The 54540-nt window shown below is 74.3% G+C and carries 56 protein-coding genes, 1 tRNA gene, 2 pseudogenes and 1 riboswitch; of the genes and pseudogenes, 25 read left to right on the forward strand and 34 right to left on the reverse strand.

Translation table 11 applies throughout. The annotated features are described in order from the left end of the window. Nucleotides 1-212: 212 nt before the first annotated feature. From ACYVO2_RS04160 to thrC, 3 genes are all read right to left on the reverse strand, one after another. On the reverse strand, nucleotides 213-416 hold the full coding sequence (locus ACYVO2_RS04160) for a cold-shock protein (protein ID WP_018386095.1): 204 nt from the start codon (nucleotides 414-416) through the stop codon (nucleotides 213-215). A gap of 577 nt (nucleotides 417-993) precedes the next feature. Continuing rightward, nucleotides 994-1272 (reverse strand): MoaD/ThiS family protein, encoded by a 279-nt coding sequence (locus tag ACYVO2_RS04165; protein ID WP_461006179.1) that lies wholly within the window; start codon nucleotides 1270-1272, stop codon nucleotides 994-996. Continuing rightward, a complete protein-coding gene (thrC, locus tag ACYVO2_RS04170; protein ID WP_461006180.1) occupies nucleotides 1269-2630 on the reverse strand; it encodes a threonine synthase in 1362 nt (453 codons plus the stop codon). Before thrC ends, ACYVO2_RS04165 begins: the two co-directional genes overlap by 4 nt. Next, a riboswitch (SAM riboswitch) is annotated at nucleotides 2624-2766 on the reverse strand. It overlaps the preceding gene by 7 nt. Before the next feature lie 226 nt (nucleotides 2767-2992). Here thrC and ACYVO2_RS04175 point away from each other — a divergent pair. Next, complete coding sequence (locus ACYVO2_RS04175; protein WP_461006181.1) at nucleotides 2993-3988, forward strand: glucosyl-3-phosphoglycerate synthase; 996 nt, start codon at nucleotides 2993-2995, stop codon at nucleotides 3986-3988. A 54-nt stretch (nucleotides 3989-4042) separates the two neighbouring features. Here the strand turns inward: ACYVO2_RS04175 and ACYVO2_RS04180 are convergent, their stop codons facing one another. Further along, nucleotides 4043-5503 carry an alpha,alpha-trehalose-phosphate synthase (UDP-forming) gene (locus ACYVO2_RS04180; RefSeq protein ID WP_461006182.1) on the reverse strand — a complete coding sequence of 487 codons (1461 nt, stop codon included), beginning with the start codon at nucleotides 5501-5503 and terminating at the stop codon, nucleotides 4043-4045. A 92-nt stretch (nucleotides 5504-5595) separates the two neighbouring features. Then, the gene (gene otsB, locus ACYVO2_RS04185; RefSeq protein WP_461006183.1) at nucleotides 5596-6462 is read right to left on the reverse strand and encodes a trehalose-phosphatase; all 867 of its coding nucleotides are present in this window, start codon (nucleotides 6460-6462) and stop codon (nucleotides 5596-5598) included. A 93-nt stretch (nucleotides 6463-6555) separates the two neighbouring features. Between otsB and ACYVO2_RS04190 the strand changes: the two genes are divergently transcribed. From ACYVO2_RS04190 to ACYVO2_RS04215, 6 genes are all read left to right on the forward strand, one after another. Further along, the gene (locus tag ACYVO2_RS04190; protein WP_461006184.1) at nucleotides 6556-7116 is read left to right on the forward strand and encodes an RNA polymerase sigma factor; all 561 of its coding nucleotides are present in this window, start codon (nucleotides 6556-6558) and stop codon (nucleotides 7114-7116) included. A gap of 14 nt (nucleotides 7117-7130) precedes the next feature. Continuing rightward, entirely contained in the window at nucleotides 7131-8012 is an 882-nt protein-coding gene (locus ACYVO2_RS04195; RefSeq protein ID WP_461006185.1) for a zf-HC2 domain-containing protein, read from the forward strand. Between the two features lie 128 nt (nucleotides 8013-8140). Then, the gene (locus ACYVO2_RS04200) at nucleotides 8141-9025 is read left to right on the forward strand and encodes an ABC transporter ATP-binding protein (protein ID WP_461006186.1); all 885 of its coding nucleotides are present in this window, start codon (nucleotides 8141-8143) and stop codon (nucleotides 9023-9025) included. Further along, entirely contained in the window at nucleotides 9022-10581 is a 1560-nt protein-coding gene (locus tag ACYVO2_RS04205) for an ABC transporter permease (protein ID WP_461006187.1), read from the forward strand. The genes ACYVO2_RS04200 and ACYVO2_RS04205 overlap by 4 nt, the downstream gene beginning before the upstream one ends. Continuing rightward, the gene (locus ACYVO2_RS04210; protein WP_461006188.1) at nucleotides 10572-11237 is read left to right on the forward strand and encodes an ABC transporter; all 666 of its coding nucleotides are present in this window, start codon (nucleotides 10572-10574) and stop codon (nucleotides 11235-11237) included. The genes ACYVO2_RS04205 and ACYVO2_RS04210 overlap by 10 nt, the downstream gene beginning before the upstream one ends. A 19-nt stretch (nucleotides 11238-11256) precedes the next feature. Then, nucleotides 11257-12075, forward strand: a complete 819-nt coding sequence (locus tag ACYVO2_RS04215) for an NIPSNAP family protein (RefSeq protein WP_461006189.1) — start codon at nucleotides 11257-11259, stop codon at nucleotides 12073-12075. 43 nt (nucleotides 12076-12118) lie between these two features. Here ACYVO2_RS04215 and ACYVO2_RS04220 read toward each other — a convergent pair whose 3' ends face one another. Together ACYVO2_RS04220 and ACYVO2_RS04225 are read right to left on the reverse strand one after the other, a co-directional pair. Next, complete coding sequence (locus ACYVO2_RS04220; RefSeq protein ID WP_461006297.1) at nucleotides 12119-12337, reverse strand: DUF3263 domain-containing protein; 219 nt, start codon at nucleotides 12335-12337, stop codon at nucleotides 12119-12121. 198 nt (nucleotides 12338-12535) lie between these two features. Then, complete coding sequence (locus tag ACYVO2_RS04225) at nucleotides 12536-13810, reverse strand: extracellular solute-binding protein (RefSeq protein WP_461006190.1); 1275 nt, start codon at nucleotides 13808-13810, stop codon at nucleotides 12536-12538. 246 nt (nucleotides 13811-14056) lie between these two features. On the opposite strand from ACYVO2_RS04225, the gene ACYVO2_RS04230 reads away from it, so the two are divergent. The 4 genes from ACYVO2_RS04230 to ACYVO2_RS04245 all read left to right on the forward strand — a co-directional run bounded on the left by ACYVO2_RS04230 (nucleotide 14057) and on the right by ACYVO2_RS04245 (nucleotide 18083). Continuing rightward, nucleotides 14057-15007 (forward strand): ROK family protein, encoded by a 951-nt coding sequence (locus ACYVO2_RS04230; RefSeq protein ID WP_461006191.1) that lies wholly within the window; start codon nucleotides 14057-14059, stop codon nucleotides 15005-15007. Beyond that, a complete protein-coding gene (gene nagA / locus ACYVO2_RS04235) occupies nucleotides 15004-16197 on the forward strand; it encodes an N-acetylglucosamine-6-phosphate deacetylase (protein WP_461006192.1) in 1194 nt (397 codons plus the stop codon). The genes ACYVO2_RS04230 and nagA overlap by 4 nt, the downstream gene beginning before the upstream one ends. Continuing rightward, nucleotides 16185-17051 carry a class II fructose-bisphosphate aldolase gene (locus tag ACYVO2_RS04240; RefSeq protein WP_461006193.1) on the forward strand — a complete coding sequence of 289 codons (867 nt, stop codon included), beginning with the start codon at nucleotides 16185-16187 and terminating at the stop codon, nucleotides 17049-17051. The genes nagA and ACYVO2_RS04240 overlap by 13 nt, the downstream gene beginning before the upstream one ends. Nucleotides 17052-17222: 171 nt before the next feature. Further along, nucleotides 17223-18083: an SAM hydrolase/SAM-dependent halogenase family protein gene (locus ACYVO2_RS04245; RefSeq protein ID WP_461006194.1), complete on the forward strand. Its 861-nt coding sequence runs from the start codon at nucleotides 17223-17225 to the stop codon at nucleotides 18081-18083. On the opposite strand, the gene ACYVO2_RS04250 is transcribed toward ACYVO2_RS04245, so the two are convergent. The 3 genes and pseudogenes from ACYVO2_RS04250 to ACYVO2_RS04260 all read right to left on the reverse strand — a co-directional run. Further along, nucleotides 18049-19098, reverse strand: coding sequence for a CBM35 domain-containing protein (locus tag ACYVO2_RS04250; RefSeq protein WP_461006195.1), 1050 nt, complete (start codon nucleotides 19096-19098; stop codon nucleotides 18049-18051). The two genes, ACYVO2_RS04245 and ACYVO2_RS04250, sit on opposite strands and share 35 nt — an antisense overlap. A 281-nt stretch (nucleotides 19099-19379) precedes the next feature. Further along, a pseudogene (locus tag ACYVO2_RS04255) lies at nucleotides 19380-19835 on the reverse strand (GGDEF domain-containing protein); the annotation flags it as partial. 107 nt (nucleotides 19836-19942) lie between these two features. Further along, nucleotides 19943-21020 (reverse strand): annotated as a pseudogene (locus ACYVO2_RS04260) (PAS domain S-box protein); the annotation flags it as partial. A gap of 304 nt (nucleotides 21021-21324) precedes the next feature. On the opposite strand from ACYVO2_RS04260, the gene ACYVO2_RS04265 reads away from it, so the two are divergent. Beyond that, the gene (locus ACYVO2_RS04265; RefSeq protein WP_461006196.1) at nucleotides 21325-21909 is read left to right on the forward strand and encodes a flavin reductase family protein; all 585 of its coding nucleotides are present in this window, start codon (nucleotides 21325-21327) and stop codon (nucleotides 21907-21909) included. Nucleotides 21910-22298: 389 nt separating this feature from the next. Here ACYVO2_RS04265 and ACYVO2_RS04270 read toward each other — a convergent pair whose 3' ends face one another. From ACYVO2_RS04270 to arfB, 3 genes are all read right to left on the reverse strand, one after another. Beyond that, nucleotides 22299-23285: a zinc-binding dehydrogenase gene (locus tag ACYVO2_RS04270; RefSeq protein WP_461006197.1), complete on the reverse strand. Its 987-nt coding sequence runs from the start codon at nucleotides 23283-23285 to the stop codon at nucleotides 22299-22301. 66 nt (nucleotides 23286-23351) lie between these two features. Then, nucleotides 23352-24290 (reverse strand): LLM class flavin-dependent oxidoreductase, encoded by a 939-nt coding sequence (locus ACYVO2_RS04275; RefSeq protein WP_461006198.1) that lies wholly within the window; start codon nucleotides 24288-24290, stop codon nucleotides 23352-23354. 120 nt (nucleotides 24291-24410) lie between these two features. Further along, the gene (gene arfB / locus ACYVO2_RS04280; RefSeq protein WP_461006199.1) at nucleotides 24411-24848 is read right to left on the reverse strand and encodes an alternative ribosome rescue aminoacyl-tRNA hydrolase ArfB; all 438 of its coding nucleotides are present in this window, start codon (nucleotides 24846-24848) and stop codon (nucleotides 24411-24413) included. Between the two features lie 163 nt (nucleotides 24849-25011). Here arfB and ACYVO2_RS04285 point away from each other — a divergent pair, with 163 nt between their 5' ends. After that, nucleotides 25012-25587, forward strand: coding sequence for a TerD family protein (locus ACYVO2_RS04285; protein ID WP_461006200.1), 576 nt, complete (start codon nucleotides 25012-25014; stop codon nucleotides 25585-25587). A 167-nt stretch (nucleotides 25588-25754) separates the two neighbouring features. On the opposite strand, the gene ACYVO2_RS04290 is transcribed toward ACYVO2_RS04285, so the two are convergent. The 9 genes from ACYVO2_RS04290 to ACYVO2_RS04330 form a co-directional block, all read right to left on the reverse strand. Further along, the gene (locus tag ACYVO2_RS04290) at nucleotides 25755-27347 is read right to left on the reverse strand and encodes an asparagine synthase-related protein (RefSeq protein ID WP_461006201.1); all 1593 of its coding nucleotides are present in this window, start codon (nucleotides 27345-27347) and stop codon (nucleotides 25755-25757) included. Between the two features lie 90 nt (nucleotides 27348-27437). Further along, a complete protein-coding gene (locus ACYVO2_RS04295) occupies nucleotides 27438-27587 on the reverse strand; it encodes a hypothetical protein (protein WP_461006202.1) in 150 nt (49 codons plus the stop codon). 82 nt (nucleotides 27588-27669) lie between these two features. Further along, a complete protein-coding gene (locus ACYVO2_RS04300; protein ID WP_461006203.1) occupies nucleotides 27670-28143 on the reverse strand; it encodes a GNAT family N-acetyltransferase in 474 nt (157 codons plus the stop codon). A gap of 192 nt (nucleotides 28144-28335) precedes the next feature. Further along, on the reverse strand, nucleotides 28336-29190 hold the full coding sequence (locus tag ACYVO2_RS04305) for a helix-turn-helix domain-containing protein (RefSeq protein WP_461006204.1): 855 nt from the start codon (nucleotides 29188-29190) through the stop codon (nucleotides 28336-28338). 12 nt (nucleotides 29191-29202) lie between these two features. Beyond that, nucleotides 29203-29730, reverse strand: a complete 528-nt coding sequence (locus tag ACYVO2_RS04310; RefSeq protein WP_461006298.1) for a DUF6879 family protein — start codon at nucleotides 29728-29730, stop codon at nucleotides 29203-29205. Continuing rightward, on the reverse strand, nucleotides 29720-29950 hold the full coding sequence (locus ACYVO2_RS04315; RefSeq protein WP_461006205.1) for a hypothetical protein: 231 nt from the start codon (nucleotides 29948-29950) through the stop codon (nucleotides 29720-29722). Before ACYVO2_RS04315 ends, ACYVO2_RS04310 begins: the two co-directional genes overlap by 11 nt. A gap of 186 nt (nucleotides 29951-30136) precedes the next feature. Further along, nucleotides 30137-30541 carry a helix-turn-helix domain-containing protein gene (locus tag ACYVO2_RS04320; RefSeq protein ID WP_461006206.1) on the reverse strand — a complete coding sequence of 135 codons (405 nt, stop codon included), beginning with the start codon at nucleotides 30539-30541 and terminating at the stop codon, nucleotides 30137-30139. Between the two features lie 142 nt (nucleotides 30542-30683). Next, nucleotides 30684-30926, reverse strand: coding sequence for a DUF7848 domain-containing protein (locus tag ACYVO2_RS04325; protein WP_461006207.1), 243 nt, complete (start codon nucleotides 30924-30926; stop codon nucleotides 30684-30686). A 47-nt stretch (nucleotides 30927-30973) separates the two neighbouring features. After that, nucleotides 30974-31408, reverse strand: a complete 435-nt coding sequence (locus tag ACYVO2_RS04330) for a hypothetical protein (RefSeq protein WP_461006208.1) — start codon at nucleotides 31406-31408, stop codon at nucleotides 30974-30976. 507 nt (nucleotides 31409-31915) lie between these two features. On the opposite strand from ACYVO2_RS04330, the gene ACYVO2_RS04335 reads away from it, so the two are divergent. From ACYVO2_RS04335 to ACYVO2_RS04345, 3 genes are all read left to right on the forward strand, one after another. Continuing rightward, nucleotides 31916-33055 carry a helix-turn-helix domain-containing protein gene (locus ACYVO2_RS04335; protein WP_461006209.1) on the forward strand — a complete coding sequence of 380 codons (1140 nt, stop codon included), beginning with the start codon at nucleotides 31916-31918 and terminating at the stop codon, nucleotides 33053-33055. A gap of 377 nt (nucleotides 33056-33432) precedes the next feature. Next, on the forward strand, nucleotides 33433-33864 hold the full coding sequence (locus tag ACYVO2_RS04340) for an Hsp20/alpha crystallin family protein (protein WP_461006210.1): 432 nt from the start codon (nucleotides 33433-33435) through the stop codon (nucleotides 33862-33864). Nucleotides 33865-33910: 46 nt separating this feature from the next. Continuing rightward, complete coding sequence (locus ACYVO2_RS04345) at nucleotides 33911-34396, forward strand: hypothetical protein (RefSeq protein ID WP_461006211.1); 486 nt, start codon at nucleotides 33911-33913, stop codon at nucleotides 34394-34396. Nucleotides 34397-34399: 3 nt separating this feature from the next. Here the strand turns inward: ACYVO2_RS04345 and ACYVO2_RS04350 are convergent, their stop codons facing one another. Further along, entirely contained in the window at nucleotides 34400-35047 is a 648-nt protein-coding gene (locus ACYVO2_RS04350) for a LuxR C-terminal-related transcriptional regulator (protein WP_461006212.1), read from the reverse strand. Next, a complete protein-coding gene (locus ACYVO2_RS04355; protein WP_461006213.1) occupies nucleotides 35011-36327 on the reverse strand; it encodes a sensor histidine kinase in 1317 nt (438 codons plus the stop codon). Before ACYVO2_RS04355 ends, ACYVO2_RS04350 begins: the two co-directional genes overlap by 37 nt. 226 nt (nucleotides 36328-36553) lie before the next feature. Between ACYVO2_RS04355 and ACYVO2_RS04360 the strand changes: the two genes are divergently transcribed. Next, nucleotides 36554-38746: an MMPL family transporter gene (locus ACYVO2_RS04360; protein ID WP_461006214.1), complete on the forward strand. Its 2193-nt coding sequence runs from the start codon at nucleotides 36554-36556 to the stop codon at nucleotides 38744-38746. A 3-nt stretch (nucleotides 38747-38749) separates the two neighbouring features. Here the strand turns inward: ACYVO2_RS04360 and ACYVO2_RS04365 are convergent, their stop codons facing one another. The 5 genes from ACYVO2_RS04365 to ACYVO2_RS04385 all read right to left on the reverse strand — a co-directional run bounded on the left by ACYVO2_RS04365 (nucleotide 38750) and on the right by ACYVO2_RS04385 (nucleotide 44326). Beyond that, nucleotides 38750-40798 (reverse strand): ABC transporter permease, encoded by a 2049-nt coding sequence (locus ACYVO2_RS04365; protein ID WP_461006215.1) that lies wholly within the window; start codon nucleotides 40796-40798, stop codon nucleotides 38750-38752. After that, on the reverse strand, nucleotides 40795-41559 hold the full coding sequence (modA, locus tag ACYVO2_RS04370) for a molybdate ABC transporter substrate-binding protein (protein WP_461006216.1): 765 nt from the start codon (nucleotides 41557-41559) through the stop codon (nucleotides 40795-40797). The genes ACYVO2_RS04365 and modA overlap by 4 nt, the downstream gene beginning before the upstream one ends. Beyond that, entirely contained in the window at nucleotides 41556-41954 is a 399-nt protein-coding gene (locus ACYVO2_RS04375; RefSeq protein ID WP_461006217.1) for a TOBE domain-containing protein, read from the reverse strand. The genes modA and ACYVO2_RS04375 overlap by 4 nt, the downstream gene beginning before the upstream one ends. Before the next feature lie 77 nt (nucleotides 41955-42031). Continuing rightward, entirely contained in the window at nucleotides 42032-43252 is a 1221-nt protein-coding gene (locus ACYVO2_RS04380) for an MFS transporter (protein WP_461006218.1), read from the reverse strand. A 120-nt stretch (nucleotides 43253-43372) separates the two neighbouring features. Then, nucleotides 43373-44326, reverse strand: a complete 954-nt coding sequence (locus tag ACYVO2_RS04385) for a LysR family transcriptional regulator (RefSeq protein ID WP_461006219.1) — start codon at nucleotides 44324-44326, stop codon at nucleotides 43373-43375. 122 nt (nucleotides 44327-44448) lie between these two features. On the opposite strand from ACYVO2_RS04385, the gene ACYVO2_RS04390 reads away from it, so the two are divergent. Then, nucleotides 44449-45507 carry an SDR family oxidoreductase gene (locus tag ACYVO2_RS04390; RefSeq protein WP_461006220.1) on the forward strand — a complete coding sequence of 353 codons (1059 nt, stop codon included), beginning with the start codon at nucleotides 44449-44451 and terminating at the stop codon, nucleotides 45505-45507. Nucleotides 45508-45570: 63 nt separating this feature from the next. On the opposite strand, the gene ACYVO2_RS04395 is transcribed toward ACYVO2_RS04390, so the two are convergent. Then, on the reverse strand, nucleotides 45571-46518 hold the full coding sequence (locus tag ACYVO2_RS04395) for an AraC family transcriptional regulator (RefSeq protein WP_461006221.1): 948 nt from the start codon (nucleotides 46516-46518) through the stop codon (nucleotides 45571-45573). Nucleotides 46519-46600: 82 nt separating this feature from the next. On the opposite strand from ACYVO2_RS04395, the gene ACYVO2_RS04400 reads away from it, so the two are divergent. The 3 genes from ACYVO2_RS04400 to ACYVO2_RS04410 are packed head-to-tail and all read left to right on the forward strand — an operon-like array spanning nucleotide 46601 to nucleotide 48397. Next, nucleotides 46601-47458 carry an NAD(P)H-binding protein gene (locus ACYVO2_RS04400; protein WP_461006222.1) on the forward strand — a complete coding sequence of 286 codons (858 nt, stop codon included), beginning with the start codon at nucleotides 46601-46603 and terminating at the stop codon, nucleotides 47456-47458. 14 nt (nucleotides 47459-47472) lie between these two features. Then, on the forward strand, nucleotides 47473-47964 hold the full coding sequence (locus ACYVO2_RS04405) for an anthrone oxygenase family protein (protein WP_461006223.1): 492 nt from the start codon (nucleotides 47473-47475) through the stop codon (nucleotides 47962-47964). A gap of 31 nt (nucleotides 47965-47995) precedes the next feature. Continuing rightward, nucleotides 47996-48397 carry a DnaJ family domain-containing protein gene (locus ACYVO2_RS04410; protein ID WP_461006224.1) on the forward strand — a complete coding sequence of 134 codons (402 nt, stop codon included), beginning with the start codon at nucleotides 47996-47998 and terminating at the stop codon, nucleotides 48395-48397. 20 nt (nucleotides 48398-48417) lie between these two features. Here the strand turns inward: ACYVO2_RS04410 and ACYVO2_RS04415 are convergent, their stop codons facing one another. Next, nucleotides 48418-48627: a cold-shock protein gene (locus tag ACYVO2_RS04415; RefSeq protein ID WP_461006225.1), complete on the reverse strand. Its 210-nt coding sequence runs from the start codon at nucleotides 48625-48627 to the stop codon at nucleotides 48418-48420. A gap of 65 nt (nucleotides 48628-48692) precedes the next feature. Next, nucleotides 48693-49268, reverse strand: a complete 576-nt coding sequence (locus ACYVO2_RS04420; RefSeq protein WP_461006226.1) for a helix-turn-helix domain-containing protein — start codon at nucleotides 49266-49268, stop codon at nucleotides 48693-48695. Nucleotides 49269-49365: 97 nt separating this feature from the next. Between ACYVO2_RS04420 and ACYVO2_RS04425 the strand changes: the two genes are divergently transcribed. Then, nucleotides 49366-49992 (forward strand): SAM-dependent methyltransferase, encoded by a 627-nt coding sequence (locus ACYVO2_RS04425; protein ID WP_461006227.1) that lies wholly within the window; start codon nucleotides 49366-49368, stop codon nucleotides 49990-49992. Between the two features lie 395 nt (nucleotides 49993-50387). Next, on the forward strand, nucleotides 50388-51188 hold the full coding sequence (locus ACYVO2_RS04430) for a nuclease-related domain-containing protein (protein ID WP_461006228.1): 801 nt from the start codon (nucleotides 50388-50390) through the stop codon (nucleotides 51186-51188). An 87-nt stretch (nucleotides 51189-51275) separates the two neighbouring features. Here the strand turns inward: ACYVO2_RS04430 and ACYVO2_RS04435 are convergent, their stop codons facing one another. Then, nucleotides 51276-52541: an MFS transporter gene (locus tag ACYVO2_RS04435; protein ID WP_461006229.1), complete on the reverse strand. Its 1266-nt coding sequence runs from the start codon at nucleotides 52539-52541 to the stop codon at nucleotides 51276-51278. A gap of 303 nt (nucleotides 52542-52844) precedes the next feature. On the opposite strand from ACYVO2_RS04435, the gene ACYVO2_RS04440 reads away from it, so the two are divergent. Continuing rightward, nucleotides 52845-53039, forward strand: a complete 195-nt coding sequence (locus ACYVO2_RS04440; protein ID WP_461006230.1) for a hypothetical protein — start codon at nucleotides 52845-52847, stop codon at nucleotides 53037-53039. Between the two features lie 55 nt (nucleotides 53040-53094). Here ACYVO2_RS04440 and ACYVO2_RS04445 read toward each other — a convergent pair. Then, nucleotides 53095-53168 (reverse strand) — tRNA-Thr (locus tag ACYVO2_RS04445). A gap of 190 nt (nucleotides 53169-53358) precedes the next feature. On the opposite strand from ACYVO2_RS04445, the gene ACYVO2_RS04450 reads away from it, so the two are divergent. Then, the gene (locus tag ACYVO2_RS04450; RefSeq protein WP_461006231.1) at nucleotides 53359-54477 is read left to right on the forward strand and encodes an ABC transporter ATP-binding protein; all 1119 of its coding nucleotides are present in this window, start codon (nucleotides 53359-53361) and stop codon (nucleotides 54475-54477) included. The last annotated feature ends 63 nt before the right edge of the window (nucleotides 54478-54540 follow it).

A 54540-nucleotide genomic window follows, 5' to 3' on the forward strand; every position in this document is an offset into this window, starting at 1 on the left:
CCCCGTAGGAGTGCGGGTCCTTCGCAGCAGAAGACCGTTTGTTGCCGTCCCCCATAACCCCCTGACGCCGTGCGGCCCGTGGGCCGTGCCGTCGCCTTCCGGGTCTGCGACCCGGAGTGGGGGCCGAAACCCACCCTTTCACGCCCGTGCGGACAAGCCGTGCGAGCGCTGCCCTGACCGGGGGGTTTACGGCGCTGCGGAGCCCGGAAGGCTCAGCCGGTCACGCGGACCATGTCCGCCTGCGGCCCCTTCTGACCCTGCGAGATCTCAAACTCGACCCGCTGGCCTTCTTCCAGGGTGCGGTAACCGTCCATCTGGATCGCGCTGTAGTGGACGAACACGTCCGCACCACCGTCGACCGCGATGAAGCCGTACCCCTTCTCCGCGTTGAACCACTTGACGGTGCCCTGAGCCATTCCAAACTCCCCTATTACTGGCCCTTTCACGGATCCACACTCCGCGGATCCGGGTCGTCGTGTCTCCCTCGGAACGCGCCGACCGCCGCTGAATGTATCTGTCCAGATGCCCTGCGCAACAGGTCAATCGGACGAGAATTCTGAGCGAGCCGGAACGGTTGAAAGTGACCAAGTCCCCATGAACCAGGGCAAGTTGGACCAGACATAAAAGACCTAACCGCACAATCAACACCCCCGGTTCGGGCGTATCTTCACGCGACTCGCGCAACGCCCGGGGCGGCTCCACCCCCGCGGATCACCGGGGAACGCGGCCTTTGCCCTCGAAGGGGTTTGAACACTGGTGCGGCGGTACAAGAACTCCAGTGCGGATCTGCGATGCGCCGTGCCCGTCGGGGCAGGGTGTGTCTTTTGTGGCGCGCGCCTGCCGTCGGCTCACTCTATCGCGCCTCGATCCCGTAACAAGCAACCGCCCCGCGCGCCGTCCGCGGCTCCCCTCGAACGGGGGAGGCGCGGGAACGGCGGGCGGGGCGATCGGGACAGCAGGGAGAGCGGAGCGGAATGGGGAGAACCAGGCGCGTCAGCAGCCCCCGGCCACGGCGGGAATGATCGAGACGCCGGCACCGTCCGGAGTGGGGGTGCCGAGCCCGTCGGAGAAGCGCACGTCGTCGTCGTTGACGTACACGTTCACGAAGCGGCGCAGCTTGCCCGTGTCGTCCAGGATCCTGGCGCGGATGCCCGCGTGGTGGGCCTCCAGGTCGTCCAGGACCTCGGCGAGGGTGGCGCCCTCCGCGGTCACCTCGGCCTGTCCGCCGGTGTACGTGCGCAGGATGGTCGGGATGCGAACGGAAACGCTCATGCGAGGCCAGCCTCTCGGAACGAGTCAAGGGTCGGGCGGATGGTGGCGGTCGGGCCCGTGGTGGGGGCCACCGCGTCGAGGGTCTTCAGGCCGTCACCGGTGTTGAGCACCACCGTCTCGGCGGCGGGGTCGAGCCGGCCGCTCTCCAGCAGCTTGCGCAGCACGCCGACGGTCACCCCGCCCGCGGTCTCGGCGAAGACGCCCTCGGTGCGGGCGAGCAGCTTGATCGCGTCGACCACCTCGGCGTCGGAGACGTCCTCCACCGCGCCGCCGGTGCGGCGGACGATGTCCAGCACGTACGGGCCGTCCGCGGGGTTGCCGATGGCGAGGGACTTGGCGATGGTGTCGGGCCGGACCGGGCGGACCACGTCGTGGCCGTCGCGGTAGGCGGCGGAGACCGGGGAGCAGCCGGTGGCCTGGGCGCCGAAGATCTTGTACGGCCGGTCCTCGACGAGGCCGAGGGCGATCAGCTCCCGCAGCCCCTTGTCGATCTTGGTGAGCTGGGAGCCGGACGCGATCGGGATGACGAGCTGGTCCGGGATCCGCCAGCCGAGCTGCTCGCAGATCTCGTAGGCGAGGGTCTTGGAGCCCTCGGCGTAGTACGGCCGCAGGTTGACGTTGACGAAGCCCCAGCCCTCCCCGATCGGATCGCCGATCAGCTCGGAGCAGAAGCGGTTCACGTCGTCGTAGGTGCCCTCGATGCCGACCAGGTCGCCGCCGTACACCGCGGCCATGACGACCTTGCCCGCCTCCAGGTCGTGCGGGATGAACACGCACGAGCGCAGCCCGGCGCGCGCCGCGGCGGCGCCCACCGCGCCCGCGAGGTTGCCGGTGGAGGAGCAGGACAGCGTGGTGAAGCCGAAGGTGCGGGCGGCCTCCAGGGCGATGGCCACGACCCGGTCCTTGAAGGAGTGGGTCGGGTTGCCGGAGTCGTCCTTGACGTGCAGGCCGCCGGTGACGCCGAGCTCGCGGGCGAGGTTGCGGGCCTCGACCAGACGGGTCCAGCCCGGGTTGAGGTTGGGCCGGGTGGCCACGTCGGCGGGGACGGGCAGCAGCGGGGCGTAGCGCCAGATGCTGGCGGGCCCGGCCGCGATCCGCGCGCGCAGCGCCTCGGGGTCGGCGGAGCCGAAGTCGTAGGCGACCTCGAGGGGCCCGAAACAGGAGGCGCAGGCGAAGTCGGGGCCGAGCTCGCCGCGCTCGCCGCACTCGCGGCAGGACAGGGCGGTGGCCGGGCCGAACGGGGCGACCGTACCGGAGGTGCTGGTTCCGGTTCGCGCGCCCGCGGAGGTGGCGGCCGCGGCGGTTCCGGCGTGCGTGCTGAAGGTCGGCGTAGCCAAAGCGAGGCCCTTTCTCCTCATCTTCCCTGGCGGCGCGTTTCGCCGCAGGACGGACTTGGCACCTTCCCCGCCGGGGCCTCGCGCGATGAGTCGCAAGACCGGCTGGAGGGTTGCCGGGGCTTCAACGGGCCGTTCCCTCTGCCCCTCTGGATGAGCTGGTATGACACCCCGGGTGGGGTGTGTTTGTCCTGCCGCCGGGAGCGCGAGTGCGGTGGAAGCCGCACCTGCCCCGCAGGCGACCGCACCGCCGTTTCGTTCGCGGCGGTACGTTTTCAAGACTGTAACCGATGGCCCGCACACTGGTCAGGACCGTCCGAAGCGCGAGATCGATCACAGTGCCGCACCGGGGCGCGGCGCACGCACTACCCGTAGGGAGCCCGCACGTGTTTGACGAGGTGGACCGCTGGCTGGCCCGGCGGTCCTGGTCCACCGCGGACCGGCCGCTGGAGCTGCTGGCCAGGGCCAAGGCCGCGGCGGGGCACGAGGGCACCGTCAGCGTCGTCCTGCCCGCGCTCGACGAGGAGCGGACCGTCGGCGACATCGTGGCGGCGATCCGCCGGGACCTGGTGGAGCGGGTGCCGCTGGTGGACGAGATCGTGGTGGTGGACTCCGGCTCCACGGACCGGACGGCCGAGGTGGCGGCGCGCGCCGGGGCGCGGGTGGTGCACCGCGACGCGATACTGCCGCGGCTGCCCGCAGTGCCGGGCAAGGGCGAGGTGCTGTGGCGGTCGCTGCTGGCCACCCGCGGGGAGATCGTCTGCTTCGTGGACGCCGACCTGCGCGAGTTCGACTCCCGGTTCGTCTCGGGCATCGTCGGGCCGCTGCTGACCGACCCGGGCGTGGACTTCGTCAAGGCCATGTACGACCGCCCGCTGGAGAGCGGGGGCGCGGTGGTGCCCGGCGGCGGGGGCCGGGTGACCGAGCTGGTGGCCAGGCCCCTGCTCAACCTGCACTGGCCGGCGCTCGCCGGGTTCGTGCAGCCGCTGGGCGGGGAGTACGCGGCGCGGCGCTCGCTGCTGGAGCGACTGCCCTTCCCGTGCGGCTACGGGGTGGAGCTGGGGCTGCTGGTGGACGCGCTGGAGACGGTGGGCCTGGACCGCCTGGCGCAGGTGGACGTGGGCGTGCGCCACCACAGGCACCAGGACGGGCGGGCGCTGGGCCGGATGGCGGCGACGATCTACCGCACGGCGCTGGAGCGGCTGGCCCGCTCGGGCCGCCTGGCCGTGGGCGGCGCCCCGGTGTCGCCGCTGCTCACCCAGTTCGAGCGGCACCCGGACGGCGGCTTCGCGGCGCGCACCCACGAGGTGATGGCCAGGGAGCGGCCCCCGATGGTGACCGTCCCCGAGTACCGCGGGCACCGGGCGGCGACGGCGGTGTGAGCCCGGCGCCGCCGCCCGGGGGCGGAGCCCCGCCCCCGGGCGGCGGTGCCGGGCTCAGTTCCCCAGGGCTTCCAGTTGGTCCAGGAACCAGCGCTGCGGGGGCAGGGCGGCGCCGGCGGCGGCGAGCCGCTTGCAGCGGGCGGCGCGCTCCTCCTCGGGCATGGACAGGGCCTCGTGCAGGGCCTCGGCGGTGCCGATCACGTCGTACGGGTTGACCATCAGCGCGTCCTGCGCCATCTCGGCGGCGGCCCCGGCCTCGCGGGACAGCACCAGCGCGCAGCCCCGGTCGGAGACCACCGGGACCTCCTTGGCGACCAGGTTCATGCCGTCCCTGATGGGGTTGACCAGGGCCACGTCGGCCATGCGGTAGGCGGCCAGCGAGCGCGGGAAGTCGTCGTCCACGTGCACCACCAGCGGCTGCCAGGACGCGGTGCCGAACTCGTCGTTGATCTCCTGCGCGACCCGGCTCACCTCGGCGGTGTACTCCCGGTAGACGGCCACGTCCTGCCGCGAGGGGTAGGCGAACGCCAGGTGCGTCACCCGGCCCCGCCACTGCGGCCTGGTGTGCAGCAGGTGGCGGTAGGCGAGCAGGCCGCGCACGATGTTCTTCGACAGCTCGGTGCGGTCCACCCGGACGATCACCCGGCGGTCGCCGACGGTCTCGCGCAGCGCGGCGAGCCGCTGGTCCACGTCGGGGCGGTGGGCGCGCTCCCGCAGGAACTCCGCGTCGGCGCCGAGGCCGTGCACGCCGACGCGGGTGGTGCAGCCCTCGTGGGTGACGGTGATGTCGCCGTCCGCGGGCCGCTCGACGCGGGCGCCGAGCACCTGCTCGCAGCAGTCCGCGAAGGCCCCGGCCCAGCGGCGGGTGAGGAACGCGGCCCGGTCCGCGCCGAGGACGCCGGTCAGCACCCGGCGCGCGACGTCGTCCGGGAGCAGCCGGTAGTACTCGGGGGGCGCCCACGGGGTGTGCGAGAAGTGGCCGATCCGCAGGGACGGGCGGCGCTCGCGCAGCAGGGCCGGTGTCAGTGCCAGGTGGTAGTCCTGGACCAGGACGGCGGCCCCTTCGGCCGCCTCGGCCGCGAGGGAGTCGGCGAATGCCGCGTTGTACGCCTCGAAGGAGTCCCACTCCCGCTGGAACCCGTCGTCGAAGACGGGGTTGAGCGGGGTGTCGTAGAGCAGGTGGTGCACGAACCACAGGGTGGAGTTCGCCACGCCGTTGTACGCGCGGTGGAACGTGCCGGGCTCGATGTCGAGCATGCGCACGGCCTGGCCGTTGGTGTCGTGGCCGGCGGCGTCGAGCCGCCCTTCGGGGGCCTCGCGGGCGGCGCGGCGGTCCGCGTCGGACAGCGCGGCGCACACCCACACGGCGTTCGTGTCCGGGCCGATGGCCGACAGGCCGGAGACCAGGCCGCCGCCGCCCCGGCGGGAGGAGAGGGTGCCGTCGTCCTCTTCTCGGAACGACACGGGTCCACGGTTGGACGCGACCAGGATCCGGGCTGAGCGCGAGGTGACCATGCCGCGAGCCTAGCCAGCACCGGCGGGGCACAAACGTGCGCGCCCACCTCCGGGGGTGTGCTCTCGCCCACGCGCGGGAGCGCCGGCGGCGCTCAGCCGGCGCCGGACTCCAGCTCGTCCGCGAGCGCGTCCAGCAGGGCGACGACGCCCGCGGGGCCCGGCACCACCACGTCGGCGCGCGCCGCCAGCTCGGCCACGGTGGGCTCGGCGCCCTCGGTGGCGCCGCTGCACACCAGCAGCCCGGGCAGCCCCTCGCCGCGCAGTCGCTCCACGGCGCCGTAGGCGGCCAGGTCGCCCAGGTCGTCGCCCGCGTAGAGCACCGAGCCCGCGCCGGTCTCGCGCAGGTACCCGGTCAGCGCCACGCCCTTGTCGATGCCGGGCGGGCGCAGTTCCAGCACCATCCGGCCGGGCTCCAGCACCAGGCCGTGCCGCCCGGCGAACTCGCGCAGCGGCTCCTTCAGCCGGGCGAAGTCGGCCTCGGGGTCCCGGGCGCGGCGGGTGTGCACGGCGACCGCCCGGCCGCCCTTGTCCTCCAGGTACAGCAGCTCCGGGTCGGCGACCAGCCCGCGGAGGAGGCCGGGCAGCTCGGCCTTCGCCGCCCGCACGCCCGGGTGCGCACCGGGCGCGGTGACCTCGCCGGTGGCCGCGTCCCAGCGCTCGGCGCCGTAGTGGCCGAGCACGCACAGGTGCTCGAGCCCCGGGACGCCCGCGAAGCCGCCGTACCGCACCGCGACGTCGGCGGGCCGCCCCGTGATCACCACCACGGAGCGGACCAGCGGCGCCAGCCTGGCCAGCGCCGGGACCGCGCCCGGGTGCGCGCGGGCCTGCTCGGGGTCGGGGACGATCGGGGAGAGGGTGCCGTCGAAGTCCAGGGCGACCACGGCGCGGCGCGGCTCGCCCCGCAGCGCGGCGAGCGCGTCCTCGCCCTCGGAAGTGGTGGGGGTCGGAATGCGGGCCATGCGGGCGAGCCTATCGGGGGGCGGCGGAGGCGGCCGGGGGCGCCCCCGGAGAACCGTTCGCCCCTCCCGTTGCGATGAGGGGGTGTGACGAGGATGAGCGGGGGAGCCCGCGGTGGGCCCGAGCCGCCCGGTGACGCCGAGCTGGTGCGTGCCGCCGTGGACGGGGACCGCCGGGCCTTCGAGGAGCTGTACCGCCGGTACGCCGTGTGGCTGACGCTGCGGCTGCGCGGGCGGTGCGCCGACCCGGCGCTGGTGGACGACGTGGTGCAGGAGACGTTCCTCGCCGTGTGGCGGGGCACCGCGCGCTTCCGCGAGGACGGCGACGTCGCCGGTTGGCTGTGGCGGATCGGCTCGCGGCGGCTGGTGGACGCGCTGCGCGGCGAGGGCGCCCGGGGCCGGCTGCGGCAGGCCCTGGCGCGGCTGCGCGGCCGGGAGGAGCCGTCGGCGGAGGACCAGGTGCTGGTGGGGGTGGAGCACGGCGACCTGGCGGGTTCGCTGGCGCGGCTGTCCCCCGAGCTGCGCTCGGTGCTCCAGGCGACGGTGATCGACGGCCTGACCACCCGGGAGGCCGCCGTGCTGCTGGGCATCCCGCCGGGCACCGTCAAGACCCGGGCGATGCGGGCCCGCAGGCAGTTGCGGGCGGACCTGACGTGAAGGAGACCTCCCCGATGAACTCCCCGGAGGGCGGCGGAGCGGGCTCCCCGCGCCGCTGGCACCTGCCCGACGACGACCTGCGCGCCTACGCCGGCGGCGGCCTGGAGGCGCCCCGGCTGTGGTCGGCGGACGCGCACCTGGCCGCGTGCGGCCACTGCCGCCGGCGGCTGACGGACGCCGCGCCCGGCCTGCTGGAGCGGGGCTGGGCCCGCATCGACGCGGAGCTGGACGCGCCCCGGCCGGGGTTCGCCGAGTCGGCGCTGCTGCGCCTGGGCGTGCCCGACGACGTGGCGCGGCTGCTCGCGGCCACGCCCGTGCTGCGCCGCTCGTGGCTGGCCGCGGTGGCGCTGACCCTGCTGGTGACGGTGCTGGCGGCGAACGTGGTGAGCGGCGACCGGGCGGCGCTGCTGTTCCTGGCGGCGCTGCCGCTGCTGCCGCCCGCCGGGGTCGCGGTGTCGTTCGGCCCGGGCATCGACCCGACGTACGAGATGGCGGTGGTGGCGCCGACGCACATGTTCCGGCTGCTGCTGGTGCGCACGGTGGCGGTGCTGGCCACGACCACGGTGCTGGGCGCCGCGGCGAGCCTGGCGCTGCCCTCGTTCGGCCCGGCCGCGCTGGGCTGGCTGCTGCCCGCGCTGGCGCTGACCGCGACGGGCCTGGCGCTGATGCCCCGGCTGGGCCCGGTGGCCGCGCCGTCCCTGGTGGGGGTGGTGTGGCTGCTGGTGGTCGTGGGCGGGCCGCTGACGTCGGGCACGTCGGTGCCGTTCACGGCGGAGGGGCAGCTCACCGCCGCCGCCGCGACGATCGCCGCCGCGGTCGCGGTGCTGGCGCTGCGCGACAGGTTCGACCGCATGGCGCGCGGCGCCGTGCCGCTCGGCGCCGGGTACCCGCGGTGAGCCCGCCGGCCCCGGCGCCCGGCGCCCCGTCCCCCTTCTCCCACCTCGGCGCACTCCCCGCGGACACCCCCGCGGACACGCCCCCGCACCCGGCCGCACCGGCCGGGGCCCGCACCAGGAAGGCCCGTATGGCACCGCCGACCGCTCCCCCGTCCCCGCCGACCGTCTCCGCTTCGGGACTGACGCTCGGCTACCGCGGCACCCGCGCGCTGGACGACGTCTCGTTCCGGCTGGGGCAGGGCGTCACCGGACTGCTCGGCCGCAACGGCGCCGGCAAGACGACGCTGCTGCGCATCCTGGCCACCGCCATGCCGCCGGACAGCGGCGCGCTGACCGTGCTCGGCCACGACCCGGGCACCGCGGCGGGACGGCTCGCGGTGCGCCGCTCGCTGGGCTACCTGCCGCAGAACCCGGGCTTCCACCTGCGGTTCACCGCGTTCGAGTTCGTCGACTACGTGGCGATCCTGAAGGAGATGACCGACCGCGCCGCCCGGCACGGGGAGGTGCGGCGGTGCCTGGACGCGGTGGGCCTGGCCGAGGTGCGCGGCAAGCGGATCAAGGCGCTGTCGGGCGGGATGCGGCAGCGGGTGGCGCTGGCCGCGGCGCTGGTCGGGGACCCGGAGTTCGTGGTGCTCGACGAGCCGACGGTGGGCCTGGACCCGGAGCAGCGGATGCGCTTCCGGGAGCTGATCGCCGAGGCCGGACAGGGCCGGACGGTGCTGCTGTCCACCCACCAGACCGAGGACGTGGCGATGCTGTGCAACCGGGTGGTGGTCCTGGACCGGGGCCGGGTGCGCTTCACGGGCACGCCCGCGGAGCTGGCCGCGGTCGCCGACGGCCGGGTGTGGCACAGCGACGACCGGGACCCGGCGGCGCTTGCCGGGTGGCGCACCGGGACGGGGCTGTTCCGCAACCTCGGCGACCCGCCGCCGGGGGCACGGCCGGTGGAGCCGACGCTGGAGGACGGCTACCTGCTGGTGATCGACGGCGCCGCCGAGGAGGTGGCGGCGTGAGCGCGGTGATGACGGCGCCCCGCCCGGCGGCGCCCCCGGCACCCGGGCGGCGCACCCGCGGCGCGGTGGTCGCGCTGGCCCGGTTCGAGGCGGTGCGGATCCTGCGGCACCCGGTGGTGGTGCTGGCGTTCCTCGGCTTGCTGGTGTGGCTGGTGTGGCCGGGCGGCACCGCCCAGGAGGACTTCCAGGTCCTCCAGGACGTGGACCGCGAGACGCAGATGCCGCAACTGCTGATCGGCCTCGCGGTGCTGATCGCGGCCAACGGCGCGGTGCTGCGGCCGCACCGGCACGGCACCGACGCCCACTTCGGGGTGCTGCTGCTGCCGCGGGACCGGCGCACGGTCGCGTACCTGCTGGCGCTGCTGCCCGTCACCGCGCTCGCGGCGGTGTTCGCGCTGGCCCAGTTCACGGTGGCCGCGGTCCAGCCCGGGGCGGTGGGGCACGGCTCCGTCGGGGAGCTGGCCACGGGGCCCGCGGTGGTGCTGCTGTTCGGGGCGGCCGGGGTGCTGCTCGCCCGGGTGACCCGGTCGGCGTTCACCGGGCCGCTGGTGGTGCTGGTGTTCATCTCGGTGATCTTCGTGCTCGGCGCGGGCGCGGTCGATGTGCTGTGGCAGCGGTGGCTGATGCCGGTGGCGTTCGAGGACGGCGCGGAGCCGCTGCCCTCGGACCTGCTCGGACGGCCCGTGTGGTGGCACCTGCTGTACCTGGCCGGGCTGACGGCGCTGGTCGGGGTCGGGGCGGTGCTGCTCAGCGGGGGGCGCGGGCCCGGGGTGCGGGCGGCGGCGCTCGGCGCGCTCGCCGCCGCGGTCACCGGCGCCGCGGTGCAGGGCGGGGCGCCGTACGGCTCGGTGGCGGAGGACCGGCGCGTCGCCACCGAGCGGCCCGCGCAGGTGCAGGACTGCCGGAAGCACGGGCCGACGACGTACTGCGCGTTCACGGAGTTCGCGCCGTGGACCGGCGAGTGGGACGCGGTGGTGCGCGAGGTGCGGGCGCTGGTGCCCGGCGAAGCGGCCGCGCGGGAGCTGCTGGTGCGGCAGCGGGTGCACGCGACGGACGGGCCGCAGGGGCCCTCGGGGCTCGGCCCCGGCCAGGCGCCCCCGCCCGCCGACACCCCGTCGGACGAGGAGTCGGTGCGGGTCCTGACGCTGTGGGGCGGCGCCGACGAGGCGCGGCTGCTCGCCGCCAGCACCGCGTACGCCCTGGTCACCGGCGCGTCCCCGGAGCGGGGGCAGGGCGCGATGTGCGACGCGCGCGGAGTGCTGGTGATGTATCTGGCGGCGCGCGCCACGGACACGGGCCCGGACACCGGCGCCGAGCGCCGCACCGCGAGCGTGATGGGACCGGGCGCCTCCGGGCCGACGCTGGTGGTGCGGGGCCAGGAGCACCAGGTGGTGCGGGCCCTGCTGGAGCGGCCGGGCGACGAGGTGGACCGGCGGGTCAAGGCGTCCTGGGACGAGCTGGTACGCCCCGGCACCGGCACCGAGCGGGCCGCCGAGCTGCTGGGCGTGCGGGCGCCCGCGCTCACCGACGACGACCGGGCGTACCAATGCGGGTGACCCGGGAGCTGCTCGCGCCGACCTGGCGCACCGTGCCCTGGCCCGCGCTCGGGGCGGGCGGCGGCCTCGGGCTGCTGCTCGTCGTCCTCACCGCCGCGCTGTCCTCCTCGCTGGGGGCGTCGACATGGGCGAACCTGCTGCGGGCCGCCGCGGTGGCCGGGGCGCTGGGGACGGCGTTCCTGCTGGACGACCCGGCGCGGCACACCACCGCCGCGGTGCCGGTGCCGCGCCCGGCCAGGCAGGGGCTGCGGGTGCTGCTGGTGCTGCCCGCGGCGGCGCTGTGGTGGACGGCGGTGGCGCTGGTGGGCCGCTCCGAGGAGGCGGCGCTGCCGCTGGCCGGGCTCACCGTGGAGGCGGCGGCGCTCCTCGCGCTGCCGGTCGCGGTGGGGGCGGTGGCGCTGCGCCGGTCGGGCGCGGTCGCGGTGTCGCAGGTGGCGGGGCCCGCGGCGCTGGTCGCGCTGGTGGGCGCGGCGATGGCCCCCGGGGAGTGGGTGCTGCTGCCGCCGCCGGGCCACGGGCGGTGGACCGAGGCGCACCGGATGTGGGCGCTGGTGCTGGTGGCGGCGGTCGTGGTGGCCGCCGGGTGCGCCCGGGAGCCGCTGCGTTGTCGGTGGCGGGCCCTACGCTGTGCCCGCCGCGCGCCCGCGCGCCGTTGACGGCCACCGGAGGTCACCCATGTCCCAGCCAGACACGTCCCAGCCAGGCACGTCCCCGTCAGCCACACCGCAGCCGGGCACGCCGCGGCCGGACGGCGCCGCCCCGCCCGTGTGGCGCGTCGTCGAGCTGCGGCGGTACACGCTGCACCCGGGGCGGCGCGACGAGCTCGTGGAGCTGTTCGACCGGCACTTCGTGGAGTCGCAGGAGGAGTGCGGCGCCGGGGTGCTCGGCCAGTTCCGCGACCTGGACGCCCCCGACCGGTTCGTGTGGCTGCGGGGCTTCACCGGGATGGACGCCAGACGGGAGGCGCTGGAGGCGTTCTACCTGCGGCACCCGGCGTGGCGGGAGCACCGGAACGCGGCCAACGCCACGATGGTGGACTCCGACGACGTGCTGCTGCTGCGCCCCGCCGCCCCGGACGGCGCCTTCCCCGCCCCGGAGGGGGCCCGGCCGGGGGTCGGGGCGGCGGCGGTGCCCTCGGGGTTCGTCGCGCTGACCCTGCACCACCTGCCGGGCGCGGAGGAGCTCGCGGAGTTCGCCGGGTTCTTCGAGGAGCGGGTGCGCCCGGTGCTCGCCGCCGCCGGGGCGGCGCCGCTCGCGTGCCTGCGGACGGAGTACGCGGATAACGACTTCCCCCGGCTGCCGGTGCGCACGGGCGAGCATGTGTTCGCGCACGTCACCCTGTACCCCGACGCGGCGGCGCACGCCGCGCTGCGGGAGCGGCTCGGGGCGCTGGAGGAGTGGCGGCGGGGGGTGCTGCCGGAGCTGGGCAAGCGGCTGGCGCGGCCGGAGGAGGTGCTCAGGCTCTCCCCCACGGCGCGGTCGGCGCTGCGCTGAGCGGGCACCGCGCGGAGCGGGCCCGCACAGCGCGGTATCGCGGTCAGCGGCGGGAGCGGCGGGCCTCGCGCATCCGGCGCAGGCGGTTGACCGTGACCGGGTCGTGGGCCAGGGCCTCGGGGCGGTCGAGCAGCGCGTTGAGCAGTTGGTAGTACCGGGTCGGGGAGATGCCGAGGCGCTCGCGTATCGCCCGTTCCTTGGCTCCGGGGCGCTGCCAGGTGCGCCCGGCGAGGTCGAGGACGGCGCGGTCGCGGTCGCTCAGGGACCGGGGGGCGTCCGCCTCGTCGCCCTCGCCCGGCGACTGCTCCCGCTCCGGTTCCTCGGCCACTCATTCACTGTAACGGGGGCCGGGGACACGGGCCCGGCGTGCGGCCGGGGGCCGGGGCACCGGCCCGGCGTGCCGCGCGGGGGCGGCGGCGCGGGCCCGTGACGTGCCGCCCGCCCCCGCGCGGGGGCGGGCTCAGTCCGTGCCCGACCTGCCGCGCTCCAGGGAGGTCTGCTCGTCGGCGTAGGTCTGGAGCCGCTGGAGGACGTCCTTCGGGTCGCCGGTGACCGCCTTGCCGATGTGCTTCTTCACCTCGGCGCTCACCCGCGTCCACACCGGGTCGCCCGCCGGGTAGAAGCGCGCGTTCTGGAGCTTGTCGAGGAACGGCCGGACGGGCTCGAGCTCCGGCTCCTCGCTCATCGCCTGGGCGGCGGTGGTGGTCACCGGCAGCAGGTCGTGGCGGTGCAGGAACTCCAGGGTGTTCTTCTCGGCGTACACGAAGTCGAGGAACTCGCCGATCTGCTTGCCGTGCCCGTTCTCCTTGAACGCCATCATCCAGTCGGCGACGCCGAGGGTCTCGTTGAGCTCCCCGTCCCGGCCGGGCACCGCGGCGACCGCGTAGTCGATCCCGGCCTCCTTCGCCGCGCCCGTCAGGGTCGGGTGGCCGTTGAGCATGCCCACCTCGCCGCGGAGGAACTTGCCGAACACCTCCTCCCGGTTGGTCCCGGCCGGGTCGGCGCCGGTCAGGCCCGGGTCCACCAGGTTCTCCTTCAGCCAGGCGAAGGTGGACACGTTCGCCTCGGAGGTGAAGGCGTAGCCGCCTCCGCCCCGGGTGTAGCCACCGCCGCCGCCGAGCATCCAGAGCATCGCCTCGGCCTGCGGCTCCTCGGGGCCGAGGGGCAGCCCGTAGGGCATCTCGACGCCGGCCTCCTTCAGCTTCTCGGCGGCCCGCTTCAGCTCGTCCCAGGTCCTGGGCGCGCGGTCCACGCCGGCCCGCTCGAACAGGTCGCGGTTGTAGAACAGCAGCCGGGAGCTGGAGACGAACGGGATGCCGTACTGGCGGCGCCGGTAGTCGCCGGCGTCGGCGATGGACGGGATGAAGTCGGACTGCACGGGCACGGACAGCAGCTCGTCGGCGCTGTAGAGCATGTCGCGGGAGGCGTAGCCCGCGTAGGAGCCGGCCTGGACGATGTCGGGCACGTCGCCCTTGTCGACCATCTCGGCGACCTTGCCGTCGATCGCCTCCCAGTCGTGCACCCGCACGTCGAGGCGGATGTCCGGGTGGGTGTCGGTGAACTTCTCCGCCAGGTCCTCCCAGTAGTGGCGGGAGCTGGTCTCGTCCGAGGAGCCGTAGTCGGCGGCGACCAGCGTGAGGGTGACGGGACCCTCGCCCGCTCCGCTCCCGCACGCCGTGAGGGTCATCGCCGCCACGAGTCCGGTCGCCGCCAGGCCGAGATATCGCCGCCGCACTTGCTGTACCGCCTTTGTTTCCGAGGTGGGAAAGGGTTCTCTCGCAGGGATCGCAGATCACCAGATCTACACGAAGCGGTGCCGCGCACCCAAAGTGACTGGGGATCAGGGAGGGCGGGCCAAGGGGCGCGGGGGCTCGGGCGGGCGGCCCGCGCGCCGGGGCCCAGGGGCCGGAATCGGATGGGCGGTGATCGATTCCCCGCGAGTGGACTAGACCTCTCATGGCGGGGACGCGACACTGGTCCCGTGAGACACGTCATCGCCCTCGATGTGGGCGGAACCGGGATGAAGGCCGCGCTGGTCGGCGAGGGCGGCTCGCTGCTGCACACCGAGCGCCGCCCCACCGGCCGCGAGCGCGGCCCCGACGCCGTGGTGGCGGCGGTGCTCGACTTCGCCGCCGACCTCGCCGCGACCGGGCGGGAGCGGTACGGCTCACCGCCGGTCGCCGCGGGCGTGGCCGTGCCGGGGACGGTGGACGAGCGGGACGGCATCGCGCTGTTCTCCGCCAACATCGGCTGGCGGAACGTGCCGCTGCGCACCCTGGTCGCCGAGCGGCTCGCCGCCGCGGGCCTGCCCGGGCTGCCGGTGGCGGTCGGCCACGACATGCGGGCGGGCGGGCTCGCCGAGGGCAGGCTGGGCGCCGGGCAGGGCACCGACCGGTTCGTGTTCGTCGCGGTCGGCACCGGCATCGCCGCGGCCATCGGGATCGGCGGGCGGATCGAGGCGGGCGCGCACGGCGCCGCGGGCGAGATCGGGCACGTCGTGGTGCGCCCCGAGGGGCCCGCCTGCGGCTGCGGGCGCACCGGGTGCCTGGAGGCCGTCGCCTCCGCGTCGGCCGTCGCCCGGGCCTGGGCGCGCGCGTGCGGCGACCCGCGCGCCGACGCCGCGGACGCGGCCCGCGCCGTGCTGGCCGGGGACCCGCGGGCGCTCCCGGTGTGGCAGGAGGCGGTGGCCGCGCTCGCCGACGGCCTGGTGACGTGCCTGACCCTGCTCGACCCCGAGGTGATCATCGTCGGCGGCGGTCTGGCCGAGGCGGGCGAGACGCTGTTCGCGCCCCTGGGGGACGCGGTGCGGCGGCGCCTGACCTTCCAGCACCCGCCCGACATCGTCCCGGCCGCCCTCGGGGACGCCGCGGGGTGCCTGGGCGCGGGGCTGCTGGCGTGGGAGACGGTGACGACGATGGAGGTGGCCTCGTGAGGGACCGGGCGGGCGCGGCGCGGACGGCGCCGGAGCGGGCGGACGGCGGGCGGACCGTGCTCGCCGGCGGCCGGGTGGTGCTGCCGGACGGGGTGGCCGAGGGCGGCCGGGTGGCGGTGGAGGGCGGCCGGATCGTCCCCGACGACGGGACGGGCCGGGTGCTGGACCTGGCGGGACGCTGGGTGGTCCCCGGGTTCGTGGACGTCCATGTGCACGGCGGCGGCGGCGCCTCCTACTCCTCGGGCGAGCCCGAGGAGGCGCTGCGGGTGGCGCGGCTGCACCGCGCCCACGGCACCACCACGACCCTGGCCAGCCTGGTGACCGGCGACATCGACGAGCTGTGCCGCCAGGCGGCGGTGCTGTCGGAGCTGGTGGAGGACGGCGAGCTGGCCGGGATCCACTTCGAGGGCCCGTTCATCAGCGAGGCCAGGTGCGGCGCGCACGAGCCGTCGCTGCTGCGGGACCCGGAGCCGGGCGTGGTCCGCAAGCTGGTGGACGCCGCGCGCGGCACCGCCCGCATGCTCACCCTGGCGCCGGAGCTGCCGGGGGGCCTGGAGTCGGTGCGGCTGCTCGCCGACAGCGGGGTGATCGCGGCGGTCGGCCACACCGACGCCACCCACGAAGGGACGCTGCGGGCGGTCGAGGCCGGGGCCACCGTGGCCACCCACCTGTTCAACGCGATGCCCGCCGTGCACCACCGCCACCCCGGCCCGATCCCGGCGCTGCTGGACGACGAGCGGGTCACCGTGGAGCTGATCAACGACGGGGTGCACCTCCACCCCTCCGTGGTGAACCTGGCGTTCCGGGCCGCGGGCCCCGGCCGGGTGGCGTTCGTCACCGACGCCATGGGCGCCGCCGGGGTGGGCGACGGCCTCTACCCGCTGGGCGGCCTGGAGGTCCGCGTGGCGGACGGGGTGGCCCGCCTGCTGGAGGGCGGGGCCATCGCGGGCAGCACCCTCACCCTGGACACGGCGCTGAAGCGGGCGGTCACCGTCAACGGCCTGCCGGTGGAGGACGCGGTGCGCGCCCTGTCCGCGACCCCGGCCCGGCTGCTGGGCCTGCACGACCGGATCGGCTCGCTGGAGCCGGGCAAGGACGCCGACCTGGTGGTGCTGGACGAGGCGTTCGACGTGGTCGCGGTGATGCGGCGCGGCGACTGGGTGGAGGAGGCGGGCCCGTGCCCCTGGTGACCACGGCGGAGCTGGTGGCCGGCGCCCGCGCGGCCGGGCGCGGCCTGGCTGCGTTCAACGTGATCACCCTGGAGCACGCCGAGGCGATCGCCGCCGGGGCCGAGGCGGCGGGCGCGCCCGCGGTGCTCCAGGTCAGCGAGAACGCGGTGCGCTTCCACGGCGGGCACCTGGCGGCGATCGCGGCGGCGTCGGCGGCCGTGGCCCGCGCCTCGTCGGCGCCGCTGGCGCTGCACCTGGACCATGTGCGGGACCGGGCGCTGCTCCGCCAGGCGCCGGAGGCGGGCTTCGGCTCGGTGATGTTCGACGCCTCCAGGCTGGGCTGGGCGGAGAACGTCGCGGCCACCGCCGAGGTGGTGCGCTGGGCGCACGGGCGCGGGCTGTGGGTGGAGAGCGAGCTGGGCCGGATCGGCGGCAAGGACGGCGAGGAGCCGTTCGACCCGCACGCCCCCGGGGCGCGCACCGACCCGGCCGAGGCCGCCGCCTACACCGCGGCCACCGGGGTGGACGCCCTCGCCGTCGCCGTCGGCAGCTCCCACGCCATGACCGAGCGCACCGCCACCCTCGACCACGACCTGATCGCCCGGCTGCGCCGCGCCGTGCCCGTCCCGCTGGTGCTGCACGGCTCCTCCGGGGTGCCGGATCCGGAGCTGCGCGCCGCGGTCGCCGCGGGCATGGTGAAGGTGAACGTGGGGACGGCGCTGAACGCCGCGTACTCCGGCGCGGTCCGCGCCTTCCTGGGCGCCCGGCCCGAGGTGGTGGACCCGCGCCGCTACCTGGCGCCGGCCCGGGAGGCGATGGCCCAGGCGGTGAGCCGGTTCCTCGCGGTCGTCAGCCCGCTGCCGGAACCCGCCTGAAGCCCTGGGCAGTCCCCGCGTCCCCGCGTCCCCGAATCCCTGAATCCCTGAATAATCTCTGTATCTCTGAGTCCCTGGATCTCCGGATCTCCGGATCTTCGGATCTTCGGATCTTCGGATCTTCGGAACCGATGGTCCCGCGCCGCGGACGCGCGGGGAAAGGGGTGCGGTGTGGACGGGCGAGTCGGCGTTCCCGTGCTGTCGTTCCTGACCGACTACGGGCTCGACGACGGCTTCGTCGCCGCCTGCCACGGGGTGATCGCCTCGATCGCCCCGCACGCCCGGGTCATCGACGTCACCCATCTGATCCCGCCGCAGGACGTGGCGCGCGGCGCCGCCGTGCTCGCCCAGACCGCGGCCCATCTGCCCGCGGGCTGCGTGCACATCGGCGTGGTGGACCCGGGCGTGGGCACGGCCAGGCGACCGGTCGCCGTGGTCACCGCGCGCGGGGACGCGCTGGTCGGCCCGGACAACGGCCTGCTGCTCCCGGCCGCGGAGGAGCTCGGCGGGATCACGGCGGCGTACGAGCTGACGAACCGGGAGCTGATGGGCCGGGAGATCTCCAGCACCTTCCACGGCCGGGACATCTTCGCCCCGGTCGCCGCCCGGCTGGCGCTGGGCACGGCGCCGCGGGAGACCGGGCCCGCGCTCGACCCGGCGGACCTGGTGCGGCTGCCCGCGCCCGTGCGGCGGCTGGACGCGGCGGCGGGCCGCGCGGAGGGCGAGGTGGTGACGGTGGACCGCTTCGGCAACGTGCAGACCAGCCTGACCCCGGAGCTGCTTGCGGAGCTCGGGCTGCGGCCCGGCGCGCCGCTGCGGGTGGCCGCGGGCGGGGCCTGGCACGAGCTGCCGTACGCCACCACGTTCGGCGAGGTGCCGCACGGCCGGACGCTGGTGCTGGCCGACTCCTCGGGCCTGGTGGCGCTCGCCGTCAACGGGGGCAGCGCCGCCGGGCGGCTGGGGCTCGCGCCCGGCGACGGGGTGGCGGTGGAGCCGGTCAGGGCCAGGTCGGCGGGTAGCCGTCCTTCGTGACGGCGACCTGGTCGAGCACGAAGTTGCACTTGTCGCCGCTGGCGCAGGTCACCGACAGGTTGTTCTCGCCCTTGTCCAGGTTCACCAGGCCGTAGGAGCGGGTCCACGCCTGGGACCAGTCCTTCTGCCCGGTGTAGTTGTCCAGCTTGAGGGGCTGGTCCTTGCCGTTGACGATCAGTGTGGCCTTGGCGTTCTCGCCCGCGTTGCCGTACCTGACGTTCAGCCGGTAGGACCCGGCCTCGGGCACGGTGACCTTCCACGTCACCGACGCGCCGGGCTTGTCCATGCCCGCCACGTACGTGCCGCCGTCGGCGAGCGCCCCGGAGTACTGGTCGGCGGTCTGGGCGCCGCCGCCGCGGACCAGGGAGGCCGCGTCGGTCACCGGGGGCAGCTCGTCGTCCGGCTTGGGCTCGGCCGACTCCTTGGGCCGGTCCTTGCCCGTCTCGCCCCCGGACGGCGCGCCGGCGGACGGCTTCGCCTCGGGCGAGTCCTTGTCGTCGCCGCCGAGGGCGATGGCCGCGCCGATGCCGATGGCCACCGCGGCCACCACGGCGACGGCGCCGATGAGCAGGCCGCGCCCGCCGCCCCGGCCGCCGCCGCGCCCGGACCTGGGGGGCGGCCCGGCGGGGGGCGCCTGGCCCGGCTGGGGCTGCGCCGCCGGCTGCCCGTACCCCTGCTGGCCGTGACCCGGCTGGCCGTACGGCTGCTGCCCGTAGGCCCCGGGCTGCGCCTGGTGGGGCGCGGGCTGGGCGGCGGGCGCCGGGGGCGGGTAGCCGTAGCCGCCCTGCTGGCTGCCCTGCTGCGGATAGCCGTAGCCGCTCTGCTGCCGCTGGCCGACCCGGGTGACCTGGTGGTACGAGGTCCTGGGCACACCCGGCTGCCCGTAGCCCGGCTGCTGGCCGCCGGCCGCGCCGGAGTCCGCCTGGCCCGTGGCGCCGTCCTGGCGGTACAGGTAGGCGAACGGATCGTCGTCCTGAGGCGTGTTGTCGCCGTTGCCGTTGGTGCCGGCCGTCATCCGCTCGTCAACTCCCCACTGACGAAAGGCCCGGCGCACCCGCGCCCGGACACCCCTGGGACGCCCGGCGGTACCGGGCGGCTCGGGTGGTGGCGGGTGAGGTGCGCATGGCCAAAGTTCATGATCGTTCAACCGGTGGCGGTTCCACGGCCGCTTCCGGCCGCCGCGTCGCGGGCATACCTGACCCGCTGCACATTACCCCGTAGGACGCACCGGCCGTGTCCTCAGTTCGACCGGTGGCGCGGTTTCCCGGCCCCGGCCCCCGGGTGGCGCGTCGCCGCTCACCCCGCCCGCCTGTGGTTGCGCGAGCGGGATCGCTTGTCCATGTACATCCGCTGGTCGGCGCTGTGCAGCACCTCGTCGGCGGTCATGCCGCAGGCGGCCCAGCCGATGCCGAAGCTCGCGCCCACCCGCATCGCCCTGCCGTCCACCCGGATCGGCGGGGTCAGCGCGGTGCGCAGCCGCTCGGCGAGGTCGGCGGCGTCCTCGGGGCCGAGCCCGTCGGCCAGCACCACGAACTCGTCGCCGCCGAGGCGGGCCACGGTGTCGCCGTCGCGGACCGCGTTGGACAGCCGGCGGGCCACCTCGACCAGCACGGCGTCCCCGGCGTGGTGCCCGTAGCGGTCGTTGATCAGCTTGAAGCCGTCCAGGTCGCAGAAGAGCACGGCCAGGCCCTTGTGGCCGCGGGCCGCGCCCTCGGCGCCGTCCGCCCCGTCGGGGGCGACGGCGTGCACGTGCTCGTAGCCGCTGCCGCCCGCGCCGTCCGCCGAGTAGGTGTAGGTGAACTCGTCCCCGGTGACGCCGAGGGCGCTGACGGTGGCGCCGACCTCCTCCTGCTGCTGCTCCTGGCCGCGGTCGCACAGCCGCCTGCCGAGGCGGGAGCGCAGCTCGGCGCTGTTGGGCAGGCCGGTGAGCGCGTCGTGGCTGGCCCGGTGGGCGAGCTGGAGCTCGCGGCTCTTGCGCTCCTCGATGTCCTCGACGTGGGTGAGCAGGTAGCGCGGCCCGTCCGCGGCGTCGGCGACCACGGAGTTGCGCAGGTGGACCCAGAGGTAGCTGCCGTCGGGGCGGGACAGGCGCAGCTCGGCCCGGCCGCCCTCGGCGGAGGTGCGGGCCAGCAGGTCCCGGTCGTCGGGGTGCACCAGGTCGGAGAAGGAGTAGCGGCGCAGGATCGTGGCGGGCCGGCCGAGCAGCCGGCACAGCGCGTCGTTGGCCCGCTGGAGCTTGCCCTGCGCCTCGCCGCTCATCTCGGTGATGGCCATGCCGCTGGGCGCGTACTCGAACGCCTGCCGGAAGCTCTCCTCGCTGGCGCGCAGGGCCTGCTGCTCGCGCTCCAGCCGGACCAGGGCGCGCTGCATGTTGGCGCGCAGCCGGGCGTTGCTGATGGCGACGGCGGCCTGGCAACTGTACATGTGCAGGGCCTCGCGCACCCAGGCGCTGGGCCGCTTGCGGTTGCGCGGCCGGTCCACCGAGATCACGCCGAGCAGCTCCGAGCCGGAGTACATGGGCGCGAACAGCCGGTCCCCGGGGTGCCAGCCGTCCGGGGTGGCGGGCAGCGGGCCCTCGCCGGGCCAGTGCGGCACGTCGTCGCCGTCCAGCACCCAGCCGACCTCGTACGGGATGAACCGCAGGGTGCCCCAGGCCTCGCCCATGGACAGGCGCCGCTCCCAGGACGCGCGGGAGCCGACCCGCCCGCCCATGAGCGCCTCGGCGTCCCTGCTGCCCGCGATGGCGGCCACGACCAGGTCGCCGTCCGGGCTCACCAGGTTCACCACGGACAGCTCGAAGCCGAGCCCGGTGACCACGCCGTCGGCGACCGCCTGCAACGTCTCTGCCAGACTGCGCGCGGCGTTCAGCTCCGCCACGACCTGGTGCAACTGGCGCAGGGTCCCCAATCGGACGTACGACTCCGACTCGGATCCCATCGTTTCCCCCGAGCCCTCGACGACTGCTCCTGACATTTCCTATGGTCCGATCGCAAAGGCAACTGAATCACAGGGAGCAGTTCGCTCGGTACGCAGGGTCAACAATTGGCCCGCGTTGTGACTCACATCACACCCGAATGTGGATGTGTTGTGAGAGGTGAGAGTTCCTGCCTCCAAAGGTTGAACGATGGACGGTTCCCGGCCGGAGCGCCACCCCATGCCCAAGGCCTGGGACCAAAGGACGGTCCCGGCTCCGTCCCGGGACTGTGTGCCGCCCCATCCACCCCGCGTTAGCGTTCAGATTGTGCGACAGACTCCGGCCACCGGCACCAACCAGCCCGCCACCACCGCCCCCGGGCCCGAGGCGTCCCCCGGCGCGGGGCACGTGGACCCCGACGCGTACCGCGCCGCCATGTCCCGGCTCGCCGGCGGCGTGGTCCTGCTCACGGCGCACGACCCCGAGGAGGCCCCGCACGGCGAGGACATCGGGATGACCGCCACCGCGTTCGTGTCCGTCTCGCTGGACCCGCCGCTGGCGCTGGCGAGCGTCCGCGCGGACTCGCGGATGGGCGAGCTGCTGGCACGCCGGCCGCTGTGGGCGGTGTCCGTGCTCTCCGAGAGCCAGCGGCACATCGCCGGGCGGTTCGCGATGCGGGGGCGGGTCAGCGACCGGCTGCTGTTCGAGGACATCCCCTACCAGCGGGGCGAGGCGTCCGGGGCGCCGGTGCTCGGCGGGGCGCTTGCGGTGCTGGAGTGCCGCACCGAGCAGCTCGTCCCGGCGGGCGACCACACCCTGGTCATCGGCCGCGTGCTGACGGCCCGCACGCCGAGCGCGGAGGGCGGGCCGCTGCTGTACTTCCGCAGCCGCTACCGGCACTTGGGCCAGTAGCGGCTGGGCCCCCGCCCCCTTCCGGCGCGCGGCCGGGAGGGGGCGGGGGTGTTCCGCCGTCAGGGGGCGGCGTTCAGGGGTTTCAGGGGTTCGGGGGATTGAGGGCCTTTGGATGTTCAAAGGGCTTCAGGTGTTCGAGAGGCCCGTTCTTGTGTTCGAAAGGCTGGTTTCTCTTGCACCCGGGAGGCTCCAGAGGTCTTCCGGAACCTCCCGCGGGGCTTTCCGCGGGGCCCTCGGCGGCCTCCCGCGGGGCTTTCCGCGCGGCCTTCAAGGCTTCCAGGGCTTCAGGGCTTCGGGGCTCTCGGGGCCTTCTAGGGCCTTCAGGGCCTTCAGGGCCTTCAGGGCCTTCAGGGCCTTCAGGGCCTCAGGCTTTCAGGGCCTCAGAGCTTTCAGGGAACGAGGACGACCTTGCCCGTCGTCCGGCGCCCCTCCAGCGCGGCGTGTGCCCGTGCCGCCTCGGCCAGCGGGAACCGGTCCACCAGCGGGACCAGGTCCCCGGACGCGGCGGCGGCCAGGGCGCGCTCCTCCAGCGGGCGCAGGCCCGCCATCCCGCCGTACCGCTTCAGCAAGGCGGGGCCGATCGCCGCGGAGACCGTCACCCCCAGGGAGTACAGGTCTTCCGCGGAGATCTCGGTGACGGCGCCGGAGGACCAGCCGAAGAGGACGAAGCGGCCGCCGGGCGCCGTCAGCTCCAGGGCGCCGCGGCCCAGGGCGCCGCCGACCCCGTCCAGGCCCAGCGTCACCTCGCGTCCGTCCAGGGCCTCGCGCGCCCGGTCGGTCCAGTCCGGGGCGGAGTAGTCCACCGCCGCGTCGGCGCCCAGCGCCCGCACCCGCTCGGTCTTCTCCGGGCCGCCGGCCAGGCCCACCACGAACGCCCCCGCGTTCCGCGCCGCCTGCACCAGCAGGGAGCCCACACCGCCCGCGGCGCCGGTCACCACGACCACGTCGCCCGGCGCGAGCCGGGCCGTGTCGAGGATGCCCATGGTGGTGCGGCCGGTGCCGATCATGGCCACGGCCGCGTCCTCGGCCAGCCCTTCGGGCAGCGGGTGCAGCCCGGCGGCGTCGGCGAGGGCCAGCTCGGCGTAGCCGCCCGCCAGGCCCGTGCGCGCGGCCACCCGGCGGCCGAGCCAGGACGGGTCGGTGCCGGGGCCCACCGCGTCCACCGTCCCGGCGACCTCGCGGCCGGGGATCGACGGCAGCTCGGGCAGCGGGAACGGGCCGCCCTCGACGCCCTGCCGCAGGGTGCAGTCCAGCAGGTGGACCCCGGCGGCGGCCACGGCGATCCGGACCTGGCCGGGGCCCGGCTCCGGGTCGTCCACCTTCTCGTGGCGCAGGTTCTCCGCGGGGCCGAAGGCGTGGAGTCGGATGGCGTGCACGGGGCAGCTCCTTGGTGAAGAGGGACGTGACGGGATGAGGTGACGGATGGAAGGGGCGGGGCGCCGTCAGGCGAGCAGGGACCTGGCCTCGGCCAGCAGCTCGTACTGGCGGCGCCAGTCCTGGGCTCCGGTGCTCGCGACGATCCGCGCGGCCCCGGCCTCCGCGTAGGCGGCCAGCCGCTCGGCCGCCTGGGCCGGGGAGCCGGTCAGGGGGATGTCCGCGGCCTGCTCGGGCGGCACGCGGTAGACGCCGGTGAGCGTGCCGGTCATCGTCTCCTGCGACAGCACGCCCGGGCCCTCGCCCAGGAACAGCGGGACCGCGACGGACACGCCGGGCACGGCGGGCCGGCCCAGCTCGGCGGCCAGCTCCCGCAGTCGGGCGGCGCCCTCGGCCAGCGCCGGCGGGGCGATCACGGCGGGGAACCAGGCGTCCCCGTACCTGGCCGCGCGCCGCAGGGCCCGCGGCGAGCCCCCGCCGACGAGGAGGGGCGGCGCCGCGACGGCGGGCTCCAGCACGTCCCCGGCGCCGCCGCCCGGGACGGGCCCGCCCGCGAGCAGGCCGGGGAGCAGCTCGAGCACCCGGTCGGTGCGCTCGTGGCGCTCGGCGTACGGCAGGTCCAGGGCCTGCCACGACGACAGGCCGTTCCGCCCGCCGCGCCACCGCCCCCGGGGCCCGGTGCCGCCGGAGCCCACGCCGAGCAGCACCCGGCCGCCGGAGAGGTACTGGAGGGTGGCGACGCGCTTGGCCAGCCACGGCAGGGGGTGGAAGGGGGCGTGCAGCACGCCGAAGCCGATGCCGACGCGCTCGGTGACGGCGGCCGCCGTGGTCAGGACCGTTCCCGCGTCCAGCACCGGGACCCGGCCCAGGAGGTGGTCGCCGGCCCACACCGACGAGAACCCGAGTTCCTCGGCGAGCCGGGCGGCGGCCGCGATGTCGCCCGGGGAGGCGGTGTCGCCCATGGTGGGCAGGAACACGCCGATGTCGATCGCTCGTGCGTCGTTCATGGGGCCACTGTTCAACCTCAACTCGCCTTGAGGTCAACAGCGGACGGGGCGCGGGGCAGGGCGGTGACGAGCGTCACGCGGGGCGGCCGGGGCCGGGGGCGGCCGTTCCGGGCTCACGCCTCAGTGCTCGTGGCGCCCGCCGCGGGTGCGCTTGAGCTCGCTGCGGCGGCGCTTGTTCTCCAGGCGGCGCTCGATCATGCCGCGGGTGGGCCGGGTCGGCTTGCGCGGGCGCGGCGGGGGCGCGGTGGCCTGGGAGAGCACGGCGGCGAGCCGGTCGCGGGCCGCCTCGCGGTTGCGCCACTGGGAGCGGTGCTCGCTGGCCCGTATCACCAGCACCCCGTCCACCAGGCGCCCGGCGAGGCGCTCCAGCGCCCGCTGCTTCCACGGCTCGGGCAGGGCGTCGGAGTTCGCCAGGTCGTACCGGAGCTCCACCTGGCTGTCGGAGGTGTTGACGTGCTGGCCGCCGGGCCCGGAGGAGCGGGAGAAACGCCACACCAGCTCGGCCTCGGGCAGCGAGACCGAGCCGCGGATGCGCACGGGTCCGGACATGCCCCCCATGGTCCCGCACCGGCCGGGCGGGCGTCATCCCGGTTTTCGGCTGGCGTGGAACCGCCCCTGCTCCTGACGGCGTTCTGTCCTAGCGATAGCGTCGCTCGTGGCCGCGTCGGCCCGCGCAACTTCGCAGACGTACAACGCACGCAACATCAGGAAGGGACCCGCGATGGCTGTAAGCCTGTCCAAGGGCGGCAATGTCTCGCTCACCAAGGAGGCACCGGGCCTGACCGCCGTCACGGTCGGCCTCGGCTGGGACGTCCGCACCACCACCGGCACCGACTTCGACCTCGACGCGAGCGCGATCGCGGTGAACTCCTCGGGCAAGGTCGTCTCCGACGGCCACTTCGTGTTCTTCAACAACCGGTCCACCCCGGACCAGACGATCGTCCACACCGGCGACAACCGCACCGGTGAGGGCCAGGGCGACGACGAGCAGATCAACGTGAACCTCGCCGGGCTGCCCGCCGAGGTGGACAAGATCGTGTTCCCGGTGTCGGTGTACGACGCGGAGAACCGCCGCCAGAACTTCGGCCAGGTCCGCAACGCGTACATCCGCGTGCTGAACCAGGCGGGCGGCGCCGAGATCGCCCGCTACGACCTGACGGAGGACGCGGCCACCGAGACCGCGATGGTCTTCGGCGAGCTCTACCGCAACGGCGCCGAGTGGAAGTTCCGCGCGGTCGGCCAGGGCTACGCCACCGGCCTCGCGGGCATCGCCCAGGACTTCGGCGTCACCATCTGACGGGCTCCGGCCCCTCGCTCCCGCCCCCGGCCCCCGGTCCCTCGCGGACCGGGGGCCGGGGGCCGGGGCAGCCCAACCAGCCCTGAAGGGCTGAAGGCCATCCCTTCTCTGTGCGAACAACTCGCGCCAGGGACGATCGCACCCCACGCGAGCCACCGCGGACGCGCTCAGAACGCACGGACCGCGGCGTCGAACGCGAGGGTGACACAGACCTCCCGGTCACCGTGGCGGAGACGCCCGGCCATGAGGCGCTCACCAGTGGCGGCCAGCCCGAGCGGATCCACGAATCCCTGGTCGATCAAGACACTGCCCTCACGGAGCATGCGGGCGATGTACGGGGCACCGTGGCGGCGCAGCGCTTCGTTCATGACCCCGACGAAATTCTCCGCGAGTCGCGGTCGCACGACACTCGGGGAAAGTCGCAGGCGGGCCAAGCGCTCGCGATGCAAACGCTTGTCCCTTCGCCATGCGATGGGCAACCACTCACCGAAGACGACCAGACGCGGGTCGGACAACGGGTGGACGGGCCACAGGCCGTGCCGCAGCAGCGGCGGGGCCGCGCAGGCGTGAGCCTTGAGCGTGGTCTCGTTGATCAGCGAGGCCGGAGCGATGTCGTCTTCCGCTCGTACAAGTGCCTCCCGGACGCGGGCGCCGATCCAGGGGCGGATCTCCTCGCCCGTGCCCAACGGCGGGTGAGGGCTCTCCTCAGCGGTCAGCGCGACCATCTCGTCTCCCCCGATGCCCGTCAACACCGCGCGGACACCGCACCGGGCGAGTTCGCCCGCGAGCGCTTGCTGGGCCTCGTGGTAGACGTCCTCGTATGGACTGACCGGCTGCGCCAGGCCGCGAGGCCCATGGGGATGCAGCGGCAGGTGGTCGAGGGCGGGCATAGCGACATCGGCCCGAAAGCCCGCCAACCTGATCATCTCCGCTCTTCTCCGTGCCTGCTGCACACCCCGTGCCTGGTCCAGCAACAGGGCGGACGCGGTGGCTGCGTTCCCGTTGGGGCGGGCTGCGAGAGCAAAAGCGACATTGGCGCTGTCGAGCCCGCCGGAGAGCTGCACCGCGGAGGACGCGGGGTCGTGGACGCGATCGGCGAGCACCTGGTCGAGCAGGTACTCGTATGCCGCCACCACGTCGGACCCCGGCTTGATCTCGCGAGCGCGGGAGTGCGCGGCAGGCTCCGGGTAGGACACCGCGATGTCCGCGCCGTCGAAGCGCGCGGTGGCCCGCTCCGTGAGCTGGTGGACCCCCGTCCACAGTGTTTGCGCGGTGTACCGCGAGCGCAGCGCCAGCCGGCGCGCCAGTTCGATCTCCACGAGGTGGTCGGCCACGATGTGCGCGCGCAGGTCCGCCAGATCCCATGAACCGTGCAGCACGCCGCGGTCCGCGACGAGGTACACAGGGGCGATCCCGTGGGCTCCGGCGGTGATCGCCACCGGGCGGCCGGGAGTCGTCTCCAGAAGCAGCCAGTCGCCCGGCCAGGCTCGCGCCCGCGCGATGCTCTCGCGGTACCCGGGCTGCTCATATCGAACGGCACTGGCGACATCCGCCTCCGGGCGTGACCATTCGGCACGACCCCGGAGGCGTTCGCGAACGTGGAGAAATGTCGCGGTGCCGTCAGTGGCCCACTCCGTTTCGACAGCCGGGTGGCCATAGGGCTGCACCCAGCTCCTGCCGCAGTGCCATCGGCCGCTCTTCCAGCGCCAGGCATGTCGTAATGCGGCGAGTTCTTCATGATCGATGCGGAGCTTGAGCATGCCTTGATCCCCTCATGCGATCCGGAGGCGGGTGCCGTGGGGAGGAGGAGTTCTGCCCGCCTCCCCACGGCCTCCCCATGGCGAGGAGGATCAGACCTCCATGGTGTCGTACTCGTTGTTGGTGTCGCTGGAGCCGTCCTTCTTCTTGTACTCGTAGCGCGACGCCAGTGACGGCACCCGCCACTCGGGCTCACTCGCCCAGATGTCCAGCACCGGGACAACCGGTTCCAGGGTCAGCAACCAGGGCCTCCTTACTCATCGGGTCGGATCGATGCGGAACGACGTCCGGGGACGCCGCGTCCGCCCCTGCACGGGACAGGCGTCAGTGGTGTTCGGGCGTGGGGCGGACACCGCCCGCGAGCAGGCCCGGCAGATCGGGACGCAGCTCGGCCCGGCGGGCCATGATGTGCGCGGTGTGCCCCCTCCGGTCGAGGGTGCGCAGGAGCGTCCAGCCCTGGACGTCCCGGTAGTACCGCATCAGGGCGTCCTGTCCGGTCCCCCGTCGCACCCAGCGACACCCCGAGCGTGCGGCGCGGTCGAGCGCCCACCAGGCGATGAGGCAACCGATCCGTCCACCGTTCGTCGGCAGGGTGACCGTGGTGGCGAGGAACAACGCGGGCTCGGCGCATTCGTCCGCCGTGTAGGCCCAGGCGGGCGTCTCCCGGTAGACGCTCGTGCAACCGACGATGTCCTTCCCGTGCCGGGTCAGCACCCACACCGGACTGTCCGGCTTCCCGGCCTGGGCGGCCACCTCGTCCGCTGCCTCTCCCCAGTCGGGCAGCCCACGCTGCCGCAACCACGCACCGCGGGCACGCACCATGGCAGCGATGCCCTGCACATCGGCGGGCTCAGCGGGGCGGATTCCGTACACGGGCCCTCCCGAAGTCCGGCACTTCGTCGACATACACAGTGAGGCTTTTCTCACTCACGGTGACGATACGAGTGCGTCAGGGGGAGTCTCAACGAGTGTGCGCAAACTTGCGCTCGCTCACTCGAACGAGCTGATCGCGGCACTGATCAGCCGCCGCGCGGCCGCTCCGTACACGGCGACTTTCGAAAGCTCGGCGAACGTCCTGGCGTACAGGGTGATTTCACGCGGTTGCGTAACGGTCACCTCCGCCGTGACCAGCTCGACGAGGACCCGTTCTTCATCGAAGATCCAGAAGCCCTCGACCGGCCACATTCCCCGTCCCGCCCGCGCAGGGAGAATCCCGAGACTGACCTGCGCCAACCGTGTGGCCTCACGCAAGCGCTCCAGTTGAGCGGCCATCGTCGGGGCATCCCCGATCCGGGTCAGCAATGCCGACTCCTCCATCAGAACCGCGAAGCGACGCACCCCCTCGTGCAGCACCCTCTGGCGGTTCATCCGGGCGGCGACGGCACTGTCCCTGTCGTTCGGAATCCCGTGGAAGTCGGCGATCGCTTCCATGAGAGCCGAGGCGTACCCCGGCGTCTGGAAGAGCCCCGGGACGACTCCCGGTTCGTAGACGCGGAAGAGTCGGGTCCGCTCCCACAGAGGCAGTGATGCCTGCTGTACGCGCCGCAGCCCGTCACGGGTCAGACGTCTCCACTCGACGTACATGCCGTCGATGCCACGCGCGGTGGCAATGAGGTCGGCAGCCTGCTCCGGAACCCCGCAGTGAAGCGTCCATCTACGGATGTCCGCGTCCGACGGGAGGGCGCGTGCGTGTTCCAGACGCGAACACTTCGACTCGTGCCATCCCGCCCGACGGGCGAGCGTGCGGCTCGTCAGCCCGGCATCCAGACGGATCTCACGCAGGCGCTGCCCGAGGGCACGCCTGGCCTCCTGGACGGCCGATGACGGGAACATCGGGTCCTTCATGCCAGATACAGATCAGGGTGACTCAGGAAGCGTGTACTCCGCGTGCGGAACTGCCCTCTCCCAGACAGCTTCGAACGCCGTCGCACAAAGCCTGATCACGGCGGGCTCGCTTCGGCGTTCGTGACCTGCCCAGGCTCCCTCCCCCGTGAAATGGTTGAACACCACAAGATCGTCGTCGAACATCCAGAAATCGTTACCGGGCAGGGCGATGTCCGACGCGTTGCGACGCGGCAGCCACCTGACCTCCTCACCGGCCTCAACGTTTGTGTACGTGACATCGTGCTCGAACCGGATGTACTCGGAGACCGGCTCCGAGACGACGCGCGCCCTGCGCACCGGTACCCCACGGTGCACCGAGTCGGCGATAGAGCCATGCCACCAATCGACCCACCAGGCGGAGCGGTCAGCCGGGTCGACCAGGGCCCCGGCCTTCCACTGCGCGAACTCCTCGTCGTCCACGGCATAGGAGTCGCGTGTCTCCAGGTGCAGCACGGATTTCTTGGCGGATCGGAAGAGCCCCGCCCACTCGTCACTCGTCAGCCGCTGCCCCGTCACCACCCACCTCCAAGAAGAAGCGCATCATCCGCCTCGGCAACTCGACCACCGTCTCGTCGTCGGGCAGTTCGAGCCGGCTCAGCCTTTCGGGATCCGTGACCTTCCACGACTGGATCAGGTAGGTATCCCTCTCCTCGTCCAGGTACACCGTGGGGGACCCGTCCAGCTTGCTTTCGGGGTCCTTCCCGAGCTTGCGCAGTGTCATGGAGGGCTCCGTTCTGTCTACCGGTTTCATTGCCGCGCCGCTACATCGCGGCGTCGAGCCACGCCGGGTGCGCGCTCGGGAGTTCACTCCTCCCGAGGATGGCCGTTCCACTCCTTACGGTAGCGACCCGGACACTCGCTGACATCGTGCAGGCACTCACTTGTGCCAGAGGGCCTTGCACATCCCCTATTCACCGTGTGCCGGGGCGCTCGGCCCGAGTGCCCACAGGGCGAGCGCGGCGATGTGGCGCCGGGTGTCCTCGGACAGCGGCGGCAGCGCCGCGTCCAGCGCCTCCAGATGGTCCCGCGCCGCACACAGGGCCGGGCCGGGACCGCGCAGCGCCTCCCGCTCCCCCTCCAGCAGCGGCCCCGCGGCCCGCAGCAGCCCACCGGCGTCCAGCAGCACGTCCGCCCGCTCCAGCAACCGCGGCTCCAACGCCCGCCGCCCCACCTCCACCATGTTCACCAGCGCCCCGCTGACATGCAGCTCCCGCCCCAACTCCTGCTGCGTCACCCCCGCCCGCTCCCGGAAGTGGCGCAGGACCGTGCCGACGTAGACACGGGCGGGGGTGGTCGGCGGAAGGCGCGGCATGAGGTCCTCGGGACTGGCGAACGGGGCAGTGGCAGCGGCGGATACGTGCAGCCGTCCCGGCCGATCCGGCGCCGCAGAGAAGCCGGACCGGCCGGGACGGGGATCGATCAGGAGACCGAAGCGGGCACGAAAGTCCCCCTTCTCACACCTCCACCTCCCCCACACCCCGGCACTCCCCGGACGCACCAGCCACCGCCGCGTCCCCCCGGCCCACCCGCCAGAACGTCTCCGTCATCACCTTGAAATGCCGGTGGTCCGGATACCGTCCCGTGTGCGCCAACGCCCACACCTCCACCGGAAACGCCTCGTCCTCCACCGGCAGCGACTCCTCCCCGCACAACAGGCACACCGCCGAGTGGATCACCCCCGGCGCGTCCGTGCTCATGATCCGCCGGAAGACGACCCCCAGCACAACCGAACCGGCGGACGCCCTCACGACGTCCCCCCGCCCCGCCGATTCGCCTCCCGCACCGCCGGACGCAGCGCCTCCGCCAACCCCGGAAGCAGCGCACACGGATCGGCCGTCCACTCCCGCCCCCCGCCCAGGGGCCGCAACCACACCTTGCCGTCCATCCGCGCCATCACCCGCCCCACCACGGGCCGGGCGTCACTGTCACCGGGATGCCCGGTGTCCCGCACCACCGCCCCCACCGCCGCAACGCCCCCGCCCCCACCGCCCCGCTGCCACTTCAGCACCGCCGCCCCCGCCCGAACCACCGACGCCAACTCCCGCGCCACCGCCGGAAGGACGCACCCCAGCTCCACCAACTGCGTGGCCGACGACCGCAACACCACAGGCCCGGCCGTCAACCCCGGCAGAAGCACCTCCGCCTCCGCCAAGGCCGCCCGCAACTCGACGAGCGCCACGACCGCCTCACGCTGGCGCTTACACCCACGAGCCGCCGTCACCGGGCGGCCCTCCCCGCGACCGAAGCGAGCAGCGGCGGCCGCACCGCCACCACCACAAGCCGCCCAGAACGGCGCCGCTGCCGCTCGTACGCGGTGAAGTACGGTCGCACCAGAGCAACCTCCCCCGCGTCCCGCGGCACCGGGGGCACGGACGGCGCAGGGTGCCCAACGGGGGCCGTTGCGGGTGGGACGACGGGGGAGGTTCCCGCCGCGTGACGCCCGCACGCACGGTGCCGCCCGTGAACTCGGAGTGGGCGCAGGAGTTTCATCCGTTCGAGAACGCGGGCGATAAAGTCGGTCATGCTCGTCAGCTCCTTGCAAGCTGGTGGGCCACGCCCCGGGACCGGTCGCACGGTCGCCGGGGTCCTGCTGTCCGCCCATGCTGGTGATCCCGCTGCGGGCGGGGAAGTTGACAGGCGTTGACTACTATGGGTGGTCATCAGCTCACCCGATGGAAGGCCTCCCATGGACGACTTCGCCGCCCACGCTCGCGCCGCGATGAAGGCCAAGGGGATTTCGCTGCGTGCGGCGGCCCGGGCACTGAGCTACGACCCGGCTTATCTCTCACGGGTGCTCAACGGAAAGCAGCGACCTGGAGAGCAAATTGCCAAGAGGCTGGACGCGTACCTCGGCACAGAGGGCAGGTTGATTTCCCTCGCCCTCTCGGCGACCCCTGAGATCAACCTGGCTTTCCCCGAGGCGGAGGGAGATGTCTTGGGCGAGATCGCGAGAACGCGGGACGCCATGAGACACTTGCTGGAGCACGACAATCGGCATGGCGGCAACACCGTCGCCCCTGTCGCAGTCCAGACATGGCGCGAAGGAATGCGCAGGCTCGACAGCGGAGCAATACCGGAAAAATACCACCGCCCATACCTGGCGCTCGTCGCAGAATTAGCCGAGATTGCGGGATGGATGCTGTTCGACGCCGGGAAACGGGAAGCTTCCCGCAGCGCGTTCCTGGAATCCCACATGCTGGCCCGCCAGGCCGGCGATCGACCCATGCAGTGGTTCGCACTGGACATGATCGCCATGCTGGGCGTCCACCACGGCAGCCCCGGCGAGCCACTGCGGATCGCGAAGGAGCTCCCCTCCCACCGCGTCCCTCCGCGCGTCGCCTTGCTGGCGAACATGCGCTCCGGGCGCGCGCTCGCGCAGACAGGGGACCGCCGCCGAGCGCTGTCAAGGCTCAGGGCCGCAAGAGGCGCATTGGACGACTCCATCCATCCTCGCGATCCGGCGTGGAGCTGGTGGGTGAACGAGTGCGAAGTCTCCGGCCACGAGGGCGAAGCCCATCTGTCACTGGGCGAGCCCAGCGCCGCAATCCCGCATCTGCAACGAGCGCTCGAGCTGGCCCACCAATCACACCCCGGCGGACGCGGCGCCTTTTATTACAACGTCAGCCTGCTGTCGGCATTCACTCAAGCACAGGCGTGGAACGAGTGCGGATCGACGTTGGCTGATATTTCTCCGCTACTTCCTTCCATCACCTCGGAGCGAATCCGTCGAAGACTGCGCACAGCGCTCCAGGACATCATCAGGAACTCCGCGACTCCGGTGTGGCTCTTTGACCTCGCGCGCGAAGTCAACACCGCCAATCCATAAGGATCGGTCGGCCGTGCACCGTCGGCGCAACGGGCCTCTCGGCGGCACCCTCGTCCGGTACGAGCCTGCCAACCATGTGCCGACCCGACGGCGGGCAGCGGATGGGCGGGCGTGCCCCTCCAGCTTCGGCGACGCAAGCCCTTCCTGCCGATCGACGCCCCCGGCCCCCGGTCCCTCGCGGACCGGGGGCCGGGGTCGTCTCACGCCCTCCCGCACCCAGCCACCTGGCCCGATCTCCATACCGCCTGACCAGCGAAAAAGCCCAGAGTTGCGCCTGAGGTTGTCAAGTTTTCTCCGCAGAGTTATATAAGAGATGTCGGCTGTGTTGACCCCCGCGGCAAGGCACCGCCGCGGCCACCTGAGAGAGGAGCCCGGACATGCTCATGCGCACCGATCCCTTCCGCGAACTGGACCGGCTCGCCCAGCAGGTGTTCGGTACGCCGGGGACGCAGGCCAGGCCCTCCGCGATCCCGATGGACGCCTACCGCAGCGGCGACGAGTTCGTGGTCCACTTCGACCTGCCCGGCGTCTCCCCCGACTCCATCGCCCTGGACGTCGAGCGGAACGTGCTGACCGTCCACGCGGAACGCACCGCCGCCGCGCCCGAGGACACCGAGATGGTCGTCGCCGAGCGGCCGGTGGGCACCTTCACCCGGCAGTTGTTCCTCGGCGAGACGCTCGACGTGGACCGGATCGACGCCTCCTACGAGGCCGGTGTGCTGACCCTGCGCATCCCGGTGGCGGAGAAGGCCAAGCCGCGCCGCATCCAGATCGCGGCGCGCGAGGAGCGCAAGGTCGTCGAGGGCTGACGCCCGCCCGCGGCCCCCGGTGGCGCCCCGTGGCACCATCGGGGGCGTGATCGAGCTCGGCTACTCCCTCTCCCGCCGCTTCCCCGACCCGCCGCAGACCGACTACCGCACCGCCGATGTGCGCACCCTGCGGCACGACCTGTTCTGCGGCGACGTCTACCTGGCGCAGGACGAGCTGGAGCTGTCCACCGCCTGGGGGTGGGTGCCGGTGCTCGACTTCGCCTGGGCGCTGTGCGACGTCGTGGAGCGGCTCGACCTCGACCCGGCGGGCAGCCGCGCCGCCAAGGTGCGGCAGGCGGAGCTGGACTTCACCGAGACCACCGACCGGCTGCGGTTCGCCCGGCGGTTCGGCTGGGTGGAGGTGCGCGCCGACTGGACGGAGGCGGGCCCGCTCACCGTCCGCCACGCCGACCTGCGCCGGGAGGCCAGGGACTTCCTGCACGACGTGCTGGCCGACCTCACCGACCTGCACGAGGACCTCGCGGACAACCCGGCCCTGTGGGAGCTGCCGCTGCGGTTCCCCCGGGTGTGAGCCTCAGGCCCGGTCCAGGTAGGCCAGCACCGCGAGCACCCGGCGGTTGTCGTCGTCGGACGGCGGCAGGTCCAGCTTGGCGAAGATGTTCGAGGTGTGCTTGGCGACGGCCCGCTCGGTGACGACCAGGCGCTGCGCGATGGCCGCGTTGGACCGCCCCTCGGCCATCAGCGACAGCACCTCACGCTCGCGCGGGGTGAGGTTGCCCAGCGGCTCGTCCCGCTCGTTGCGCACGAGGAGCTGCGAGATCACCTGCGGGTCCATGGCGGTGCCGCCCGCGGCGACCCGGCGCACCGCGTCGATGAACTGGTCCGCGTCGAACACCCGGTCCTTCAGCAGGTACCCGATCCCGCCGCTGCCGTCCGCGAGCAGCTCCCTGGCGTACAACTGCTCCACGTGCTGGGAGAGCACCAGCACGGGCAGCCCCGGGATCTCCCGCCGCGCGTGCAGGGCGGCCTGGAGCCCCTCGTCGGTGAACGACGGCGGCAGCCGCACGTCCACCACCGCCACGTCGGGCCGCAGCTCCACCAGCGCCCGGGACAGCTCCGGGCCGTTGTCCACGGCGGCGAGGATCTCGCACCCGAACGCCTGGAGCAGCCGCACCAGACCGTCCCTCAGGAGGAAGAGGTCTTCGGCGAGGACAACGCGCACGGCAGCTCCATGGTGACCTGGGTGGGGCCGCCGAGCGGGCTGCTGACGGCGAGGACGCCGTCGAATGTACCGAGCCTGCGCTCCACTCCGCGCAGCCCCGTTCCCCTGTCCGGGCGGGCGCCGCCGCGCCCGTCGTCGGTCACCGTGATCCGCAGCCTGCCGTCCTCGTGCCACAGGTCGATCCGCACCCGGCTCGCGCCGGAGTGTTTGGCCGCGTTGGTGAGCACCTCGGAGACGGCGAAGTAGGCGGCGGACTCCACCGGCGCGGCCGGGCGGCCCGGCAGGTCCACGGCGACCTCCACCGGGATCGGGTGGCGCAGCGCCAGCGCCCGCACCGCGTCGCCCAGGCCCCGCTCGGCCAGCACCGGCGGGTGGATGCCGCGCACCAGGTCGCGCAGCTCGTCCAGGGCGTCCGCGGAGGACTGCCGCACCTGCGCCAGCAGTTGCCTGGCCTGCTCCGGGTCGCGCTCCAGCAACTGCTCCACGGCGCCCAGGTGCATGCCCATCGCGACCAGGCGGGCCTGGGCGCCGTCGTGCAGGTCGCGCTCGATGCGGCGCAGTTCGGCGGCCGAGGTGTCCAGGGCGGCGGCCCGGGTGTCGGTCAGGCGCTCCACGCGCAGCTCCAGTTGGCGCTTGTGGGTGGGGGCCAGGAAGGAGCGGGTCAGCAGGGCGTGGACGCGCAGGATCGCCGGGTTGGCCAGCAGGCCGAGGGCCAGCAGCGCCAGGCCGAGCAGCGCCGCCTGGTTCGCCGTGCCCTGGCTGGTGACGTGGATGAAGGTGTACCAGTAGCCGTCGTCGGCGGTGTCGATGGGCCGCCACACCCCGGCGGCGAGCACCGAGCCGAACGCCCCGTACGCGAGCAGCGCGGGCGCCAGCACGGCGATGGCCAGGCCGAAGGAGCCGTCCACCAGCAGCCACGGCAGGTCCCGCCACGTCGCCGGGTCCTTCAGCATCGTCAGCAGCTTCTGGAGCCAGCCGAGCAGCCCGCCCTGGTCGCGTTCGACCGGCCGGTACGGCTCGGGGATCCCCACCCCGGACCAGCGGCCGGCGGCCCGGCGGCGCCAGTTGGCGTGGGCGCGCACGGCGGCGAGCACGGCCGGGGTGGTGAGCGCGCCGACACCGACGACGATCAGCGCGATCGAGGTCACCGTCAGGGCGAACAGCACGATGGAGGCGGCCGCCGACAGCGTGGCCAGCAGCAGCCCGCGGGCACCCGCAAGCAGCCCTTCCGCGATCCGCCCGCGCCGCGCCGGGCGCGCCGCCGTCTCCGTCTCCCCCATCGCCGCCTCCAGCCTCGTGCCGGCCCGCCACCCGGACCGCCCGGTGTCCCACCCTTCCGGATGCTCTCCCGGACCGCACGGGCACTGCCACCCGAGCCGGGGTGTACCTGGTGACACCCCCGGCCGGGGTGCTCACCGGCTGGGGCGGCGGACGCGCCGTTCCTAGCGTTCTCGGCGTGATGTCGAACGCCTTTCCCAGTCTTGTCCCGAGCCTTGTGGAGATCCGATGACGACCCCGGCGAAGCGCAACCTCGCCGCCCGCCTGGGCGGCTGGAGCGCCAGGCACCGCAAGTCCGCGATCGTCGGCTGGCTGCTGTTCGTGGTGGTCGCCACCGTGATCGGCGGCATGGCCGGCCTGTCCGAGTCCAGGCCCTACGAGGAGGGCGCGGGTGATTCGGCGCGCGCGGCCCGCATCCTGTACGACGCGGGGATCGACGAGCCCGCGGGCGAGAACGTGATCCTCACCAGCGAGGACCCCGGCGGCTGGCGGGAGGCCGCCGACGAGCTGGCCGCGGCGGTGCGCGACACCGGCCGGGTCACCGACGTGCGGGAGCCGCTGGAGTCGCGGGACCGGCGGGACGGCCTGGTCAGGTTCGCCATGAAGGGCGACCCGGACAGCGCCGCCGACCGGGTGGGCCCGGTGCTGAAGGCCGTCGAGGAGGTGGCCGACCGGCACCCCGAGGTGAGCGTGGGCCAGTTCGGCGAGGCCAGCGCGGGCAAGTGGCTGGACGACATGCTCGGCGACGACTTCGCCAAGGCGGAGCTGACCGCGGTGCCGCTGGCGCTGGGCATCCTGCTGGTGGCGTTCGGCGCGCTGGTCGCCGCGGTGCTGCCGGTGGGCCTGGCGCTGACCGCGTTCATCGCCGCGAACGGGCTGCTCGCCGTCGTCAGCCACAAGCTGCACATGTTCGAGACGACCAGCTCGGTGATGCTGCTGGTGGGCCTGGCCGTCGGCGTCGACTACTGCCTGTTCTACCTGCGCCGGGAGCGCGACGAGCGGGCCGCGGGCCGGGACCCGGAGACGGCCCTGCGGGTCGCCGCGGCCACCTCGGGCCGGGCGGTGCTGGTGTCGGGCCTGACCGTGATGGTGGCCATGGCCGGCATGTTCCTGTCCGGGCTGCTGCTGTTCAAGGGCTTCGCGGTGGCGACCATGCTGGTGGTGTTCATCGCCATGCTGGGCTCGGTGACCGTGCTGCCCGCGCTGCTGTCGCTGCTCGGCGACAAGGTGGAGCTCGGCAGGCTGCGCCGGCCCCGCCGCAGGAGGCGGCCGAAGCCCGCGGCCGGCGCGTTCGCGGGACGGCTGCTGAAGCCGGTGCTGGCCAGGCCGAAGGTGTTCGCCGTGGTCGCGGCCGGGGTGCTGCTGGTGCTGGCGGCGCCCGCGCTGGGCATGCGCACCGAGCAGCTCGGCCTGGAGAAGCAGGTCGGCTCCGACCACCCGCTGGCCGTCTCCCACCAGCGCATCACCGAGGCGTTCCCCGGCGGCCCCGAGCCGGCCACCGTGGTGGTGAAGGCCGACGACGTGGAGGGTCCCGCCATGGACCGGGCCATCGCCGACCTGCGGGAGCGGGCGGCCCGCTCCGGCGAGTTCGGCGCGGAGATCACCGTGCGGACGCACCCGGACGAGGGCGTCGCCCGGATCGACGTGCCGCTGAAGGGCAGCGGCACCGACTCCGTCTCCGAGCACGCGCTCGGCACGCTCCGCGAGGACGTGGTCCCGGCCACCGTCGGCGCGGTCGGCACCGCCCATGTCACCGGCGAGCTCGCCGAGGGCGTGGACTTCACCGACCAGCTCGGGGACGACATGGCGCCCGTGCTGCTGTTCGTCACCGCGGTGACGTTCCTGGTGATGCTGGTGTCCTTCCGGTCCCTGGTGATCGCGGCCGTGTCCATCGGGCTGAACCTGCTGTCGGTGACCGCGGCCTTCGGGGTCATGACGGCGGTGTTCCAGCACGGGTGGGGCGCGAGCCTGGTCGGCACCGAGAAGGTCGGCGCGATCGAGGCGTGGATGCCGCTGTTCGTGCTGGTGGTGCTGTTCGGCCTGTCCATGGACTACCACGTGTTCGTGGTCTCCCGGATCCGGGAGGCCCGCGACCGGGGCGCGAGCACGGTGGACGCGGTCTCCGAGGGGGTGCGCGCCACCGCGGGCGCCGTCACCGGGGCGGCCGTGATCATGGTGGCGGTGTTCTCGGTGTTCGCCACCCTGTCCATGCAGGACATGAAGCAGATGGGCGTCGGCCTCGCCGTCGCGGTGCTGCTGGACGCGACGGTGATCCGGCTGCTGCTGCTGCCGTCCCTGATGGCCCTGCTCGGCGAGCGCAACTGGTACCTGCCGCGCTGGCTGCGCTGGCTGCCGCGCCTGGAGCACGGCGAGGGGCACGAGCCGCCGCGGCACAAGGACCGCGAACCCGCGCGGGTGTAGCCGTCACAGCGGGACGACCGTCACCTCGGTCGCCTTCACACTCGCCCACACCGCGACGCCGTCGCCGAGCCCCAGCTCGGCGGCGGCGTCCGGCGTGACCTCCGCCACCAGGTCGGGCACCCGCTCCGACGCCACCAGCACCCGGATCCGCCCCCCGACCGCGGTCAGCTCCCGCACCGTGCCCGGCCACACGTTGCGCGGGCTGCCCTCGGGCCGAGCCCGATGCAGCGATACGGCCTCCGGCCCGATCACCGCCAGCGCCGCCACCCCCTCCGGCACCCCCTGAAGCGGCCCCCCGCCCCGCCCCGGCCCGCTCCCCGCAGCGGCGTCCGCCGCGCCGGCCCCTGTCGTCACGGCGTCCGCCGCGCCAGCCCCTGTCGTCACGGCGTCCGCCGCGACGACCGATCCCCCGCCCGGCAGCGCCACCCCGCCCGCGGTCAGCGTGCCCCGCCACGCGTTGCGGCCCAGCATCCTGGCCACCCACGGCGAGCGGGGGTGCCGGGTGACCTCCGCCACGGGCGCGTCCTGCACCGCCCGGCCCCGGTCGAGCACCAGCACCCGGTCCGCCAGCGACACCGCCTCCACCGGGTCGTGGGTGACCAGCAGGCACACCCCGCCGAAGTCGGCCAGGTGGGCGCGCAGGGTGTGCCGGACCCGGGCGCGGGTGGTGGCGTCGAGGGCGGCCAGCGGCTCATCGAGCAGCAGCAGCCGGGGCCGGACGGCCAGCGCCCGGGCCAGGGCGACCCGCTGGGCCTGCCCGCCGGACAGGCCGTCGGGCCTGCGGTGGGCGAGGTGGCCGACGCCGAGGCGGTCCAGCCACACCCGGGCGGCGCGCCGGGCCTCGGCGCGGGACGCCCCCTGGGCGCGCAGGCCGTAGGCGGTGTTGCCGAGCGCGGTCAGGTGCGGGAACAGGGCGCCGTCCTGCGGCACCCAGGCCACGCCCCTGCGGTGCGGGGGCAGGCCGGTCGCGTCCAGCCCGCCCAGGCGCAGGCGGGCGTGGGCGCGTGGGGTGAGGCCGAGCAGGGCGCGCAGCAGCGTCGTCTTGCCCGCGCCGTTGGGGCCGACGACGGCGACGGTGGTGCCGGGCGCGGCGTCCAGGGTGAGGGCGGTGGAGCCGGTGACCTCGGCGTGCAGCTCCCAGCGCCCCTCGGGCCCGGCCGGGGCGGGCGGCGGGGCGTCCGACGCGGGCTCCGGACGGGCGTCCGGCGCCTCCTCGTCCGCGTCGCGCTCCCGCGACCGCCCGCGCGCCCCGGTGGCGCCCACCCACCGTCCCCGCAGCGCCACCAGCACCGCCATCGCCACGGCGAGCAGCAGCAGCGACACCGAGGTCGCCGCCTCCGGGTCGTCCTGGAGCAGCAGGTAGACCTCCAGCGGCAGGGTCTGGGTGACCCCGGGCAGGTTCCCCGCGAAGGTGATCGTCGCCCCGAACTCCCCCAGCGCCCGCGCCCACGTCAGCGCGGCCCCCGCGGCGAGACCCGGCGCCACCAGCGGCAGCGTGACCGTGGCGAACACCCGCACCGGTGCGGCGCCCAGCGACGCCGCGGTCTCCTCGTAGCCGGGGCGCAGCCCCGCCAGCGCCCCCTCCAGGCTGATCACCAGGAACGGCATCGACACGAACGTCGCCGCCACCACCGCGCCCGCGGTGCTGAACGGCAGGGTCACCCCGAACCAGTCCGCCAGCGGCCCGCCGAGGATGCCGCGCCGCCCGAACCCGAGCAGCAGCGCCACCCCGCCCACCGTCGGCGGCAGCACCATCGGCAGCAGCACCAGCGAGCGCACCAGCGCCTTGCCGGGGAAGTCGGCCCTGGCCAGCACCCAGGCGAGCGGCACCCCGAGCAGCAGCGAAAGCCCCAGCGACCAGAACGAGACGACCAGCGACAGCCGCAGCGCCTCCACCACCCCGGGGCGGCTCAGGTGGTCGCCGAGCGCGCTCCACGGGGTGCGGACCAGCACCCCGGCCAGCGGCACCAGCAGCAGCCCGACGGCCAGCGCCGCGGGCACGGCCAGCACGGCGGGCACGGCCCGCCGCGAGGTCGTCCTGCGCCCGCTCACGGCCGCTGGAAGCCCTGGTCCCGCAGGATCGCCTGCGCCCGGTCCCCGGCGAGCCAGTCCACGAACGCCCGGGCGTCCGCCCGGTGCGCCGACCGCTCCAGCGCGGCGGCCGGGTACGCGGCCACGGCGTTCTGCGCGTCCGGGATCGGCACGCCGTCCACCCGGCCGCGCGCCGAGGCCGCGTCGGTGACGTAGACCAGGCCCGCGTCCGCCTCGCCGATGGCGACCTTGTTCAGCACGGCGCGCACATTCGGCTCCTGGGAGACGGGGTGGACCTCGATTCCCTGCCCGGAGAGGATCCTCGCCGCGTACCGGCCCGCCGGGACCTCGGGCGCGGCCAGGACGACCTTCACCCGCCGGTCGGCCAGGTCCGCGAGCCCTCTCACCCCGGCGGGGTTGCCCTTGCGGACGGCGATGACCAGGCGGTTCCTGGCGATGACGGTGGCGGGGCCGGTCTCGGCGCGCAGCGAGTCCATGGTCGCCGCGTCCGCGGTCACCAGCACGTCGGCGGGCACGCCCTGGCGCACTTGGGCGGCCAGCTCCTGGGAGCCGGCGAAGGAGAACTCCACGTCGGTGCCGGGGTGCTCCTCCTCCCAGGCGGCGCCCGCCTCCTCGAACGCGTCGGACAGCGAGGCGGCGGCCAGCACCCGCAGGCGCGGCCCGTCGCCGCCGGAGGACGAGCCGCAGGCGGCGAGGGACGCGACCAGCGCGAGGACGAGCGTGAGGACGGCGGGGGCGCGGCGCGGTGTCACGGCCCTCACACCCGGTCGATGTGCACGTTGGTGGACTTCACCCGGGCGGTGGCCTCCATGCCGACCTCCAGGCCGAGCTCCTCCACGGCCTCCCTGGTCAGCAGCGACACCAGCCGGTGCGGGCCCGCCTGGATCTCCACCTGGGCGGCCACGTCGCCGAGCTTCACCGCGGTGACGATGCCGGGGAAGGCGTTGCGCGCGGAGGTGTACGGGGTCTCGTCCTCCCCGCCGCCCGCGCTCTCGGCCAGCTCCACGGAGAACGCCGCCAGGTCGCGCCCGTCGATGAGCCGCCGCCCGGCCTCGTCCCGGTGGGTGGGGATCCGCCCCGCGTCGGCCCACCGCCGCGCGGTGTCCGGGCTGACGCCGAGCAGCCGCGCGGCCCGGCCGATGGTGTAGGAACGCATGTGCGCAACGCTAGGGCCAGCGGCCTGGCACCTGCAAGGTGATCCGCTGCTGCCGCCTCGCATCTGCCAAACCGCTGTCAGTCCGCCGCCCAGGTCGCCCGCCGCGCCCGGTGCGCCCACAGCGCCGGCAGCGCCAGCGCCGCGGTGGCGCCGCCGAGCACCATGACGGCGGACGGGGAGGCGCGGTCCACGACGACGCCGCCGGCCAGCGCGCCCAGCGCGATCGTCGCCTGGAACGAGGCCGTGAACAGCACCGACGCCGCCTCCGGGGCGCCGGGCGCCGCCTTGGCGAACCACGTCTGCGAGCAGACCGGCACGGCCCCGTAGGCCACCCCCCACACCACGAGCAGCGCCACCGCGCCCACCGCCCACCGGCCGAGGACGGGCAGCAGCACGGTCGCGCACCCGAGCAGCCCCGCCGCGGCGGCGAACGCGGCCCGCGGACGGCGGGCCACCAGCGCCCCGCCGAGGAACGTCCCCGCGACCCCCGCCGCCCCGTACACCAGCAGGAGCACGGTCACCGCGGCGGGCCCCACCCCGGTGACCCGCTCCAGGAACGGCGTCACATAGGTGTAGGCCCCGAAGTGCGCGGCCACCACCAGGAACGTCAGCAGCAGCGCCCAGCCCGCCCCCGGGCCGCGCAGCGCCCCCAGCAGCACCCGCGCCCGGGTGGCGCGCAACGCGGGCAGCGGCGGGAGGGTCAGCGCCAGCGCCGCGGCGACGCCCGCCGACAACACGCCCAGCACGGCGAACGCCGCCCGCCACCCGGCGAGGTCCCCGACCAGGGTGCCCGCGGGCACCCCCAGCACGGAGCCCAGCGGCACCGCGGAGAAGACCACGGCGGTGGCCCTGCCCACCGCGGGCCCCGGCACCAGCCGCGGGGCCAGGCCGGCCCCGACCGACCAGAAGCCGCCGATGACCACCCCGACCAGCACCCGGGAGAGCAGCAGCACCCAGAAGGCGGGCGCCGCCGCGGCCAGGGCGTTGGCCGCGGTCAGCAGGAGCATGAACCCGCACAGCAGCACCCTGCGGTCCAGGCGCGCGGTGGCCACCGTCACCACCGGCGCGCACACCGCGGCGAGCACCCCGGGCAGCGTCATCAGCAGGCCCGCGGTCCCGTCCGAGACGCCGAAGCCGTCGCCCACGGACGTCAGCAGCCCGATGGGCAGGATCTCGGTGGTGACGATGGCGAAGATGCCCGCCATCAGCGCGAGCACGGCGGGCCGGCCGCCGCGGCCGGGGGAGGCGGCGCCCGCGGCGGGTGAGGGCGGGGACGCGGAGGAGGTGACCGCGGACATGGGGTTCCGTCCTGTGCGGGGCCGCGCGGTTGGCGGCAGGTGGCCGGGCGGCCCAGTCCAGCAGCGGGCGGCGGCGAAGTCCGGCGGGTTCCGGACCGCACCGCCGCACCGGGCCCTCCGTCAGCCCTCCCCGTCCCCCTCCCCCAGCGCCGCCCGCACATGGTCGGGCAGCACGCCCGCGGTGCGGACAAGCACCCGGACGAACGCCGAGGTCAGCGAGTCGAGGCCGCCGCGGGCGTAGGCCACGAGGGGGCGGCGGATCGGCGGTTCCGGGCGCAGCAGCCGGCCGTCGAACCCGGGCGGGATGACGTTGGCGGGGGCCAGGGTGGGCCCGAGGCCGGAGGCGGCGAGCACCGGGGCGGTGGCGGTCTGCTCGGTGCGCACGGCCACCCTGGGCCGGAACCCGTCGGCCGCGCACGCCCGCTCCAGCACCTCGGCCAGGCCGTGCCCGGGCGCGTAGTGCACCCAGCCGCGGTCGGCGAGCGCGCCCAGCCGCACCCGGGTGGCGCCGCCCTCCGCGGCCGGGTCGCCCTCCGGCACCACCACCACGAACTCCTCCTCGCCCAGCGGGTGCACCGGCCCCTCCCAGTCGTCCGGGCGCGGCCCCACGGCCAGGTCGGCCTGCCCCGCGGCCATGGCGGCCCGCAGCTCGTCGGCGTGGCGGTGCTCGTGGAGGCTGACCCGGACGTCGGGGTGGGCCCGCCGCCAGGCCCGCAGCGCCGGGGGGAGCACGCCGAGCCCGAGGGAGTACAGCGTGGCCAGGCGCAGCTCCCCGCACTCCAGGCCGGCCGCCTGGCGGGCGGCGCACACGGCGCGCTGGGCGTCGGCCAGCGCCGCCCTGGCGTGCGGGATCATGGCCCGCCCCATGGGGGTGAGCCGCACCCCGCGCGGCAGCCGCTCCAGGAGCGGCCCGCCGACGGCCCGCTCCAGGGCCCGCACCTGGTGGGACAGGGCGGGCTGGGTGACGTGCAGCAGCTCGGCGGCGCGGGTGAAGGAGCCCTGGTCGACCACGGTGACCAGGTACTCCAGTTGCCGCAGCGTGGCCACCGCCGTTCCGGTCGCCGTTCCCGCCACTACTGCCGCTCCCGCGGCTCCCGCAGTTCCCGCAGCTCCCCGCTCACCCATGAGCAGAGTTTATGGCACCCAGCAAATCCATGCCTTGGACTCACCCCACCCCGTCCCCGCACCCTGGTCCCATGAGCACATCCCAGTCCCGCACCGCCCTGGTCGTCGGCGCCCAGGGCGTCATCGGCCGCAACCTCGTCGATCACCTGCTCACCCTGGACGGCTGGAACGTCATCGGCGTCTCCCGCCGCGGCGGCGAGTCCTCCGGCCGGCTGCGCCACATCTCCGCCGACCTGCTCGACCCGGACGACACCCGCGCCAAGCTCGGCGGCCTGACCGACGTCACGCACGTCTTCTTCACCGCCTACCAGGACCGCCCGACCTGGTCGGCCCTGGTGCAGCCGAACCTGGACATGCTGGTAAACACGATCGACGCGCTGGAACCCGCCGCGCCCGGCCTGCGGCACGTCAGCCTGATGCAGGGGTACAAGGTGTACGGCGCGCACCTCGGCCCGTTCCGCACCCCGGCCCGCGAGGACGACCCGTACTTCATGCCGCCGGAGTTCATGCACAGCCAGCAGCAGTTCCTCACCGAGCGGCAGCGGGGCAAGCCGTGGACGTGGTCGGCGATCCGCCCCTCGGTGGTGTGCGGGTTCGCGCTCGGCAACCCGATGAACCTCGCCATGGTCATCGCCGTGTACGCCTCGATCTCCAAGGAGCTGGGCCTGCCGCTGCGCTTCCCCGGGAAGCCGGGCGCCTACGACGCGCTGCTGGAGATGACCGACGCCGGGCTGCTGGCCCGCGCCACGGTGTGGGCGGCCACCGACGAGCGGTGCGCCAACCAGGCGTTCAACATCAACAACGGGGACCTGTTCCGCTGGAACGACATGTGGCCCAGGCTCGCCCGCTTCTTCGACCTGGAGACGGCCCCGCCGGTGCCGCTGTCCCTGGCGGAGGTCATGGCCGACAAGGAGCCGGTCTGGCAGCGCATGACGGAGAAGCACGGCCTGACCGCGTCCTACAAGGAGGTGTCCTCCTGGGCGTTCGGCGACTTCGTCTTCTCCTGGGACTACGACCTGTTCGCCGACGGCTCCAAGGCACGCCGCCTGGGCTTCCACGAGTTCGTGGACACCGAGGCGATGTTCCTGGACATCTTCGCCGACTTCCGGCGCCGCCGGATCATCCCCTGAGCGGCGAGCCCCGGGCGGGGCGTCCCCGGGCCGGGTGCGGCGGAACCGCGGGCCGGGGCCGGCTCACCCGGCCAGCGGCTCCGCCTCGCCCCGGTACTCCCGCGGGCTCACCCCGTACACCCGCTTGAACGCCGTGCTCAGCGCGAACGGGCTGCCGTACCCGACCCGCCGCGCCACCGCCCCCACCGTGGCGTCGCTCTCCCGCAGCAGGTCGGCCGCCAGCGCCAGCCGCCACCCGGTCAGGTACGCCATCGGCGGCTCCCCCACCAGGCCGGTGAACCGCCGGGCCAGCGCCGCCCGGGACACCCCGGCGCGCTCCGCCAGCTCCGCCACCGTCCAGGGGCGCGCCGGGTCGTCGTGCAGCAGCTTCAGCACGGGCCCCACCACCGGGTCGCCCTGCGCCCGGTACCACCCCGGGGTCCGCTCCTTCGACCGGGCGAACCAGGCCCGCAGCACCGCGACCACCAGCAGGTCGAGCAGCCGGTCGAGCACCACCTCCTGCCCCGGCTCCGCCCGGCCCGCCTCCTGACCCAGCATGTCCACCAGCGCGGACCCCAGCTCCTCGCGCCGCAGCACCAGCAGCGCGGGCAGCGCCCCCAGCAGCCGCCGGCTCACCTGGCTCCCGTGCTGGTACGTCCCCACGACCAGCTCCGCCGACCCGTCGGCCCGGTCCCCCCAGGTCCGCACCCCGAGGCCCATCTCCTCGCACAGCTCGTCACCGTCCGGGGTGGCCGACCACTGCCCCGGGTGGATGACGACCTGCGGCGGCGTGCCCGGGTCGTCGGCGAACACGTACGGGTCGGGCCCGCGCGTCACCGCGACGTCCCCCGGCCGCAGCAGCCGCCCCGCGCCGCGCTCCGGCAGCACCCACGCCTGCCCGCGCACCACCGCCACCACGCTCAGCGGCGCCCGGTCCTCGACCCGCACCGCCCACGGCGGCTCCATCACGGCGCGCATCACGAACGCGTCCCGTGCCCTCGGCCCGTCCAGCAGGCTCCCCAGTGCCTCCACCCGCCGGAGTGTAGACGCGCACGAATGCCCGTGAGCCGATCAACGATGGTCGCCGGTGGGCCCCGGCCGGTGGACTGTGGTCATGACGGAAACCACGCACCCCCGCACCCCCGCCCCCGGCTCCCCCGCCACCCTCGTCCTCGGCGCCACCGGCAAGACCGGCCGCCGCGTCGCCGCCCGCCTCGCCGCCCGCGGCGTCCCGGTGCGCGCCGCCTCCCGCTCCGGCGAGCCCCCGTTCGACTGGCACGCCCCCGCCACCTGGCCCGCCGCCCTGCGGGACGTCACCGCGGTGTACCTGGTCTACTACCCCGACCTGGCCGCCCCCGAGGCCGCCGGGACGGTGCGCGCCTTCACCGAGCAGGCCGTGCGGGCGGGCGTCCGCAGGATCGTGCTGCTCTCCGGCCGCGGCGAGGAGGAGGCCGAGCGCGCGGAGCGGGCCGTGCGCACCTGCCCCGCCGAGTGGACCGTCCTGCGCGCGAGCTGGTTCAGCCAGAACTTCAGCGAGGACTTCCTGCGGGAGCCGGTGCTCGCCGGGGAGATCGCCCTGCCCGCGGCGGACGTCCCCGAGCCGTTCGTGGACGCCGACGACATCGCGGACGCCGCCGTCGCCGCCCTCACCGAGCCCGGCCACGCCGGCCGCACCTACGAGCTCACCGGCCCCCGCCTGCTCACCTTCGCCGACGCCGCCCGCGAGATCGCCGCGGCCACCGGCCGCCCCCTCCGCTACGTCCCCCTGACCCCCGCCGAGTACGCCGCCCACCTGGCCGCCCACGGCGTCCCGCCCGAGCACGTCGCCACCTTCACCGACGTCTTCACCCGCGTCCTGGACGGCCGCAACGCCCACACCGCCGACGGAGTCCGCCGCGCCCTGGGCCGCGACCCGCGCGACTTCACCGCCTACGCCCACGCCACCGCCGCCACCGGCGCCTGGACACCCTGACCCCGGAGCCCGACATGTTCCCCCTGGCAGCCCTCCTCGCCGCCTCCTCCCTGCTCCTCACCGGCGCCGTCGCGGGCCTGTTCTTCGCCTTCTCGGTGGCGGTGATGCCGGCCCTGGACCGCGTCGAGCCCGCCTCTGCGGTCGCCGCCATGCAGAGCGTCAACCACAAGATCCAGAACCCGGTGTTCCTCACCGCCTTCCTGCTGGCCCCGGTGGCCGCGGCCGCCACCGGAGCCGTCCTGCTGACCCTCGACCACAAACTCGCCGCGGCCCTGTTCCTCACCGCCGCCGCCACCTACCTGCTCGGCGCCTTCCTGCCCACGGCCGTGGTCAACGTCCCCATGAACGAGACCCTGGCCGCCGCGGGCACCCCCACCGACCCGGCCCGCGCCTGGGCCGGCTACTCCCCGCGCTGGACCGCCTGGAACACCGCCCGCACCGCCTTCTCCACCCTCAGCCTGCTGCTGATCGGCGCCGGGCTGTGGGCCTGGGGCCGCGACCGCTGACCCCCGCCCGCGGGTGCGCGACACTTGATCCATGACCGAGCGAAAGCCCCCCGGCGTCAGCTTCGAGTCCTGGGTCGACAAGCAGATCCGCGAAGCGACGGAACGCGGCGCCTTCGACGACCTCCCCGGCGCGGGCCGCCCCCTGCCCAGCCTGAACGAGCCCTACGACGAACTGTGGTGGCTGCGGCGGAAGATGCGGCAGGAGGGCGTCACCTGCCTGCCGCCCGCCCTGGCCCTGCGCAAGGAGGCCGAGGACGCCCTGGCGGCGGTGGACCGCGCCAGGACCGAGTCCGAGGTCCGCCGCATCCTCACCGCCGTCAACGACAGGATCGCCCAGGCCCTCCGCCGCCCGCCGCCCGGCCCGCCACTGAACCTGAAACCGTTCGACGTGGACCGCACCGTCCGGGAGTGGCGGGAGCGGCGGGGGCGGTAGGGGACGGCCGGGGACGGCGGTCAGGGCACGATCCGCACCGCCCGGTACGCGTACCCGTCCTGCTCCGCCGCCTCCCACTCCAGCCCCACCCGCTGCCCCACCGCCAGGGAGCGGAACCCCTCCGCCTCCACGTGCGAGAAGTGCGCCCAGCAACCCCCGGGCGTCTCGGGGCAGTCCAGCACGCCCCACCCCTCCTCGTCGTACCACTCGCGCACCGTCGCCTCAGCCATGCCGCGACCCTACGCCGCCCGCCTCACACCGGGCGCCTCACACCGCCCGCCCCACACCGCCCGTCTCACGCCGGGCGCGCCCGCAGGTGGGCGCGCTCCCCCTGCCGTCCGAACAGCACCAGCAGCTCCACCGGCGCGCCGTCCGCGCTGCCCATCCAATGCGGCAGCCGGGTGTCGAACTCCGCCGCCTCCCCCGGCGCCAGCACCAGGTCCCGCTCCCCCAGGATCAGCCGCAGCCTCCCGCCGAGCACATACAGCCACTCGTACCCCTCGTGGGTGCGCGGCTCCGGCTCGCCCTCCTCGCCCCGGCCCGGGATCACCAGCTTGTACGCCTGCACCCCGCCCGCGCGGCGGGTCAGCGGCACGAACGTCATGCCGCGGGTGTGCACCGGACGCAGGTGCACCCGCGGGTCACCCGTCTGCGGCGCGCCCACCAGGTCGTCCAGCGGCACCCCGTAGGCGCGGGCCAGGGGCAGCAGCAGCTCCAGGTTGGGGCGCCGCCCGCCGCTCTCCAGCCGGGACAGCGTGCTCTCCGAGATGCCGGTGCTCCGCGCCAGCTCCGCCAGCGTGATCCCGCGCTCCTGGCGCAGCGCCCGCAGCCGGGGCCCCAGCGCCGCCAGCACCTCGTCGAAGTCCTCCACGCCTCCCACCTTGCCGACTCGGCAAGAGACATTGCAACCCTGGGCCCCTCTCGCCAACCCTGATCGCACCACACCCCACCCGAAAGGCGCCCTCCCCATGACCGAGCCCACAGCCGAGCACTTCTGGGAGACCCGCTACACCGGCACCCTTGGCCGCATCTGGTCCGGCGCCCCCAACCGGATCCTCGCCGACACCGCCCGCCCCCTGCCCCCCGGCACCGCCCTCGACCTGGGCTGCGGCGAGGGCGGCGACGCCGTCTGGCTAGCCACCCAGGGCTGGCGCGTCACCGCGGTGGACGTCTCCCCGACCGCCCTGAAGCGCACCACCGACCTCGCCGCCGAGCACGGCGTCACCGACCGCGTCACCACCGAACAGCACGATCTCGCCGCGACCTTCCCCACCGGCACCTACGACCTCATCACCGCCCAATACCTGCAAACCCCCCTGACCTTCCCCCGCCCCCGCGTCCTCCGCGAAGCCGCCCACCACCTCACCCCCGGCGGCCTCCTCCTCGTCGTCGACCACGGCTCCCTGCACCCCTGGTCCACCAACACCAACCCCCACTTCCCGACCCCCGACGACGTCTACGCCGAACTCGCCCTCCCCTCCCCCTCCTGGGAACCGCTCCGCCTGGCCACCCCCGAACGCGAGGCGACGGGCCCGAACGGGGAGAAGGCGACGGTGACGGACATCGTGGTGGCGATCAGGCGGCGGGAGGGGTGAGACCAGGCCCATGCGCCGACCCGGCACGGGGGCGTGCCGGGCCGGCGCACAGGGCGATCAGGCGCACCCGGTCCCCGCAGAGCCTGGCCACGTCAGCGGTGGCGCGGACTCCGCGCGACCGCAACCGCCGCCCTCACCAGTCCCGCCACGCGTCCGTGATCTCGTAACGCCCGAGCCCCTGCCGAGCCGTGAGAGCCGCGGCATCCATGCGGGCACACTCCGGATCAGCCACGGCGGGGAACGTACGCGGTGCCACCGACAGCGCTCACCGTCCCCTTATCCATCACACGACCAGGACGCCCCGAAGGCGGTCTTGTATGTGCCCGCCCCGCCTGGTCACATGCTGAGAGGATCACGTCGAACTGGACTGGGAGCAGCACGTGGACGGTTTAAAGGTGAGCACCTGGAAGCGCCACGGGCACGACCGTCTGTACGTGAACCTCCCCGACGGCCGGAACGCCGCCTGGCTCGACCGCCGCACCGGCCGACTGAACCTGCTCCTCGACGAACACCGGGACGCGGTCCTCGACGCCCTCGCCCCCTACCTGTCCCCGCCGACCCGTCCCACCCCCCGAACGGAACTGCGCCCCGAGGACGACCTCGCCCGCAACCGCCCGGGCGACGGGCTGCGGCGAAGGGCGGCACCGGCGCCGGGGTTGTGGGCCCGGACGGCGGCGAGGCTGCTCGGGCGGGAGCTGGAGGCCGACAGTTGGCGCGTGGGCCTGGAGGGCGAGGAGTACGTCGGGGCGCGGCTGGACAAGATGGCACGGCGGGGCTGGCGGGTCCTGCACTCGATACCGCTCCCGCGTGACGTCGACATCGACCACCTCCTCATCGGCCCCGGCGGCGCCTTCTCCGTCAACACGAAGTGCCACCGCGGCGCCCGCGTCTGGGTGGGCGACGAGTCGGTACGGATCGGCGGCCACTCCCACCCCTACGTCCGCAAGAGCCGCGCCGAGGCCCACCGCGCCTCCACCACCCTGACCCGCGCCTGCGGCTTCCCCGTCGAGGTCCACCCCGTCCTCGCCTTCGTCGCCCCGGAATCCCTCACCGTCGTACCGTCACTGCGCGACGTACGGGTGGTGCGGGAACGGGAACTGAGCACCTTCAAGCGACTCCCCGAGGTGTGGACGACCGACAAGGCCGCGGCCGTGTACGCGGCCGCCCGCGACCGCCGGAACTGGACGAACGCCTGACGCCTGACGCTCACCCTCACACGAGCCACGCGGGCCGGTCCGGTGATCTCGGCCGAGCCGGCCTGCCCGCGCCGGCCGAGGCGGGCCCTAGGCCTCCGGGGAGCTCGGCGCCGGGCTCTCGGCGGGTCCTTCCGTCACGGTGACGCGGCGCACCTCAGGCATGAACAGGGCAACGGCGAGGATCGCAACGACGCATCCGAGCCCTCCGACGGCCAACGCCGGACGCACTCCCCACCACGCGGCCAGCGCTCCCAGGACCAGCCCGCCCACGGGGGCGCCGACGGCGTAGGAGACGACCTCGACACCGGCAACGCGTCCTCGCAGGTGGTCCGGGATCGTGGCGTTCCAGAGCGTGTCACGGAAGATGACGCTGAGGCAGTCGGCGGCCCCGCCGAGCGCCAGCACCAACACGGCGACCGCAAGGGACGGGCTGACGCTCAGCGCCGCCGTGGTCGCTCCGTACACACCGCAGGCGAGGGCCAGTGGAGTACCGATCCGCGTCAACCGCCCCGTCCATCCGCTGAGCGATCCCATGACGAGTGACCCCACGGCCGCGGCCGCGAACAGGATTCCGGCTGACGCGTCGGCGCCGATCGACGGCGCCAGGAAGGGCAGCAGTGTCGTCGGTGCCGCAAGTCCCATGGCTGCGAGGTCGAACAGGTAGCTGGCGCGCAGATCCGGTCGTCCTCCGACATAGGCGATGCCTTCACCGAGGGAGCGCAGGACCGACGGCGACTCGCCGCTGCGGTCGGGGGGCAGCGGCGGCAGTCCCCACAGCAGCAGGACGCTGACCGCGAAGCTGACGCTGTCCAGCAGGTAGGTCGGGGCCGGTCCCCAGGCGTGGAAGAGCACCGCGCCGACAACCGGCCCGGCGACCCCGGCGGTCGTCGAAGCCATGGACAGCCAGGCGGACGCGGCAGGCAGGTGGGGCCGGTCGACCACACGAGGTACGGCGGCGTCGAGGGCTGCCCGCTGCATCGAGGAGAGAGCCGCACTGCCGGCGACCACGATGTACATGAGCGGAAGGGAAGGACGTGACGACAGGGCGGTCAGGACCAGGACGACGGAGAGCACCAGCAGGGCCGCCTCGGCCCCCAGGGCGACGCGCCGCCGGTCGTACCGGTCGGCGAGGTGCCCTCCGTAGAGGCCGAGGACGAGGACCGGCACGAGCTGCACCCCGGCCACCAGACCTGTGGCCAGGGGCGAGTCGGTGAGGGTCGCGATGTGGAACAACATCGCCGTGGCGGTGGCGGCGGAACCGAACCTGGTGACGGTACGGGCCAGGAAGAGACGGCGGAACGCCTGCCCCCGCAGAGGAGCGAGGTCGACGCGGAAAGGGGTGAGGAGGGACATGGCGGCTCCTTGTGCCGGCGATGCGCCGCGGTTGGGTACGTCGGACATGCGCCATTCGGCGCCGATCGACATACACCGCCGGCCCAACGGGATCCGGCGGCCCAACCACCTCCAGGGAGTCGCCCCTCCCGACGAGGAGCCGGAAGGAGGCTACCAGGCACACCATGACGCCGAACCCGCTGTTCAGCCGCCGAATGGAACGGCCACACGGCCTCATCCGCCCCCGCCGCGGATTGCGCGCGGTGGCGCCCACCTACACCGTGACCGGACACATGGATCGCACCGAGGGCGACCGCCGCCCTCGTGCGGGACGCGCCGCGCACGCTGCTGGCCGAGCGGAACAGCCACGACGGGGAGCTGTGCACCGCGCGCGGGGCGGACATGTTGTTCGCCGACACCGTCGAGCAGGCCCGCGCCGCAGGGCTGCCGGTGGACGCGGTCTGGTCGGACGGAGCGGCACAGCCGCCGGTGACTGCGGCCGTTGATGTCAGGACCTGATGTAAACGCCCCGGAGGAAGATCCCTCCGGGGCGTCTCGCGTCTCTCACCTGCGGAGCCGCCTGTCGGGTTCGAACCGACGACCCTCGCTTTACAAGAGCGATGCTCTGGCCATCTGAGCTAAGGCGGCGGGTCCCACACGGGTGGGACTGGTGTGCAGTGTACTCAACGAGGCCCGGACGGGGTTAGTCAAATCATGGGGGTCGGACTGCTGACAAGACGCCCGGGGGCAGGTACCGTCGCACAGCAGTCCACGATCAAGTGGGCGCCTTTACTCGGATCGTCCGGCACGTTCCTGCCGGTGAAGGGACCTGATCGCCATGGCCACTGTCACCTTCGACAAGGCGACTCGCATCTATCCGGGCTCCGAGCGGGCCGCCGTCGACGCGCTGGAGCTGGACATCGCCGATGGCGAGTTCCTAGTCCTGGTCGGTCCCTCCGGCTGCGGGAAGTCCACCTCGCTGCGGATGCTCGCCGGTCTCGAGGACGTCAACGGCGGCGAGATCCGGATCGGTGACCGCGACGTCACCCACCTGCCGCCGAAGGACCGGGACATCGCCATGGTGTTCCAGAACTACGCGCTGTACCCGCACATGTCGGTCGCCGACAACATGGGCTTCGCGCTGAAGATCGCGGGTGTGCCCAAGGCGACCATCCGGCAGAAGGTGCTCGACGCGGCCAAGATCCTCGACCTCGAGCAGTACCTGGACCGCAAGCCCAAGGCGCTCTCCGGTGGTCAGCGGCAGCGTGTGGCGATGGGCCGCGCGATCGTGCGTGAGCCGCAGGTCTTCCTCATGGACGAGCCGCTGTCGAACCTCGACGCGAAGCTGCGTGTGTCCACCCGCACCCAGATCGCCAGCCTCCAGCGGCGGCTCGGCATCACCACCGTGTACGTCACCCACGACCAGGTCGAGGCCCTGACCATGGGCGACCGGGTCGCGGTGCTGAAGGACGGCCTGCTCCAGCAGGTGGACACGCCGCGCAACATGTACGACCGTCCGAACAACGTGTTCGTCGCGGGCTTCATCGGCTCCCCGGCCATGAACCTGGTCGAGGTGCCGATCGTCGACGGCGGCGTGAAGTTCGGCAACTCCGTCGTCCCGGTCAACCGCGACGCGCTCGCGGAGGCGGCGAACAAGGGCGACACCACCGTCACGGTCGGCATCCGCCCCGAGCACTTCAACATGGTGGACGGCGAGGCCAAGAGCCTGTCGAAGGACGACCCGGCGGGCCTGGCGGTCACCGTGAACGTGGTCGAGGAGCTCGGCGCCGACGGCTACGTCTACGGCACCGCGCACGTCGGCGGCGAGGACAAGGACCTGGTGGTCCGCGTGGACGGCCGCCAGGTGCCGATGAAGGGCGAGACGCTGCACGTGGTGCCGCGCGCCGGTGAGACCCACGTGTTCTCCACCAGCACGGGGCTGCGCCTGACCGACTGAGCCCGCGGCGAGAGCAGGTTCGCGGCCGTGGCCGCCTTCCGGGAGGGAGGCGGCCACGGCCGT

This window comes from Streptomyces capparidis, from assembly GCF_054782095.1.

Bases quoted from the DNA above. Each gene is read 5' to 3' on its own strand.
- ACYVO2_RS04215 (WP_461006189.1), top strand. From the start codon at position 11,257: ATGTCCCAGCCAGACACGTCCCAGCCAGGCACGTCCCCGTCAGCCACA.
- ACYVO2_RS04325 (WP_461006207.1), bottom strand. From the start codon at position 30,926: ATGAGCACGGACGCGCCGGGGGTGATCCACTCGGCGGTGTGCCTGTTG.
- ACYVO2_RS04410 (WP_461006224.1), top strand. From the start codon at position 47,996: ATGACCGAGCGAAAGCCCCCCGGCGTCAGCTTCGAGTCCTGGGTCGAC.
- ACYVO2_RS04180 (WP_461006182.1), bottom strand. From the start codon at position 5,503: ATGGTCACCTCGCGCTCAGCCCGGATCCTGGTCGCGTCCAACCGTGGA.
- otsB (WP_461006183.1), bottom strand. From the start codon at position 6,462: ATGGCCCGCATTCCGACCCCCACCACTTCCGAGGGCGAGGACGCGCTC.
- ACYVO2_RS04160 (WP_018386095.1), bottom strand. From the start codon at position 416: ATGGCTCAGGGCACCGTCAAGTGGTTCAACGCGGAGAAGGGGTACGGC.
- ACYVO2_RS04390 (WP_461006220.1), top strand. From the start codon at position 44,449: ATGAGCACATCCCAGTCCCGCACCGCCCTGGTCGTCGGCGCCCAGGGC.
- ACYVO2_RS04285 (WP_461006200.1), top strand. From the start codon at position 25,012: ATGGCTGTAAGCCTGTCCAAGGGCGGCAATGTCTCGCTCACCAAGGAG.
- ACYVO2_RS04425 (WP_461006227.1), top strand. From the start codon at position 49,366: ATGACCGAGCCCACAGCCGAGCACTTCTGGGAGACCCGCTACACCGGC.
- ACYVO2_RS04165 (WP_461006179.1), bottom strand. From the start codon at position 1,272: ATGAGCGTTTCCGTTCGCATCCCGACCATCCTGCGCACGTACACCGGC.
- ACYVO2_RS04320 (WP_461006206.1), bottom strand. From the start codon at position 30,541: ATGCCGCGCCTTCCGCCGACCACCCCCGCCCGTGTCTACGTCGGCACG.
- ACYVO2_RS04355 (WP_461006213.1), bottom strand. From the start codon at position 36,327: ATGGGGGAGACGGAGACGGCGGCGCGCCCGGCGCGGCGCGGGCGGATC.
- arfB (WP_461006199.1), bottom strand. From the start codon at position 24,848: ATGGGGGGCATGTCCGGACCCGTGCGCATCCGCGGCTCGGTCTCGCTG.
- ACYVO2_RS04305 (WP_461006204.1), bottom strand. From the start codon at position 29,190: ATGAAGGACCCGATGTTCCCGTCATCGGCCGTCCAGGAGGCCAGGCGT.
- ACYVO2_RS04405 (WP_461006223.1), top strand. From the start codon at position 47,473: ATGTTCCCCCTGGCAGCCCTCCTCGCCGCCTCCTCCCTGCTCCTCACC.
- ACYVO2_RS04400 (WP_461006222.1), top strand. From the start codon at position 46,601: ATGACGGAAACCACGCACCCCCGCACCCCCGCCCCCGGCTCCCCCGCC.
- ACYVO2_RS04290 (WP_461006201.1), bottom strand. From the start codon at position 27,347: ATGCTCAAGCTCCGCATCGATCATGAAGAACTCGCCGCATTACGACAT.
- ACYVO2_RS04210 (WP_461006188.1), top strand. From the start codon at position 10,572: ATGCGGGTGACCCGGGAGCTGCTCGCGCCGACCTGGCGCACCGTGCCC.
- ACYVO2_RS04380 (WP_461006218.1), bottom strand. From the start codon at position 43,252: ATGTCCGCGGTCACCTCCTCCGCGTCCCCGCCCTCACCCGCCGCGGGC.
- ACYVO2_RS04190 (WP_461006184.1), top strand. From the start codon at position 6,556: ATGAGCGGGGGAGCCCGCGGTGGGCCCGAGCCGCCCGGTGACGCCGAG.
- ACYVO2_RS04250 (WP_461006195.1), bottom strand. From the start codon at position 19,098: ATGACGGCCGGCACCAACGGCAACGGCGACAACACGCCTCAGGACGAC.
- ACYVO2_RS04200 (WP_461006186.1), top strand. From the start codon at position 8,141: ATGGCACCGCCGACCGCTCCCCCGTCCCCGCCGACCGTCTCCGCTTCG.
- ACYVO2_RS04415 (WP_461006225.1), bottom strand. From the start codon at position 48,627: ATGGCTGAGGCGACGGTGCGCGAGTGGTACGACGAGGAGGGGTGGGGC.
- ACYVO2_RS04360 (WP_461006214.1), top strand. From the start codon at position 36,554: ATGACGACCCCGGCGAAGCGCAACCTCGCCGCCCGCCTGGGCGGCTGG.
- ACYVO2_RS04450 (WP_461006231.1), top strand. From the start codon at position 53,359: ATGGCCACTGTCACCTTCGACAAGGCGACTCGCATCTATCCGGGCTCC.
- ACYVO2_RS04195 (WP_461006185.1), top strand. From the start codon at position 7,131: ATGAACTCCCCGGAGGGCGGCGGAGCGGGCTCCCCGCGCCGCTGGCAC.
- ACYVO2_RS04315 (WP_461006205.1), bottom strand. From the start codon at position 29,950: ATGACACTGCGCAAGCTCGGGAAGGACCCCGAAAGCAAGCTGGACGGG.
- ACYVO2_RS04435 (WP_461006229.1), bottom strand. From the start codon at position 52,541: ATGTCCCTCCTCACCCCTTTCCGCGTCGACCTCGCTCCTCTGCGGGGG.
- ACYVO2_RS04275 (WP_461006198.1), bottom strand. From the start codon at position 24,290: ATGAACGACGCACGAGCGATCGACATCGGCGTGTTCCTGCCCACCATG.
- ACYVO2_RS04335 (WP_461006209.1), top strand. From the start codon at position 31,916: ATGGACGACTTCGCCGCCCACGCTCGCGCCGCGATGAAGGCCAAGGGG.
- ACYVO2_RS04375 (WP_461006217.1), bottom strand. From the start codon at position 41,954: ATGCGTTCCTACACCATCGGCCGGGCCGCGCGGCTGCTCGGCGTCAGC.
- thrC (WP_461006180.1), bottom strand. From the start codon at position 2,630: ATGAGGAGAAAGGGCCTCGCTTTGGCTACGCCGACCTTCAGCACGCAC.
- ACYVO2_RS04340 (WP_461006210.1), top strand. From the start codon at position 33,433: ATGCTCATGCGCACCGATCCCTTCCGCGAACTGGACCGGCTCGCCCAG.